The sequence below is a fragment of the Vibrio sp. 10N.247.310.98 genome (assembly GCF_041467395.1).
Classification (GTDB): domain Bacteria; phylum Pseudomonadota; class Gammaproteobacteria; order Enterobacterales; family Vibrionaceae; genus Vibrio; species Vibrio crassostreae_C.
Window position 1 is genome coordinate 1 of the sequence record NZ_JBFSUL010000046.1, and the last position, 41,215, is coordinate 41,215.

The following is a 41,215-nucleotide window of genomic DNA, read 5'->3' on the forward strand; positions in this document are numbered from 1 at the left end:
CTACGGAGCTTTGCTGTTTCGGCATCAATTTCTACTGGACGTTTTCGCCAGTAGTTATAACTGCTTCGATGAACATTGAACACTTCACATAATATTTTTACGCTGTGGCTCTGCTTGAGTTTCTTGATTATCAAGAATTGTTCAGTGAGTCCGACATCAACAGAGCCGTGGCTTTTTTTAATATTTCATTATGCTCTTCAAGGCGAGCTAACTTCTTTTTTAATTCACGTATTTCAATTTGCTCAGGCGTCATCGGCGATGCTTTAGGTGCTTTCCCCTGACGTTCCTCTTTTAGTTGGCGAACCCACTTATCCATCGTGGACTTCCCAACATTCATAGCTTGAGCAGCCTCTGTCACAGAGTGGTTCTGATCTAGAACCAGTTGTGCCGCTTCTAATTTGAATTCAGCGCTAAATAGTCTTCTTGTACGTTTTGTCATAGTGTCACCTGTTAACTTATGAGGTGATGATATCACCTCTAACTAAGTGACCAAATTCAGCGTACCACTACAGTTCAACCTTATCTTCTTTACACTCGATCAGAGGTACCCCACAAGCAGATTCGACTGTGATGAGCTTCCGATCTTCAGTGTATTTCTTCTTACCAGATTTGATATCTGCAACATCATTCTCAGTTTGAGCAATCATCAGCATTTCATCACGCTTAGCATCAATAAGTGCTTTGCCTGTTCTTCTTGTCTGCATTGGCTTGAGTGCACCGCTAGTCCCTTTGTCCACACTAGCCCAGAACTTCTCAATTAGCTTAGTTGGAAACATACCTATACCTTTGATTATGTTGGAGAAACCAAATCTTACCCAACATAATCATTACAGTAAATATGACTATTCACATAAATGATATCCTGTAGTGATAGAATGAACCTGGTCACTAACATAGAGGCCTTAAGATACCTGGTATGATCTTTTAAATACTAATGTAGAAAGTACTACTCGCTAATGTCACACCCAAAACAAAAAGGGATTGGTATCTCTACCAATCCCTTCCAAAGTTCTCTAATACTTACAAGCTCTCAATTGCCTTTTGAACTGCAGGGCCAATCTGACGCTTACGTGAGGTTACGCCTTCCAAAGTCAGCATGTCGCTTGTTGGTTCAGCATTGAACGCCGATTTGATGACTTGATAGTCACTTTCATCCACCCACAGTAGATTCGCTTCTTTGTTCTTCGTGTCTGTGATTGAGAAGAACAAATGGTCTAAGCCGTTCTCTTCTTTATAAGACTTCATCGCTGCCAAAAGCTCGTCTTTACGGTCAATCAGTTGTTGAGCGGTTAGCGTTTCAGCGACACCGATGCCCACATGTTTGCCGCCGTACTTAAAGTTTTTGTAATCCAGCGTCAGAATGGTTTCAGAAGAAAGGTGGCTAAGATCTGACTTAGCAACCAACATCTGTTGACCGAAGTCTTCGATATCTGAAATGCCTGCAACCTTCGCCAGCTTCTCTGCGTATTCACGATCATGATCTGTTGTAGTTGTTGATTGGAATACCACTGTGTCAGAAAGAATCGCACCCAAGCCAACACAAGCGAGGTGTTTAGGTAATGTCACATCGAGCTTTTCAGCATTGTCAGCCAGTATAGTTGCAGCTGAACCCCAACCTCGGATATCCATCTCGACAATCTGCGGGGTGTTAATTGGAGAGCCACCAATCGCATGATGATCGACCACTGCCACAATGGATGCTTGATCAATAGTTGGTGCTAATTGAGTGACTTGGTTGAAATCCACCAGCCCTACTCGGTATGAAGAGTAATCTGTCTCTACGCGTGGTGATTCAGCATTGCAGTAATTCAAGATGAAGGTGGATTCTGGATTAATCGGCTCTGGTACTGTCGCTGTACCGCCATAGATATGAGCCGCGAGCATCGCAGACATTACCGTGTCGCTGTCTGGGCTTAGGTGCCCTGTCCATACGAGATCTTCACTGTTTTCATTGGCAGATTGTTGAAGACTGAAAGCATAGCTTGCTGAGCTAAAAGACATAATTAGGGCTGCAACGACAGGGGTTAGCTTCACGGGTATTTCCTTATTTGAATTCGATATAGAAGCCCATAAGCTAAACACCAAAAATTTCAGAACCGTGTCACCAATATTTCAGTTTTACTTCAGTAAGTAACTAAATGTAATTGCCCTTAGGCTTTCACTGTTAATCACACCAAAGCTCAACTTGGATTAGGTTAGCTTTTCATTATTTCACAATGAATTTCAATGAACCCTAATGATAAGAAAGCTAAGACACTGATTTATTGACCACATAACATCATCAACCCACATACTGAAAATAAGATAATCTTATTAAAAATGGATTATCGAAAGGCACAAAAAAGGCTGCAAAAGCAGCCTTATCGAGTAAGCATAAATATGCTATTCAATCATCGAGATCGAGGTTTTTTTCCTCCCCTTCCCGTTGCTGGTAAGGGATCGTAGATGTCAACCAAGGGAAGGTTATGAGGGGATTCTAGTGCTTGTATCGAAAGGTGTCACTGTCATCAATGATCTCAATTTTGACTTTTACTACGCCTTTCTTAACGTCACCAATTTGAGAAAATGCTTTGTGGGAAAGGTCAATCACTCGGCCTTTTACATAAGGGCCTCGATCATTAATTTTCACATCAACAGACTTGTTATTAGTTGTATTGGTCACCCTCACGATAGTGCCGAATGGCAAGGTTTTATGAGCCGCAGTATTCGCATTCATATTATACGTCTCACCGCTTGCTGTGAGCCTTCCATGGAACTTATCGCCATACCAAGAAGCCACTCCCACAAGCGCATGTGAATTGGCATAGCCCTTTGTTTTTGAAGTATCGACGGCCGCATGTGACGAGCATCCGGCAAGCAAAGTAATAAGAAAAGCGGCAAAGATAAGGTTTAGTTTTTTCATGCTATTTCAGTAGATCTTCTTCATGTAATGTTTATCTATTTTCATTGTAGTGCGGTTCAGCAGTATTGAACTGAGTATTGTGAGTTCTCAGCGAGGGCTATCACCAGTGTGATTGCGCAATGTTTTCATGAAGAGTGCTTTCTTCCGTCATATTCATGAAAGGTTTTATATTCAAAACGTCAACTTTAACAACGCTTTAAATCTGTTGATTTATCAACCAATTCTTATGAAGAAGCACTTAAATATGACTCAAACAAAAAAGGATTGGTATCGCTACCAATCCTCTTTAGGGGTGTTTCGGTTTTTCTACCTATGGAAGGCAGTAACGCTATTACTCGTAATCAGTCGCGTACGTGTCTTCATACGTATGTGAGTAAAATTCGAATAGGTTGCCAAACGGGTCTTCTAGATAAACCATTTGCGCTTGTTTTAGTTCGTCTTCTGGGTGGTAAGGCATGATGTCCATACGAACCTTACCGCCAAACTCTTCAACACGCTTAATCGCTGAATGAAACTGCTCTTTAGGAAGCTGTAGACAGAAGTGGAAAATGCCCAGGCGAGAGAAATCAACGTTGTGACGCTCTTCACGGTCAACCATTTCGAACATCTCAACACCGATACCATCAGATGTTACTAGGTGAGCAATGTTGAAACCTTTGAAGCCTTCACCGAACACAGCGATACACATGCGGCCGATTGCTGATTCGCGCTCTTCCATCACTTTAGTGTTGTTCATTACGATTCTTAGACCTAGCGCTTTTGTGTAAAACTCGACTGCTTTGTCCATGTCGCCAACCATGATGCCTACGTGATTCATTTTCATAACTTTCTCCAAATTCTCTTTAATTCTGTATTTTTCGAAGACTCGCTTCGGTGTTTCGTTTCGATGGAGAGAGTATATGGAGATACGACGATTAACTGAAATTATCATAATTTATATTAATGATAATTTTATGTTATTTACCAAGTTAAGTGAGATGCCAACACGTCACACAATAAGTTAAAGTTGAGAGCCACATATGTCATGTGGCTCTAGTTAAACATCCTTAGTTCAGCACGAAGAAGCCCGTTACGCTTTACTGGTCTGTACGACGTTCGAAATCTGCTTGGCTTTTGTTTCAGGCACCAAAGACATCAACCCGGTAGTCACAAGCGCGGCAATACCAGACATGGTTACAGGTGACCCAAATATGCTTTGCACTAGCTTGGGTGCTTCTTTCAATAAATCCGGCACTAGCATCACCCCAAGCCCTAAGCCTAGTGAGATGGCAATCGTCATAATTCTGCGGCGATCCAGTTTTTCATTGGCGATGATTTTGATGCCCGCCGCAGCAACCGTACCGAACATCACTAATGTCGCCCCGCCCAATACTGGCTTTGGAATCGTCATTAAAACCGCACCTAAGATGGGAAATAACCCTAACAGAAAAAGAATCGCGGCAATGAAGTAGCCAATGTAGCGGCTCGCGATTCCGGTAAAATGAATCACACCATTGTTTTGGCTGAAAGTCGTGTTCGGAAAAGTATTAAATACAGCGGCGATAAGCGAGTTCACACCGTCACCTAGCACGCCAGCCTTGAGTCGATTGATGTATTTTGGCCCCTTTACGGGCTGTCCTGAGAACATACTGTTGGCGGTAAGGTCGCCCGTCGTTTCAATAACGGTAATCAAGTAGATAAAAGCAATCGGCAGGAAGGCTTGCCAATCAAAAGCGAAGCCATATTTAAATGGGACAGGGATACTCAATAGCGGTTGAGATGCAAAAGAAACCATAGACGCTTTACCCATCAAAATGGCAACGCCCCAGCCAACTACCAACCCAACTAAAATCGACGACAGCCTAACCATATTATTGTTACTCAGGTTAAGCACGACTATGGTTCCGAGGACGATGGCACCCAACATCAGATTGCTTCCAGAGCCAAAATCTTCGGCGCCAACGCCACCCGCAATATCAGTAACACCGACTTTAATCAAAGAGATACCTATCGTCGTGATAACGATTCCAGTCACAACGGGCGTGATAACGACTTTGAGCTTTTCGATAAAGCGCGATAGTACGATTTCAACAAATGCACCAAAGAAGCAGACACCGAAAATGGTAGCGAGCATTTCATCCGGACCACCGCCATTCGCTTTAACAAGGAAGCCCGCACCTAATACAGATCCTAAGAACGCAAAGCTGGTTCCTTGGACACAAATCATCCCTGCACCAACTGGCCCTATTTTTCTCGCTTGAATGAAGGTACCGACCCCAGACACCATGAGTGCCATGCTGATCAGATAAGGAATGTGCTCACCCAACCCAAGCACACCGCCAATAATGAGTGTGGGCGTGATAATACCAACGAAACTGGCTAATACATGCTGCAACGCTGCGTAACTGGCAGCTCTGACTGATGGTCGATCGTCTAATCCGTAGATCAATTCACTGTTCTGTTCCATGTGACTTCCTTTATGTATTTTTTATTGTATACAATTTACATAAAGACAATAGAGCAACATATATGCCAATGGTTTAACATCATACTTATCAATCAGTTAAGTTTCATCTCTAGCCAATGCTGCACTATAGAGCAACACAGTCGGCTTGTTTTAGTGCAACGAAGAACACACAAAGCACTCGTTTGCTCTAGTTTACTCGTTACCTCTAACCAAATACCGCAGACACAAAAAAAGGATTGGTATCTCTACCAATCCTCTTTAGGGGGTGTTTCGGTTTTTCTACCTTACGACAGGTAGATGGCGTCTATTACTCGTAATCAGTCGCGTACGTATCTTCGTATGAGTGAGAGTAGAACTCGAACAGGTTGCCAAACGGGTCTTCTAGGTAAACCATTTGTGCTTGTTTTAGTTCGTCTTCTGGGTGGTAACGCATGATGTCCATACGAACCTTACCGCCAAACTCTTCAACACGCTTAATCGCTGAATGAAACTGCTCTTTTGGAAGCTGCAGACAGAAGTGAAAGATACCTAAGCGAGAGAAATCTACTTCATGACGCTCTTGACGATCTTTCATTTCGAACAGCTCAACACCGATACCATCTGAAGTGACTAGGTGAGCAATGTTGAAACCTTTGAAGCCTTCACCGAACACAGCGATACACATGCGGCCGATTGCTGATTCGCGCTCTTCCATCACTTTGGTGTTGTTCATTACGATTCTTAGACCTAGAGCTTTCGTGTAAAACTCGACTGCTTGGTCCATGTCACCCACCATGATGCCTACGTGATTCATTTTCATAACTTGCTCCAAATTCGTTTTAAATTCTGTGCTTTTCGAAGTCTAGCTTCGATGTTTCGTTTCGATGGAGAGAGTATATGGAGATGTGACGATTAACTGAAATTATCATAAATTATATTAATGATAATTTTTTGTTATTTACAGATTTAGCATCAAATCCCAGCTCGCTGAAAGAAGCCATGCCTGCCCTTGCCTACTTACCTACTTAGATACATAGATACATAGATACATAGACACATAGATACACACACCAATAGAGATAAGCCCAATGTAGAGAACAACCTAAAGAGCATAGCTACTTAAATTGGGAGTTGTTGATGTTTGATGGCTTTTGTTAATTGTTTTTGTTGATAGCTTTTACCGATAGCCTTTTCCTTTCGAAGATAGGATTCGCCTATTGAATCTATAGAAATGTCCGATTTCACTAATTTTCGGTGGCAATGCAATATATCTACATCGACGCGGGATAGCGTTAAACACTATAAATTAGAAAGAGAGTCAAATCATGATCAACACAGAAATCAAACCATTCAACGCAACAGCATTCAAAAACGGCGAATTCGTAGAAATCACTGAGCAAGACGTTAAAGGCAAGTGGGCTGTATTCTTCTTCTACCCAGCAGACTTCACGTTTGTATGTCCAACTGAGCTAGTTGACCTACAAGACAAATACGCAGAGCTTCAATCTCGCGGCGTAGAAGTTTACTCAGTATCAACTGACACTCACTTCTCTCACAAAGCATGGCACGATACTTCTGACAAAATCGGCACTATCGAATACTTCATGGTAGGCGACCAAACTGGCAACATCACAAATAACTTCAACGTTATGCGTGAAGGTCAAGGCCTTGCAGACCGTGCAACGTTCCTAATCGACCCTGAAGGCGTTATCCAAGCAATGGAAATCACAGCTGAAGGCATCGGCCGTGACGCAGAAGACCTACTACGCAAGGTTAAAGCAGCACAATACGTAGCCGCTAACCCAGGTGAAGTTTGCCCAGCTAAATGGAAAGAAGGCGAAGAGACTCTAGCTCCATCTCTAGACCTAGTAGGCAAGATTTAATCTAAGCCTAGCTAACAAGAATAGCTAAACGGTTCTACAGGCGCGCTTCGGCCCCCCTCCTAAAGGGCAGTCGCGCGCCACCCTTTCAAAACATCAACACCACAATATTTGCCGACTTGCGCCCCCTTTTTATTTTCCTTTTTCAGCAAGAAGGTATTGGTCAATACCAAGACACAGAATTTAAGAGCAGGCACGATTATGTTAGATCAAGCAATGAAGCAGCAGCTAAAAGCATACCTAGAAAACCTAAAAACCAATGTTCAGTTAGTGCTTAGCCTGGATGGCAGCGACACCGCGAACAAACTTCAAGATCTGGCGAATGACATCTCGTCTTTAACCGATAAAATTGAAGTGACTCGCGATGACAGCGCAAGCACTCGCAGCCCTATCATGCAGGTCGTGAACCAAGAGAAAGGCACCGCGATCGGTTTTGCCGGTTTGCCAATGGGTCACGAATTTACGTCACTGGTTCTAGCACTGCTTCATAGTGGTGGTCACCCTATCAAGCTTGAAGCGGACGTAATCGAGCAAATTAAAGAACTCGATCAAGAGCTTAATGTAGAGATTTTTATCTCGCTCTCATGCCAAAACTGTCCAGAAGTGGTTCAAGCCTTCAATATGATGTCGGCGATTAATCCTCTGGTTAAGACAACGATGATCGACGGCGCAGCATTCCAAGATGAAGTGAAGTCTCGCGACATCATGGCAGTACCAAGTGTATTCGTTAATGGTGAGCTATTTGGTCAAGGCCGTATGTCACTGGCTGAAATCCTTAACAAGGTTGATTCAGGCGCAGCGGAAAAGAAAGCAGCAAACCTAAATCAACAAGCACCATTTGACGTGTTAGTTGTGGGTGGTGGCCCAGCAGGTTCTTCAGCAGCAATTTATGCAGCACGTAAAGGCATTCGTACTGGTGTGGTTGCTGACCGATTCGGCGGCCAAGTGATGGACACCATGGCGATTGAGAACTTTATCTCAGTAAAAGCGACAACTGGCCCTAAATTAGTGGCAAGCCTTGAAGAGCACGTAAAAGAGTACGGTGTTGAAGTGATGACTGAGCAGCGCGCTGCAAACATCATTGCAGCAGAAGACACTGAAGACGGCTACATCCACGTTGAGCTAGAGAGCGGCGCAACACTACGAGCTCGCACGGTTATCACAAGTACCGGTGCTCGCTGGCGTGAAATGAACGTTCCGGGTGAGCAAGAGTACCGCAATAAAGGCGTCGCTTACTGCCCACACTGTGACGGTCCTTTATTCAAAGGTAAGAAAACAGCGGTTATTGGTGGTGGTAACTCAGGCATCGAAGCGGCAATTGATTTAGCGGGTATCGTTGAACACGTAACCGTACTTGAATTTGCAGACACATTGCGTGCCGACCAAGTGCTTATCGACAAAGCGAACGCAACACCAAACATCGAAATCATCAAGATGGCACAAACAACGCAAGTGATTGGTGATGGCAACCGTGTAACCGGTCTGGAATACAAAGACCGCAACACCGATGAACTTAAACAGATTGAACTCGCAGGTATCTTTGTTCAAATCGGCCTGATGCCAAACAGCGAATGGTTGAAGGGTTCGAAAGTTGAGCTCTCACCACGCGGTGAAATTGAAATTAACGCTCATGGCGCAACATCAATGAAAGGTGTGTTCGCAGCGGGTGACGTAACAACCGTACCTTACAAACAGATCATCATTGCGATGGGTGAAGGTGCGAAAGCAAGCTTAGGTGCATTTGACCACCTAATCCGTAACTCAGCTCCAGTTAAAGAGGCTGAAACCGCTTAACCTTTACACTGAAAAGCTTAAAGCTTTTAACTCAAGCTCCTTAAATATTTGTTAACTTAATTCTTTACTGTTAACGACTTAGTCGACATTTAGACGCCACTCCTATGGATTTAGGAGTGGTTTTTTTCTTTGTGATTTACGCCGGTTGATAAAGCATAAAGGCAACCACCATTGCTAAGCTTCCACCCAAGCAGCGGTTCACAAACATCATCTGTTTTGGTGATTGCAGCAACTTTTTAAGCATAGTGCCGCAATAAGCCCACACCAACATGCACGGTACACCCGTGATCACCATGCCAGCAATAATGGTCACCACTTGAATCAGATAGTCTGCGTTCGGAGTGATGAACTGAGAAAACACAGTTAACGAAGCAATCCAACCTTTAGGGTTTAACACCTGCACCAGCACACCAGACATGAAACCTGAACGATTGTCGGTAGTGCTTTCTTCGATTTGCATGTTCGCAATCGACCACGCCATGAACAGCAAATAAGCCGCACCCGCGTATTTCAAAATGTTGTATAGCTCTGGATAAAGGGTAAATAGGCTCACCAAACCAACACTAGAACCCGCCAGTACGATGATGATGCCAACAGCGTTTCCAGAGATAAAAGGTAAAGTCGCAGCAAACCCATAACGACTTGAAATCCCAAGTAATGCGATATTGCCTGCCCCAGGGGTAATTGCAATTGATGTTGAAAATAGCAAGAACGCCAGCATTAATTGAGAGCTCATTTCCTCTCACTCCTAATAAGTAAAGTATTTATAGGGAGAGAGTTTACAGATTCGACTAGGAATTAAATTGCTATATAGGCTAATATTAAGCCAAATTTGAGCAAGACTTTTCCAAAATAGCTATGAAACAGAAAGAATCCACCAAAGAAGTGTTAGATGACACAGATATCGCCATCTTAGGACATATCCAACAAGACGGGCGCATGAGTAACAGTAAACTCGCCGAGAAGGTAAACCTCAGCGAAACCCCATGCTGGCGCCGTTGGAAACGCATGGAAGAGACGGGTTATATCGATGGTTACGCAGCGAAGCTAAACCGCAAAAAGCTGGGTTTTCATGTAGCAGGCTTTACTCTTGTGACCTTGGGTAACCACGAAGTTGAAAACACAGAACCGTTCGAAGAGTTTGTCGCCGTTACCGATTGGATTCCGATGTGTCACTGCATTGCTGGCGGTGCCGACTATATGGTGCAAGTGTTAGCAAAAGATTTGGAAGAATACTTTGAGCGTATTAGCTCAATAAGACGAGTAAAAGGCGTGAGTGCGATTCAATCCAACATCTCAGTGAAAGAACTAAAAAACAGCTATCAGCTTCCTCTTGAGGACTAGTTCACTTCTCCTGACTGCCCTGTTCTTTCAGCAAAACAAAAGCCCAGCTCCCTAGATTTCTAAAACTTAGGGGCTGGGCTTTGTTTATTTAGGTTCTAGGAAATGAGCATACGTTAATTCCCCACACCACCGGTTTTCTCAGCCGGAGATTCTGGTGTGACTGGCGGCCACTCTTCGAAGGTTGCTAAGTGTTGCTGAATAGCGGCTTGAGCAGGGCCAAATGCCCACATTTTCTGTCCCATCCATTTCAAGTACATTCCAGACTCTTCAGCTGCTCGCTCGTAAGGATCACGACGCAGGTTGAACAGCAATGGTGCGTTAAGTTCTTCTTTCGGGCCACTCCAACCGTGATTCTGAACCACGAAGTGTGCCTTCCAATCTCCTACTCGAACGGCTTGTAGCTTATCTCGCTCGTAATAGTAAATATCTTTACGGTTCGACTCGCCTTTTTCCGTCAACATATCGACTTGGTTGTAACCATCGAGGTGCGCTTTAAAGCCATCGTGACCTTTCAGCATTTTCTCTTTCAGGTCTGTTGGACCACCAGCCGCAGCGACAAGAGTGGGTAACCAATCCATACCATCAAAGATGCCATTGCCTACAGTACCCGCTGGGATTTTACCCGGCCAGCTAACCAATGCAGGGGCTCTTACGCCACCTTCCCAAGTTGTGCCTTTCTCACCGTGATAAGGTGTCATACCGCCATCTGGCCAAGTCATGATCTCTGGGCCGTTATCGGCAGTGAAAATGATGATGGTGTTGTCAGCAATACCGAGTTCTTCCATCTTCGCCATCATCTCACCGACGTGATCATCAAGATCTTTCATGACCACTTCTTGGAGTCCCCAACCGTTTTGACCGAGCATCGCTTCGTATTCAGGTGACAGGTGCGTCCAAACGTGACCGCGTGATGGACAGTACCAAGTGAAAAATGGCTTATCCGCTTCAACCGCCCTTTCGATGAAGTTGATCGCGTGCTTATTTACTTCATCATCTAGTGTGCGCATACGCTCGATAGTTAGCGCGCCATCGTCTTCAATGGTTTGTCCGCCTTTGCCATCGGATTTCGCGTAAATCACATTGCGAGGCGCAAAAGCATCCAACGAACCGTCTTTTGGCCAGTCTGGATCTTCGGTGTATTCCATCGCATTCAGGTGATACAACCAGCCCCAATACTCATCGAAGCCGTGCATTGTTGGTAAGAATTCATCACGGTCACCCAAGTGGTTTTTACCAAACTGACCAGTCACGTAACCCATGGTTTTGAGAATTTCTGGTAGTGTTGGCGTATCCGCATGCAGCCCAACAGGCCCACCCGGTAAGCCCACCGTGTGCATACCCGTTCGCACTGGTAACTGCCCCGTTAAGAATGCAGAGCGCCCGGCCGTACACGATGGCTGCGCATAATAATCTGTGAGTAGCATGCCCTTTTCAGCAATACTATCGATGTTTGGTGTTTCACTACTCATCACACCATTGTGATAAGCACTCAGGTTTGAGATCCCAATATCATCCGTGAAGATAACAAAAATATTCGGTTGCTCTTGTGCTGACCATGCCGATAGCGAAAAGCTACTCAACACACTCATCACAACAAGGTGGAAAATCCTTTTCATAGAATGTCCTTATACTGTTTCAGATTGCTCTTTATGAATCATTTTTAAACCAACTAAACCAAAGCCCAACTCCAATATTAGATAAACAAAAAGTAGCCAATGCGGCATGCCATCCACCACCAAACTGATGACTCGTCCGGCAGCTAAACCCAACATGAATACCACCAAACTATAGAGCGCTGGCAGTCGATACTTTTTGAACAGTGCGCCAAACACCCAAAACAACGCCAGAGCCAAATAAAGCCCCATCACTGCACGAAAGATATGAGTAACGTTGATGGGTGTGGCGTCGATACCAAATAGATAGTCAAGAGAGACTACGGGGGCATAACCATAAGACAGTGCAATAGGTGTTAAACCTAAAACTGCAACGAACAAGAAAATACTCTGTGGCTTCATACCCTAACTCTTTTAACTTGGCTCATTTCAAAAAACATAGTCTACAATCAGCAATATACAAGTTGCATATATGAAAATTGCCCCCCGGAAGGCACATTCATAAACTTGCTACTTCACACAAAAGATAAGGATATCGATATGGCTAAATGGCGTTACCTAATCGCATCAGTATTAATGGCTAGTTCAACCGTAAGTGCGCAAGAAGCAAGTACACCGATGGATACAAAAAAGTGGCAACATAGTTTCGAAATCTACGCGCTCGCACTCAATATTCGTGGAGACAGCACCATTGGTAATTTGTCAGCAGATGTTGATGTTGATCCTTCATTCATCATGGATCATCTTGATATGACCGCAATGGTGCGTTTAGAGGGTGACTATGACAATCAATGGGGCTATTACATTGACTACAGCTTCATGAAACTAAGCGGAAAAACAAACTCGGTATTAGGATCCAACGCAGAGTTATTAAGAGGCAACCTTGATATCCGACAAGGTGTTTTAGATGTGAAGGGTTTTAAGCGCTACCAATACGATTTTGGCACGATTGATTATCTGTTTGGGCTTCGTTGGTGGGATAACGACATTGATACCAAGCTTTACGGTTCAGGTGGTAGGTTAAGTGTCGACCGATCACTTGATGAAGATTGGGTTGACTACCAAGTAGGTGTGAGATGGATTACGCAGATCAATAAGGATTGGAAGTTTCACGCAACCATTGATGCAGGGCTTGGTAGTGACACCAACTTTACCTCATCTCTCTTAACTGGCGTGCGATACCAGATAAACAGTTGGTCTGACTTAAATGTTGCCTACAAATCAACTTGGGTTGATTACGAGAACAAGGGGACCTTTGAATACGATACCGCATCGCAAGGGTTCCTGATTGGTTGGGCTGCTCATTTCTAGTCAAACAATAAGAGGTAAGCCTGATATCGTTAGGCTTACCTGACAATGTCAATCTTTCAAGAGTTAATGCCGGTTTTAACTAACGAACAAGCAAAACTACCCATCAACGACCTAGTTATTCACAGTGTTTGGAACTACGCACTCTTTCTTCATGATAGTTAAGCCGGCCTCGAGAGTTTCTGTCCAAGCTTGTTCGACGCTTTCATCGTAGTGAGGGTCATATTTTTTAACTGTATTGAGTAACGAATTGAACCACTCGTTGAGTTCTTGCTCAGAGATATCCATTCCTAAATCTTTATGTCGCTTCCCAAGCTTTTTTACCGAGTTTCGTACGCTCGGCAGACCCGCAGAGTTATAGATAAGAATGATCGAGGCTTTAAGCATCTTGGTTTGTTGCTCTAACCCTATATTTTCAAAACGTTCTGAAAATCTTGGATTATGCTCGCAAAAATCCGCCAAAAACGTTTCGAGAAATTCTTGGTCAATCCGGCAGCGCTCAAAACTTTCATAAAACAGTTCGTTCGGTTTCATCTAGCCAGTCCTTTGCAAAATTTTGAGTTATCGGGAAGCTAACAAGTCCAGAGCCGCAACTTAGCCAACTCCGAACCATCAATATGATCTAAGTATACGCCACTGTGGCATAAAATGAACGATGGCATAACGTAAACTACGGCATAAAGTGCGTTGCACAAATCTTGTTTCCATCAGGATCTCGCAAATAAGCCATGTACAAGCGACGCTCGTCAGAACCTCTCGCTCCGGGGCCATTTTCAATGCTGGTACCGCCATTTTCGACGCCAACTCGATGCCACTCATCTACAACTTCGGGAGAAGACGCAAGAAAACCCACCGTCATACCGTTGCCGTGAGTCGCAGGCTGACCATCAATCGGCTTCGTTAAGCCCAACACACCCGTTTGGCTAACGTAAACACAGCGCCCTTTGGGATCAACAGAGCCTTCGCTATAACCAAGCACTTTCATGATTGGGTCATAAAAAGCCTTCGCGCGTTCAATATCATCGGTACCGAGAAAAACATGGCTGAACATAACTAACCTCTTCTTTTATTGAAAGAACCATCTAAACTAGACCTATAATTCGTGTTTGTCTAGGCACGCTATTCGGTCACAACTGTTGCTTAACCCATTGAGCAAACACCTGAAACTTAGTTCGCTGTTCCATGCCTTTCGGGAACTCAGTTAGTCTGTTCAACAATTCGTTGTGCGCCCTGCCCTTGGTCATGCAAGATATCATCAGGATTTAGCAAGTTGCACTTTTGCATACTCAAGCATCCGCAACCGATACAGCCGGTTAAGTTCTCTTGTAGCGATTTAATCTGCGCCATTTTACTGTCGAGTTGCCCCTGCCACTTCTTAGCAACGCGCTCCCAATCTCGCTTAGTCGCGGTATGGTTCATCGGCAGTGTCGATAATTCTTCGGTGATCTCTTCCAGCGTGAAGCCTATCGACTGCGCGACTTGGATCAACGCAATTCGTCTCAACATCGCCGACTGATAACGGCGCTGATTTCCGTTAGTACGAATCGAAGCAATCAACCCCTTGGTTTCGTAAAAACGTAACGCCGAAGGAGCCACGCCACTGCGCTCAGCCAACTGGCCTATGGTGAGGTATACGATGTTTCTCATTACGACACTATCCTTGAGATCATAAATATTTAAAGCTTACTTTAACTTTAGAGTAGCGACCTATTGTTACCTTAACCAATTAATGTCCTTAAACTTTGACAACGGGCGCAATGAAAAGCAATCGTGAACATGGCTGCTTTGTTTTATTGTGGTGTTCTCGCTCTCTAAATCTGACTCATGATCGATTTCAGGCTCTCGGCCATTTCGGCATTGATGATCTCACCCGTTTCTACATTAAAGTTGTCGTAGAAACTTGGCACCGACATCGACCCCTTCACATCTGCATCAAAGTAAGGTGCCGAATTTACCGCAGACGACAACACAGAGTTTGCGCCGCCTGGGCCTGGTGATGTGGAGAGCATCACAACAGGTTTGCCTTGGTACACTTTCATGTCGATTCGTGATGTCCAATCAAACAAATTCTTAAAGGCTGCGGTGTATGAGCCGTTATACTCTGCAAAAGAGATGACCACAGCATCTGCTTCGCCAATCTTGCTAAAAAAGCGTTGAGCGTGTTGATGAACACCTGAATCTTGCTCTCTTTTCTCGCTGTAAATTGGCATCTCGAAATCATTAAGGTCGAGCACCTCGACTTGCGCGCCTTCGACTAAACCTGCGGTGCACGCTGCAAGTTGTTGATTAATTGATGTTGTACTGTTGGTCGCGCCAATCGCTAATACTTTCATTGTTGATCCTTGTTCATTTTTCTCACCTTTTTGCACTCATGACTTCAATTACGGAGCTCAAAATTCATAACTGAAGATTCGTAACGTCTGTTTGATAACATCAAAACCTGCACTAGGCGACAAGGTGATAGATTGTGTTTTTAGATTGGGGATGATGATAAAACCTCAAGTTAACTTGAGGTAAAGCGATATTTTCAAAATATAGGAAATAGTTTAAAAACACTTATAAAGCAGTTGATTATGAAAGGTTTAACATAGGTTGGCATTACACAGGAAAAAGTCAGCACACCCAAAATACATTGAGTGTGCTCTATCGAAGTATTATTTACTTAAAGTGATTTAATGGACAGACACCAGAGTAAGCGACACCGGATAGCTCGGCCACTTCGCGATTCCATGTTGCCAAATCATGAGGGTTAAATTGATTCAAATGATCATGCCCACATGCCCTCGCCATCACTTGCATTAATTCTGTCGAGGCTTCAAAGAAGTTCTTAAGCTGGTTCGATGCTTTCTCGACATTCAAACGCTGACGTAAATCGGCTTTTTGAGTTGCAATACCAGCAGGGCAATTATTGGTGTTACACATTCTCGCCGCCACACAACCTATCGACTGCATGGCACTGTTTGAGATAGCGACACCATCAGCACCAAGCGCCATCGCTTTTACGAAATCCATCGGCACGCGCAAGCCGCCCGTGATGATCAATGTGACTCTGTCACTGACCCCTTGTTTATCGAGATACGCTCTAGCGCGAGCGAGTGCTGGAATAGTGGGAACACTGATATGGTCACGGAACATTTCTGGCGCCGCCCCTGTACCACCACCACGCCCATCTAAGATGATGTAATCGGCACTGGCATCAAGCGCGAACTGAATGTCTTCTTCGATGTGATTGGCACTTAACTTAAAGCCAATCGGGATACCGCCTGTCACCTCTCGAACACGGTCGGCGAACTTTTTAAAATCCTCGACCGTGTTAAGGTCGACAAAGGTGGGTGGAGAAATCGCTGCCGTGCCCGCTTCAATGCCACGCACCTCCGCGATCTTGCCTATGTTCTTCGCGCCCGGTAAGTGCCCGCCCGTTCCGGTTTTGGCACCCTGCCCGCCTTTAAAGTGGAAGGCTTGAACGTTTTTGAGCTTAGCTTCATCGTAACCAAACTGAGCACTGGCTAATTCATAAAAGTAGCGAGAGTTCGCCGCTTGCTCTTCGGGTAACATACCGCCCTCACCGGAGCAGATACCCGTCCCTGCGAGTTCGGCACCTTTCGCCAATGAGACTTTTGCTTCTTCAGATAGCGAGCCAAAACTCATATCAGACACAAACAAAGAGATGTCCAATTTGAGTGGCTTCTTCGCTTTGGGGCCAATAATCAGTTCAGTTCCAACGGGCACATTCTCCAGCAAAGGCTTGGTGGCCATTTGCGCGACCATCACTTGAATATCGTCCCAGTGAGGCAATAGATGTCTTGGAACGCCCATGGAGGTCATTGGCCCATGATGTCCAACCTTGGATAAACCATCACGCGCCAGTTGATGAATAAACTCGACGGTAGGTTCTTCTTTGGTTGCGCTCGCAGCTGGCGACAAATCTGGCGCAGCCGCTTGAATGTGAACCTCCGGGCCTTCTTGCCCAACTTGTTCCGCTGTGAACTGTTTATGAGTGCCATCGCAGAAAGGAAGGTTGTTGGAATACTTACAGCGACAAAGGTAGGCGTCTCCGCTCTCTTCGGCGACAAAGCTTTTCGGTTTGAACCCCGTACCAGCATGAGAACCGTCACAAAACGGTTGGCTTTTCGATTTCCCGCAGGTACAGAAGTAATACTCTTCTCCCTCTGTCAGCTCGATTTTGACGGGTTTGTTATCCGCGATTACTGGACTCTTCATAGTTCGTTCACCTTTTCTTTTTTATGATTTGATGACTGAAGCGATGACTTGCTCGCAAGAATAAAGTAAAGGTGAGATACGCGGCTAATTCAATAAACGGATGAAGTAAAGCGACTCCAGTCGAAAGCCTGAATCACCATCAAACCGATAGCCATCGTGCTGATATTCATATCTTGGTTTTATGCCTCAACAATATCTATTCTGTCTAAATAATGGAAAACCACTTTTAAAGACCAACACCAAGGCTCTCATCATTAACTCAAGTTTTAAGTTTGTAGGGTTAGATCAGACAAACTGAAATTTTGTTATATAAAAATTGAGCTAGAATTATCTCAGCTTCCAAAGGTAAGCCAGAAATACAAACGGCAGTACGACAATTAATTTCAGCTGAAATAGGTAAACACTTTAACCTTTCCAGCAACAAAGAGAGAAATCATGAAAAAATCATTCAAGAAAGGCCGCATAAGCGGACTTGTTAGTATCGCATTGTGCCTAGGTGCGTCAGGTGCTTTTGCCGCGGATTACGACCTAGTTATCGAGAATGGACGAGTGATGGACCCTGAAAGCATGCTGGATGCTGTATTAAACGTCGGGATCAAAGATGGTCAAATCATCAAAATCACGGCAGAAAAACTCGACGGTGATGAGACAATAGATGCGACAAATCAAGTGGTTGCCCCAGGTTTCATTGATACCCATTTTCACTCGCTAGATGGTTTATCTATCAAGCTTGCAGCCCTAGATGGTGTAACATCTGGTATGGATCTGGAAGTCGGTGCGATTCGCGTCGGTGAGTGGTATGAAGAAAAAGCGGGTAAATGGCCACTGAACTACGGTACTGGTGTCAGCCACGAAGGAGCTCGTCTTCAAATCCTAGATCCTGAAGTGAAAATTACAGGCCCACATGATGCAACTACGATTCTTGGCTCGCTTCGAACTGAAGCGGCTAAAGACGGTGTGAGTGGCTGGTCTGAGACCAAAGCTGATATCGAGCAGATGAACCAAATCCTTTCTGTTCTTGATCAAGGCTTTGCAGAAGGTGCATTGAACCTAGCTTCAACAACCGCTTATATGAAAGATGGTTTGACGGCATTTGAGATGTACGAGTCCATGAAAGTCGCAGCAAACTGGGACCGATTTGTATCATCACATACCCGTTTTCACGCTAACCCTTCAAATCCAGAAGCACAGCTGGGTTTTGACGAAATCTTTACCAATGCGATGCTTCTCGACTTACCATTTTTGATGCTCCACAACAACGACTTCGGTTGGTGGGAAGTAGAAGAAAAGCTAAAGCTTGCACGAGAGAAAGGCTTAGTGATGTGGTCTGAATACTATCCATATGATGCGGCATCCACTGCGATTGGTTCATCTTTCCTTGTACCGGAGTCTGTGGAAGGGATGTACAACGCGAAGTATGAAGAAATGATGTACGACCCAACACGCGATAAATTTCTGACCAAAGAAGAGTATCTGGTCATTGCCGCTGAAGAACCGGGTCACTTGGTGGTTCTGTTTAGCCCTGCACGTAAAGATTGGATGAAATACTGGCTACAAATTCCAAACATGACCGTTGCAGCAGATTCTATCTATTCAGGTTTAGGTACTGATTCTTGGGATGCCGATCCAACAGAATATCAAGGTCACCCTCGAACTGCGGGTACTCGAGGCAAAGTATTACGTATGGCACGTGAAGAAGGCGTACCATTGTTATTCACACTTGCTCAAACGTCTTACTGGGCAGCAAAGCATCTAGGTGATGCGGGTGTTGAATCAATGAAAGTTCGTGGTCGTATGCAAGAAGGCATGGTTGCTGATATCACCATTTTCGACCCAGAAAACGTAACCGATAATGCGACTTACAAAGCCAAAGAACAAGGCAATCCAACAACCGGTATTTCTTATGTCATCGTAAATGGTGAGCAAGTGGTTAAAGAAGCTGAGTTCCAAAAAGTATGGGCAGGCCAACCCATTCGTAACACACCTTCGGATGAATCGCGATTTGAAGGATTGAGCAAAGAAAAGTTCTTGGAAAACCTAACAGTACCAACGATTTCTATCGATGACTCGGGTGCCTCTGGCAATCCGCAACTATAGAAAAAGGTGAGGTAATCATGATCAAAAAGGCTATATGTGCATTGCTACTCACGGGTTCGTTTTCAGGAACGACAAGTGCAACTAGCATCGATGATATGGGATTTGATGTGTCTAGTTTTAAACAAACAGGACAACAAATATCTGTCAAAGAACCGAAAGCGCCAACGTTAGTTCAGGAGAGTAAACTGGCCTCATATGTAAGCGAAGTCGGCGTAGATGTCGCCAATTTGTCTCAGGTGCAACTTGATGATTTGATCGGAAGTTATGACCAATTGCCATCAGCGATATTTTGTGATGAACACCAAGAGTTCGAGATTCAGATATCAAGTACGAATATCTGGCAAAGAACGAAACTGATGAAGTTACGACAAGCGATTGGAGACGATCTACCTAACGCGCACTAATATGCCCTCATAACAGCCAGTGATTTTTACTGGCTTTTTTTTCATCTAATAAACCCAAGTTAGAAGTATTCATCATAAACGTGTTGGATGTATTCATTAGCAGCAGTAACGATAGATTCCCTTATCCCTTCAATGTGCAAAGAGTGTGGGCTCCATAATGAAATGGGAATCTCTAACCCTTTTTTAATCTCAGTAGGCTTGAGCTCAATTAAATTTTGCTGCACGAATTCAGAGTAAATAACAGAGCGAGGAAGTAACGCCCAACCTAAGTCTAGCCGAACCAATTGGATCACAAGCGCAAGTTGGTCAACAAGCTCATAGTTAGCAGAAAGGGTGACTTTATCTGCCATCCCTTCATCGATTAATGATTTCAAGATTAACTGCTTAGATATTTTTAACTTAGAGAACAGTTCGTTTGGTGGCGTTTTACTCAGTTCACTGCCTTTACTTGCGAATGGGAGCAGCGTAAGGGTTTCTAGGTAAACCGCGTGAAAGCTATTCATCGCCCTACTCTCATGAGTATTCAAAAAACCGAAGTGCAGTGTCCCATCTTCAATCCCCTGCTCAATCTCCTTTTTATTCATGACCAGCATATTGACTCGACAACCTGGAAAGTCTTTTTGTAATTGCATTCTGATATCAGCCAAAATGAGCTGTGGCATAAAGCTTAGATAACCGATATTGATGGTTTCTGGTTCGCCTTGGGAGATGTTGAGCGCTATTTTATCAAAGGCTTTTAGCTGCTCAACGGCTTGCTTGGCATAGCGGTAAAGTAATTTACCTTCTTGTGTTGCTTCAACACTGCGACCTTTGCGCTCAAAGAGTGCGACATCAAGAATATCCTCTAAATTGACAACAACTTGCCCGACGGTACTACGGTGTTTATCTAGCTTAGCGGCTGCCCTGCTAAAAGATTTTTGCTCGTAAACCGTCACAAAGGTGGAGAGTTGCTCGAGGCTGAAATTCATAGATGACTCCAATATTCAAATAATGCTTTATTACTTTCAAATCAATCACTTTGACGTGATGAGTATAGACAGAACATGCATAGGTTACGACTTCCACCTCAAAAAAAAACAACAAGGTTCAAATAGTTTGTCTGATCACGTCAGACAATAGCAATTCTGAGTTTCCATTAAACGTTTATATCATTCCGGCTTATCTAAACAACCTATGTGAAATACCGATACGAATACAAAGAAGACTTTATCCAAAGCGGTGGATTTGGCATCAACAACCAAACCGCGATTGGTGGTACTGCTGCGGCATTCCTGAACGTTAAAACTGGCGACGATGGCACTTTTTTCACCTTCAATCCGGAATACACATATATCGACGGCGATCTTGAAAGCAGCACCTTGAAAACAACACTCCGTCTAGCAACACCTTTATCACAAGATAAATCTCGCTGGGGAGAGCTTAGAGTTGAGAACACTTATGGCGAAGTAACAATCAAGTTCAGTCATCCAATCCTAAAGTAGATACATCATTATTTTTGCACTCAGCGTATTTGATTAACCAAGCTGAGTCGTAATTACTAAGAGGTTAAAATGAAACATCTTTTGAATATGTCAACGATTGCTCTGATATTGGCATCAGGGGCAACAACCGCTGAAGTAATGTCAGTAGAGTCCTCGACTTCGCGTTCACATTACGATTCATGGAATGAAACCAAGCAAAACCTTCAAAAAGAGCATGGCTTACAGTTGGGCATGGATTACAACATGCTGAGTATGGGAGCGATTGATCCTCTTGGGGATGCATCTGCTGCGGCAGGAGCATTAAGAGTCTTTGGTCAATGGGATCTTATAGAGACAGAAGATGGAGACAAAGGCGGAATTGTATTCAAGTTTGAGCATCGACATAAATACACAGAAAACTCCCCGAAAGAATACGGTTTGGCCGATCTCGGTTACTTAGGTTTTGCTCACTCCTTATATGGTGATCAAGGCTTTAGAACCACTCATTTATTTTGGCGTCAATCTCTACTGCAAGAACAGATGGTGGTTTACGCTGGTTTCTTAGACATGACGGATTACACCGATTTTTATGCGTTAGCTAGCCCATGGAATGACTTCAACAGTGGTGTGTTTACTTCCGGAAGTGGAACGATTGGTGGATTGCCTGATGGTGCACTGGGTGTTATGGCCGGCGGTTTTTTCTCAGATAGCATTTATGGCTCGGCCAGTATTCTTGATGCTAAAGGCAACGCTTCTGACTTAGTTGAAGGAGCCAAAGAGCTCTTTGACACAGGGGCCACTTGGAAAAGCTTAGAACTCGGTTGGACACCAAGTAAAGATATGCTGTTCATCAGCAATGCTCATATCAGCCTATGGCAGCGTGACGCAGTTGGAAACGATGATGAAGGTTACGGTATCAACCTGTCTCTATCAGGTTTAGTGGCTGAACGTTGGTTGCCTTTCATTAGGGCTGGATGGGCTCAAGATGGCGGAGCCATGTATGACGCCTCAGTAAGCGCCGGCTTTGGTTACATTCCTGCACAGAGAAACCAAGACATGTTTGGACTGGCAGTTAACTGGGCAAGCCCAATGGAGAGCACAACGCAAGGGTTGGACTTAGACGACCAATATACAACTGAAGCGTATTACCGAGCTCAAATCACACCATGGCTGCAAATTTCTCCAAGTGTGCAAGTTCTGAATCACACCGCGGTTGATCTGACCAATGGCTTCGACAACATCAATTTAATCCAGAATAAAACCGATGTGGTATTTGCCCTAAAAGCAAAATTCGAGTTCTAAATTAAACACACGTACAAATGATATTAAGGAAAATATCGTTATTAACCTTGCAGGAGTGCTAAATAAATTTCGAGTAAAAAATGAAAGTAAAAATATTCTTGGCGATACTCTTAGGTATGGCTTGTAATACTGCGACTGCGGAAGCAGAAAAAACAAGTAACGATCAAGTACAACGAATTATTCTTGTTCGACATGCCGAAAAGCCAGATGACGGCCTTGGTAACCATTGCTCCAACTGCGATCCAATATGGCATGCCCATCAACACACAATATGGTTGGAATGACTTTGAAGTTATTCTTAGATAAATACCGTAATGCAGATCTTTTACTGGCGTGGGAACACATCAGCATTGGAGTGCTTGTTACTTTGATTAAGCATCGCTTTGATAACGTTGACCCAATCCCAGAATGGCCAAATTCTGATTACGACATGTTTTTAAGTTAATCATCGATTGGAGTAAACCGAGTGATCTGACAATCAATGTTCATAAACAAAAGTTTGGAGACATCTCGACTGAATGCCCTAGCACCAAATAAGTTGCTGGTTAATGGCTTTTATCGAACAACAATCAGAAGAGTGAATTAACCTCAGCCCGAGTACACAATAACAAGTTACTCCGTACTCAGGCAAAAACTAGTCAACCTTTAATACAACAAGCCTCTAATCAAACAATTCGATAACCAATTTATTGTCTTTAATCACTAGATTGGGTTCCGATGACTTAATCAACGACTCTTGAACCTTGTTGCTGTCGAGTTTGTAAACCGGAGACTGGGACAAAGCAAAACCTATCATCGATACAGCTGGTTTGAGTAGTGTCTCTATTTCAGGCGAAAGCTGTTTGCCTTTTTCTTCAAAGCGCTCTAGTCGCAGCGACTTTAGATACACCTCGCCACTCTCCTTGTCGTATTCGGGAATCGCGCTGAACTCTAAGTCTAAATCCAACCCCATATTAGGCATATTGAACACTTGAACTTTTGCATTGGTATTCGCCAACACGGACACGCGCTGTGCATCGGCTCGACCAATTTGCACTTCTAGATCATCCACAGCCACTTGTGCGTACATCACACTTTGCACACCAACCTCTTGCTCTAACATCACTGAATCTTGTAGGTAGTTCGTCATTTCTTGTTCAGTCACGCTATAGCTAACACAACCACCTAGCATTAGGGTTATGAAGGCTATAATGAAGCGGCTCATTGATTTCGTTGTCATTGGGGATCGACTCTTAATATGTAATTGCATGGAACGGATTTTACCTCGAGATGGCACTGTAAAATAGTCGTCACAATTACAGTGTCGGATAACTGAGCAAAATGATCCACCTAATCGGTGATTGCGTATAGTTTGTAATTGGTAAAAATAGTAAGGGAAGCAATGACTTCATTAACGATATTTTACGATGGGACATGCCCGTTGTGCGCAAAGGAGATGGCGGCACTTGCAAAGCATGATGTCAAGAATAAGATTCAAACCATCGATATCTACAGTGAAGCCTTTTCAGACTACCCTCAGATTGATGCCGACGCAGCCAACACCGTTTTGCATGCACTGGATGAGAATGGAAAACTGCTGCTAGGTTTAGACGTGACCTACCAAGCGTGGCGCTTAGTAGGAAAAGGTTGGCTATACGCCCCTTTACGTTGGGCGATATTCAAGCCAGTGGCCGACTGGTGTTATCTTCGGTTTGCCAAGAACCGATACAAAGTCTCTTTCTGGTTAACCGGAAAGTCGCGCTGCGATGGTAACAGCTGCACAAAATAGCGCTTGGTTAAGACATACCACTTGCGACTTTGTAATACACCACACCAAACAGCGCAGCAAAAACTAAAACGGTAACCGCGACTTTTAACCAAATAAACTTCATGTTTTGTCCTTTAAATTCTGTTTACTGTTTCGCGAGACAAGTTACCACAACAAAACATTCGGTTGGGTAATGATTTATAGAACTTTGTAGTGAGTCTTGATAACTAAGTGAGAACCTTTATGTCGGCAAAAGAGAGAAACCTTCCCACACATCGAATTTCTAGATTCAGTAAGTTCGCTTCGTTGGCGACAAGAGTCGCGGGTAACGTGCTAACGGAAGGCACCAAACAAATTGCACAAGGCAACAGGCCCAAAGCAAAAGACTTACTGTTAACGCCACAAAACATTGCTCGCCTGACCGATCAACTCGCACACCTGCGCGGTGCGGCTATGAAGTTAGGACAGATGCTATCAATGGATGCGGGTGATGTCTTAGAACCAGAGTTAGCCGACATTCTCTCTCGCCTGCGCTCCGATGCCGATCCACTGCCAACAAAACAGCTCAATCAAGTGTTAGAAAGCTCGCTCGGGAACCATTGGAAAACCGAATTCCTGTCCTTCAATTTTAAACCGATCGCCAGTGCATCTATCGGACAAGTTCACCAAGCCTATAGTGATGCTGGGGACAAACTCGCAGTCAAAGTCCAATACCCCGGCATTAGAAAAAGTATCGACAGTGATGTAGATAACGTGGGCACGCTGCTCAATATTGTTGGCTTGATACCAAAGTCGGTCGACTACAAAGGCTTGTTAGAAGAGGCAAAGAAACAGCTCCACGATGAAGCAGACTATGCTCGCGAAGCTGATTACGCAACTCGTTACCATGATGCATTGAAAGAATACTCTCACTTCGTCGTACCTAAGATTCATCCGCAAGTCTCTTCAGAATCGGTGCTCGCCATGAACTTCATCGAAGGCGTCTCGATAGAGCAAATCGAAAGTTACGACCAAAGCACACGTGACTTTGTAATGCACAGCTTACTGGAGCTTCTGTTCAGAGAGTTGTTCGATTTTAAGATGGTGCAAACCGATCCCAATTTCGCCAACTACCTTTATGTTGAAAACACCCGACAAATTGGCTTATTAGATTTCGGAGCAACCCGTGAGTACAGTGACCGCTTCAGCGAGGGTTATCGCTTGGCCTTTTCCTCTGTCATTAACAACGATGAGCAAGTGCTCAACCGAGCTTTAGAGCAAATAGGATTCTTTAGCGAGACAATTCTTCCCGAACAACGCCAAGCGATTCTAAATCTAGTGAAGATGGCCTGTGAGCCGATGTTAGTTGACGAAGAGTACGACTTCAAAGCCAGTGGATTGGCACAAAGGCTTCGTGAAGCAGGCACCATTTTGAGCATGGAACAAGAGTATTGGCATACGCCGCCCGCCGATGCGCTGTTCCTGCACCGAAAAATTGGTGGCATGTATCTATTAGCGGCTCGCCTTGGTGCAAAAGTGAATATCAGTCGCTTGGTCGCTCCATATCTTATCTCAGAGAGCAAAAGCACAACTAAAAGCGCGAGTTAATGAGACAGTAAATAATACGCAAAGTGATCATTTCATCGTGCTCAAGAGTAATAACCATTACGCCAACTAAAATGAGCCAACCCTATGAAATGTTCACTACTTTGCTCAACCGCACTGATTACAAGCCTCACGAGTTCCATCGCCTTTGCAGCGAGCTGTCCCGAAATACTTAATGGCAAACAGCGCTTGTTAAACTCAACCGAAGAAATCGCCTTGTGCGATGAGTTTCAAGGCAAAACTCTATTGGTGGTAAATACAGCGAGCCAATGTGGCTTCACTCCGCAGTTTAAGCAACTCGAGCAACTTCATCAAACCTACAAAGACCAAGGCTTCACGGTTATCGGTTTCCCAAGTAATGATTTTCGCCAAGACAAGGGAAGCGAAGAGAAGACGGCAAAGGTTTGTTACCTAGACTATGGCGTGACCTTCCCAATGATGGCGCGAGCTTCACTGTCTGGTAGCAACGCCAACCCCGTGTTTACAGAGATACAACAGCAAGCGGGCGTAACGCCTAAATGGAACTTTTACAAATTCTTGATCAGTAAAGAAGGTAAAGTCGTCGCCACCTTCCCTAGCTCCACATCTCCAGTGAGTGCCACGCTCAAAAACGCGATTGAGCAGCAGTTATGAAGGCGGATTACATGGCAACAACTCAAACCCGTAACACCATGGCCAAACTGGGGTACATGGGGTTAATTCCGTTTTTATTCGGTCTTCTCCTTTCGCTCACCGACAGCCAATTTATGGGGATAAGCGGTGAAACGCTGTTCATCACCTACAGCGTGGCAATTTTGAGTTTTCTTTCAGGGATCTTGTGGGCAAATGGCATCGAAAACTTTGAAAGCCAATCAAGTAACAAAGCACTTCTAATAAGCAACGCGATTGTGCTCATCGCTTGGCTGGCAGTATTGCTTGGCGAACAAAAAGAGCTAGTGACAACTCTGATTCTCATCTTTGGTTATATTGCGGTTTGGCGAGCTGAAAGGACGATGAGAGAAGAGAACCAGAGCCAAGGTCCTGATGGCTACTTTGATATGAGGACTCGGCTGACCTCTAGTGTCGTGTTAATGCACGGTATCGTGATGCTAACCTAGAGCTACGAGATTGTCTTTGAAGTGTGAGCCTTTGATTTAGTTAAGCGCCTTTGTTAAAAACCGTTAGCAACAATCTAGATGATGAGCTTCATCACTAACCTCGGCTCATCATCACCAAAGTAGTTGTCTTCTTGCTTGATGGTAACGAACCCCATCGATGCATAAAGCGCACGAGCCGATGTGTTATTTGGGTCTACAGTGAGCAAAAGCCTAGCATCTCGAGGCAACTGCTCAACCGCCTGTTGCATCAGTTTCCGGCCAACTCCCATGCCACGATAATTCTGGTCTACAGCCAATGAGAGGACCCAAAACTCATTCTGCTTGTCTGTGGTTGTCGTTAAGGCATAGCCAGCAATCTTTGAGTCTTGCTTAGCAACCAATAAACCTTTTCCCCAGCAATCAAAGGCCTGACGAAAGAAAAACAGCGGATAGGCGTGAGCGCCAAACAAAGCATGTTCAAGCTGGTAGATATCAGCCAGTTCTTGTTTTTCCGCACAAACAACATTCATAGATAGACCTCATTTAAACCGAACCTCAAGTTTAAACATGCAAACTCAAAGGTGCTATTAACAATATATCAACAGCCTAAAGGCTTACGAACTACCTTAACGAAGATGCCACTTAACTAACGCCTGAGGAGTAGATTAGGTTACTTATGTTTTACTGTCGAATAACCAACAAATTTGCGCCAGATAACGCAAGAAAAACCGAGCACGCTTTGTTGAAACGTTTTGCCATTTGTGGCTTAGAGAACCAGTTTCTGAGGTATAAGCCAAATGCCGCGTAGATCGATATCGCGAGCATTTCTAATACAAGAAACGTGCTTCCTAAAACAAAGAATTGAGTATTTACGTTCGCTGAAACATCGACAAATTGAGGGAGGAATGCAGTAAAAATGAGTATCGCTTTTGGATTGCCCGCCGCGAGCGCGAACTCTTGTTTAACCAGACCAAACCAATTCTTATTTCGTTCGATATCCGCGACCGGGCTGGCTTGTGAGCGCCATAGGTTGAACGCGATCCACAACAGATACATCGCGCCAAATAGTTTTATAAGGAAGAACAGCGTTTCAGAAGTATAAAGCACAACCGCTAAGCCAGATGCAGCCAAAGCAATCATGCCAGAAAAAGCGAGGATTCTTCCTAGGCCTGCGACAAAGGCGGCCTGAAATCCGTAACAACGGGCGTTGTTCATTGATAACAAATTGTTTGGGCCCGGAGTCATGTTGAGCGCAAAACAAGCGGGGATAAACAGCAGTAACTTCCAGATTTCCATTGGTGCTTCCTAATTGCCAAATGCCGTGATTATAAAATCCTTAAACAAGGTCTTATCGTTTATAACAGCATTTCATATCTTTTGTAACTGCATAAAAAACAAGCACCAAATCTATACAGTAAATTTTCAATCAGTTCTCAAAAAACTGTTCGTACTCGGGTGTCGCTAGATTTTCGGCGACACCAATCTCACCGACGAAATAGATAGCGCTCGCAATTGTATCTATCGTTGGGTTTGATTCTCGCTCTGGGAAGTCGCCAACAGCAGGAACAGATTTTGGCGCAGACACCGAACTACAAACAAGGCTATTACATACCCTGTTTTGATTTTCTAAGGAGATAGCTTCAGGAACGTCAAAGTGCTGAGTGAGTACGTCGTGGTTAGACAATTCAGACGAAGCGTACGATAAGGTTGAGAATAGAGCTGAGAGCACAATCCACTTGTTCATGTATCTTTCCATTGATGGCATTCATTGAATTTATAAATACTATCGAATCTCACACATTATGAACAGTGTTTTATTTTAATTTGCGTGAGACTGCTTACCCAGCATCAACTTGTCGAGCAGAGCTTGCGGGACAACGATCACTGAGTATTTAACAAAGGCCACCAGCGCGATTACACCAACAGCCGATCCAAGAATAAAGTCATGGACATCAACCAACACCAATCCCAGAAGTTGATCACTCGCTATCGCTACTAATGCGATGCTAACTGCGGTTACCCACTTGCTGTGTTCATAAGGTAATTGTTCCATCGCTTGGCTTACAACATACAGAAGCATGAGCCGCACAACATAAGTTGCACAAAGAACCGCGACAACACCCCACACGCCATAAATAGGCGTCACTGTGAAATAACCAATGGCCGCCAAGACCGCACATCCACCTTGAATCCACATTTGAGATTGACTCGAATCGCCACTGAAACAACCAAGGTTAAGATAATCACCTGCATTTTTGATAACGCTAATCGCAAGCAGCGCAACAACAATGGCCCCCGCGTAATGATAACTGCTCGGTAAAATGAGAGAAATAAATCCGGGTACCGTTAGAATCATCAACGAACCTAAAACAATGGCGAGGTTCACTCCGACTAACGCCCTATCGGCACACATCTTACTGCCACCCGGCTGTTGAAGCATCGCCACACGGTTTGGAAACCACCAAAGCGCGTAAGGCTGCAACAACAGACCAAGAATCAACGCGAACTTTCCGCTAACCGCATAAATCGCGAGTTCTTCGACACCGACGAAGCTTGCCATTACCCAGCGGTCGAGCCCCATGATCATATACATTGATGCACCGCCAACCAGAACGGGCAGTCCGAATTTTAAGATCTTCGCCGAGTATTTGAAGCAACCAAAAGATCCCATCTCTTGCCATTGATAACGCACTAAACAAACCATTAGCAACACACTGGATACCGCAGCTGAAATCAACACGCCATCTATACCGTATCCAGCCTCAAGCAAAACAAAAGTCATGATGGCTTGAACACCGGCTTTCAACACATTGAGCATGCAAAAACGTTTCGCCATCGCGTTCATACGCATCAGCGTTAGCGGGATAGAAATCGCCCCATCGAGCATGGTAGGAATAAGCAGAAGCAGTATCTGGTAAGGCTGGAATTCAACTGGCAACATTAAGATTAACAACGGCATACTGAGGGCAATCAAGGCGCCCCCAAGCACGCACACCAGCACGCTCAATGTGAAGCAGTTCGAGACGAGCTTTTGCTTTTCATCACCTTCGGCGACACCCACATAACGATACATGGCATCGACAATACCGAAGCTGAACAATATCGTCCCAATGTCTGCCAGCAAGACAATGGCTTCTAAGGAACCATACTCTGCCAACGTCATATTGTGCGTAATGTACGGGATCATCACCAATGAAATCCCTTTCATCATTAATATACCGATGGCGTAGTAAGCCGACTGCTTTAAAGAACCCATAGTCGTCACCTTTTCCTTACCAAGCTGGCTTTAGGAAACTTTTACAGTCTCCAATTAGGTGTCGCAATGTGCGTTTTTGAGGTGACATGACCAAAGAACGGAAACTGTAGGCAATAGCCTGTCTATTCTGTTGTAAACCTCGATAATAGTCAGCATAACCTTCCAGTATTCTCGCCTTTGCGATTTTGAAGCTAGAAGTGGGTAGATTCCATCGTTGACTGTCATTTTGGTAATGTTGAAGAATAGTCTCTATAGACTGCAAATTTCTCAATTTAAGACTTTCAGTTTGGGTAACAGAGCTCGCTCTCATCAAGTAGCCAACCTGCACCGAGTTCAACACACCGATCTGATGGTTTTCACTCATTCGAAGCCACAGTTCCCAATCTTCCCCATACTTGATGTCAGCATTGAAACTGTCTGTTTGAGAAAACACATCCGCTTTCACCATGACCGTTGAAGTTCCAATCACGTTGTTTTCAATGATGAACTCCAGCGGGTTCTCGATGTTGATGAACAGCTCGTCTTGATCTTGAAATTGCGACCAGTAACTAAAGCAATCCACGATCACTTGGTAATCTTCAGTCAGGTGTTCGTAGTTAGTAAAGCTCATCGCGAGATCAGGGTAACGTTGATGAAATTCGAGTTGGCGCTCAATTTTTTCAGGAAACCAGAAATCGTCTGCGTCTAAAAAAGCGATGTATTCACCGGTCGCCTTTTCAATCCCTAGGTTTCTCGCTTGAGGAGCACCAACACCCAATGTGGACAACGTAATAATGCGTTCATCGTCTATAGAAGCAAGATACGTCGACGTTCCATCGTTACTGTTATCGTCAATGACAATCAGCTCAACATCTTGATGAGTCTGCTTTAGTACACTGCCAATCGCTTTCGGCAGGTAATCCAAACAATTGTAGGTAGGAATAACAACACTTACTTTAGCCATAATGACGCCCTCAGATTTATACGTTATATGGCTGACGTTGCATGTTCTATGCCGAGAGTGTCTTGCTATGAAATCACATCTAGATCAGCCACCTACGCGTCCATTCTCAAAATGACGACCAAACACAGATGTTCAAAAAAACTGCAACTCCAATTTGATTATCAATTTGAGAAAACGAGCTACCTCTTAAGGGGTAACCTTCGAAAAGCAATCAGAAAGCCCTCCAAAGCTACGATTCGATCTTGGTTCGTATCTTGCTTTATTGGTTATTACCTTGGCTTGATAGCTTTAGTCATATGGATTTGAGGAGTAAGGAATGAAGAAAGTAGCATTTGTGGCGCCAACCTACCCAGTACTCAGTGAGACCTTCATTCAAACAGAAGTCGACTCTGTGAAAGCGTGTGGGCACGATGTTTGTGTAATGACGTTCAAAATTGAAAACAGTGAAAAACAGTTCGACTACGACATTGTCGAAATAGGTAAAAATGTTCGGAAGGGTAAAGTCGCCAGCATTAACTGGATAGGTTTCATCAAGGCTGTCTCATTTATTTCTAAGCAAACCAGCATGCCGAAAAAGTCACTGTTCGCTTATGGGTTTAAATTAGCGCTGCAACTCGCGGAAAACGACGTCGAACACGTACATGCGCATTTCTGTCAGCACACCACAGCTCACGCCATCGTCGCGGCAAAGCTGCTGAATATCACCTGTTCGTTCGTTGCTCATGGTCATGATGTTTACGAGTTCGCTTATGACATTGAACATAAAATCTCATCGAGTGATTTTGTGGTTGCAGTGTGTAAAGACATGCTTGCTGACTTCAATACCATGGCGAAAGGAAACATTAAGCTCCTGCATTGCGGAGTTAATACCAAACAGTTCCAACTCAACCCAAAAACCGAAACGAAGCAACTTCGCTTTATTTTCCTTGGCCGATTAGTGGAGCAAAAAGGTATCCACCATCTTATTGATGCATTGGCGCCGATTGCCGAACCTCTCGACATTCATCTCGATATCATCGGTACTGGCGATTTAGAGCAACAGTTAAAATTGCAGGTCAAAGAAAAAGGACTTGCTCGAAACGTGACCTTTCTTGGAGCGAAACCTCACGAATGGGTAAAAGAAAAACTATCGAACTATGACAGCCTAATCGCGCCCTTCTGTTTTTCCGAAACCGGATGTGTGGATACAGGGCCTCTGGTTTTAAAAGAAGCGATGGCTGTGGGAACGCCAGTCATTACCACCAACATCATGGGATGCAAAGAGATCGTCTCACCAGAGACAGGTTTTGTGGTTAGCGAAAAAAACGTGGAAGAATTAAGAGAAGCGATTGAGCGTTTCGCGCAGCTGAGCAGTAACGATAAAACATCGATGAGTTTAAAGGCACGTGAGAGAGTGAAAGACAGTTTTAATTCGATCAAACAAGCTCAGCAATTATCTCGTTGGATAGAGAACCCTGCTCAATAAGGATGAACTCAGGCAGTAAGCATCGCAAGGGCTGCTGCGTCTCACAAGAACGACTATGCACCATAAAAAAACGGAGCACCACAAAAACAAAAGAGCGCTACATTGATTTGAAATGTAACGCTCGTCTAGCACTGCCTAATGATGGCGACTTATGCTTTCAGTGACTTTCAGTAGCTTTTCATTAAGAAGCCTAACTAGCCTGCTCGCAGTGCCAAAATAGACTCAATATCTTCGATGTCACGATATTGAGCGAGTTGTTGCTCTTTCGATGAAATAGCCACAATCGACATTCTATCGGCCAATTCGTTACCTTCAATACCAACGTGTCCGTTCACATGGTAGATGGTAATTTTTGAAGCCAGCTCTTGGTAGAGCGCATACGCCAGCTTAATAATATCGAGGTTTTTGATCTCGCCGCCCGACTTAGTCCAGCCCTTTTTCTCCCAACCCGTTGCCCACTTAGTAATACAATCAATTGAGTACTTAGAATCACAATAGATCGCAACAGAGAGGCCCGCGTTTAGCTTCTCTTTTGCGAGAATAAACGCTTGCTTAAGCCCATGTAATTCGGCGGTATTGTTGGTACCAACAGGTTGATACAAGCCATACCACAATTCTGTTAATTGGTTGTTTCGGTATACCGCTAAACCCGTCCCCGCTTCACCGGGGTTTGGCTCACAAGCACCATCGGTAAAGATCTTGATATCAAAAGGCATATCAGTGATTTGCTGCTCCGAAAGAGGCGGCACCTTAGCTTTCGTCGCCTTACCCGCAGAGTTTGGCTTTGTCGCTGTAGAACCTGACGCAGACGACGTTTTACCACCGAAAGCAGACTCAGCCTCGCCTAGTGTTGGGAACGATTTATATCTCGCACCAGCAAAGCCATCGACTTGAGACTTACAGTCATTCCAAGTGGTAAAAATACCCGGTGTACGACCTTTCCAAACCACATAATATTTCTTAGCCAAACTAACTCCTTACCAAAACCTAAACACACAAACAGTGAATCAGTACATTAGATGCCACCACGCTATACGTTGCAAGGTCTATCACTCTAAAACAGGTCTAAAAAAGCTGCGTTCATAACTCACGATGCAATCAACTTCGTCTGCAAATTCAAACGCTTTAATACACTCAGCATCGTTCAACGATTTAATCCGATACTCTTCATAGGCAGCCAAACTTTCAAAGGTAAACAGCGCCAAGGCAATATTGTTCGCCCCTTCCGACGGTAAGAAATAACCATTGTGTTGGCCCCCGAATTTAGCGACCAGAGGAATCCACATTTTTGCGTATGCCTCAAACTCATTTACCTTTTTAGGATCAATCACATATCGAACATAACAAGTAATCATATTTATACAGCCCTTAAATAATAGGAGAAACACAAAGCCTAAGTTGACATTGAAGTTGAAGCTCACGAGAAAAGGTAATCAACCGCGACAAGGTTATAGAACAAAAACACCGCCATGCTAACGCCGATCGTTAGTAGCACATTGCCTGTTTTCCAAATCAATAAGCCAGTCACCACCGCGCCTATCAAGTATGGGTTTTCAAGGCTTGGCCAAAATGTTTGTTCAGGAGCAAATACAATTGGCCCCCAAATCGCAGTCAGCACCGCTGGGCTTGAATAGCGCAATAGGCGCCTTGCGGTTTGATTGAGTCGAAGCGGGATTGCAGGCTCAAGAAACAGATACCGACTAAAGAAAACAATCGCAGTCATGAGGAATATCGTTAACCAAATCATCTCTATTTCCCCTCCACGATTGTCTTGTTACCGTTGTTTCGCTCTTGGAACGATTCACTCAAAAAGCCCGCTAGCATACCTGCAATCGCTGCAATCATTAGTCCGCCCTCAATATTGTTAACCGACATGGCAACCGAAGTGACCAGTGAAACCACCACACACACAACGACGGGTAGAGTTCGGATTAATGGGAACACCAAAGCGATAAAGGTTGCTGCGACCGCGAAGTCGAGCCCAATCTCATTAAGCGAAGGAATTTGGCTTCCCGCGACAATGCCGACAAAGCTCGCAATATTCCAAACGAGATAAAAACCGCCGCCTACACCCGCAGCATACCAGCGATTAAATTCCTTCTGAGACTGCCCACTACAAATCGCGAACAGCTCATCGGTGAGCCAAAATCCGAGTAATAGACGCCAACGCGCAGGAAGATGGCTGATTTTGTCACGCATCGATACGCTATACAGAAAGTGTCTTGAGGTGATGAACAGTGTGGTCAACAACATAGTGCCTAAACCAATACCCGCTTTGAACATACCCGCAGCGACAAGTTGCGCTGAGCCAGCAAACAAAATAGCCGACATCGCTTGCGCTTGAAGTTGATTCAATCCGGCATCTATCGCATATGAACCGGCTAGAATTCCCCAAGGGATTACTGCAATGCTCAAGGGCATTCCCGCTAAAACGCCTTTCCATAACTGTGTTCGTCTATCCATTGTTTCGCTATCCATATCATTCTTTTCTCTCTTCACATTTGCTATTCAATGTAAGAAGAGTTGAGTCGGTTCGATTGTACAAACTTGCTCGATTTCACAAACGAATTAAGGTGTCCGATTTAGAGCATTTTGATGTATTGCCCCGGCGTGTAGCCATTGGCCTTTTTGAAGTGTCGATGAAAATGGCTTTGGTCGTGAAAACCGCACTCTTGCGCGGTATCTGAAATGGTATGCCCTTGTTTCAATAACTTACGGGAAAGCCTTAATCGAGATTGGATCTGATACGCATGCGGCGGAAGGCCAAACTCTTTCTGAAAAGAGCGTACCAAATGAAACGGGCTTAAAGCCGCCAGTTTAGAGAGTTCTTCTAGAGACACATCGGCTTGTGGAAAGTCATCTAAGAACTCTTTCACTAAGACAAGTTGCCGCTGAGTTTTCCCATCGAGTTGAGGGTTAAGCGGCGATTTTCCATGTCGGCTAATCAGCTTAACCAACATCCCATACATCAAGGTCTCTCTTAACAGGCGATTGTCGGATTCATCAATCGTGTTGAAGACCAACCTCAATTGATTGGCGAGCTCTGGGTCTTCAACAACGGCTCTTGGGAAATAAGGCGCGCCGTAATTGGGTAGGTTTAGCTCTTGAGTGATCTTGGCAAGTTGATCTGGGAGTGGATACATGGCTCGATACGCCCAACCGCCTTCAGTGGCAGAGTGACCGCTATGAACTTCGTCGGCATTGACCAGAATAATCGCATCTTGTGGTGCTATATGATGCCCGCCCGTTCGATAGAAACGCTGAGCGCCCTGCTCGATGACTCCCAGCGTGTAACCTTCGTGGCTGTGGCGCGAGAAGTTCTGCTTTTCGTATTCAGCATTAAGAATTTCAAGGCCACCGAGCTCTTCGGTTATCTTATATTCGGCCTTTTCTTTAGAGCGTTTCTTGTTCTCCATAACAATTCCCAAGCCTGTTGATTATCGAGCGACTTATCAGTCTACTCTATAGTCTCTTTCAGCTTTTGTACAAAATTGCGCTTTTGTTTGTTAATACTGTTTTTGTCGTTGGCTTAATAACGCTCTCTAACTGGGAGGAAAGTCTTGGTCTATAAATAGTTGGCGAATAATTGACAATAATTTAATTATACATGCCAATACTGTCTTCAAATCATCGGCAATAGACCTGATACACCATGAAAAATACGCTAATCCTTTTCTTTTTCCTGAGCCTTACAGGCTGTACGCACAATCAATCCAAAGCACTGAGCATGAACTCCTCGTCGGTTAATACATACCCACAATCGATGTCGAACCTGCAACTGTGCGACACCTTGTATTACGGGCGCTCAAGTAACCAGACACTGGCCGCTATTGGCAGTGAATTCAATCGAAGAGGATTATCCAAGAGTTGGTGTGACACCGAAACCAACAAGCTTTATCTAACAAAGACAATTGATTGGGTTGCTGACCAAGTAGAAGACAAAGAAGATTCAGAGGAAGAAGCGTCGGCAGTGGTGTTGCCAGCGAATTAGAACGGGTTAGCAATGTTGTTTGCTTATTAGCCGAGCTACCTAGTCAGGACTAGCCGAACTTACTTTATTGTTCAGGCACATCATTGATATGTTGTGACACACGAACTAGCTTACTGGTTTTAAAACCCATGCTCTGCGCCCGTTCAATCAGCGAGTCTAAGTCTTTTTTGGTGAACTCTGCAGTGCGATACAAGATCTGTAAGGTATTTTTGGTAGGACCCACCAACAAAGCCTGAGTGTAATCTTCATTCAAGAAAATTACCTTTCTCTGCTTCTCATAAGGGCTATTCGCTTCGACTGAAAACCACGCTTCGGTTTGAGAGCCCTTAAATGTTGCGGCTTGTTCTTTGGTCTTCCACTCATTCTTTTTCGCGTTGTAGCCTCGAGTTGTCAGCTTAAGATTACCGTCAGATTCAAATAAAAAGCTAAACGACAAAGAACCGAGCTTTGATTGCAATGGATGCGGGATAAAACAAGCGGAATACCATGTACCAGCGAAGCGTTCGGCATCAAAGTCAGAGGCGGGGATTTTAGACGTAGGTTTACTGCCACGAAACGTAAACAACAGCTTAATCATTAGCATCGCTAATATTTTGTATGTCATGTCACTTACTCTTTATTCGATTGTTATTAGACCCACACCTTCGATCGCATAATCAGTCGACGAATTGGTCTGTTTTTACAAGCTTAGCCAACAAGGTCTGTAACTGCTTGGATTCGTCTTCACTCAACGCACTCTGAAACTGCTCGCTGATACTATCGACCATAGGCTCACAATATTCGGCAAGCTTCTTGCCCTCTTCCGTTAAAGAAAGAAGTTTTACCTTTTTGTTCGTTTCACTCTTGCTGGCCTCAATAAGGTTCAGCTTAATCGCGTTATCAACCAAACGCTTGGTCACAGAGCGATTTCGAAGCAAGTAATTGGTTAACTCTTGCTGAGTGATTTTGCCATGCTTATCTAACACTCGAAGCGCACCAAACATCTCTAGAGAAATGCCCGAAGTGGTGCCCATCTCAGCGGTGACTTGAGCTCGAAACTGTTTGTAAGCAAAGCCCATTAAGAACATAGGATTGCTGTCGAGTGCATCAATTCCGGTGATGGATAATGCTGGTTGATTTTCCATATATAATTCCTTGGCAGACCACTAATAATACCAACACGATGGACATTAACTCTGCACGAAAGTAGGTATCTTGCAAACCAAGATCGGTTGCTGAAACATAGAGTTGCAATGGTAGCATAGTTCCTAACATCGCTTCAGTATGCATACCTCGCACGCCACCACGACTGCCGCTGATCCAAATTGCTATCATGGTCACCAAGCTTGTTAGTCCAATGATATACACCCAATTATAGGAGTGTTGCCCCGCTAACAAGGTTACGAAGACCAACGCCAATGCACAACCACCAACGTGGGCTTGTAAACAGTTTTTCACCACCATTTGATAGTTCATGCGTTCACTTTGCGCAGCCGCAATAATCACAGGCATCATACAGAACGTCGCGGCAATCAAATCGACCATCATCAAAAATGCTAAACCAACTCCAAGCATGACCACATATATCACTCGCTGCTGGTACGTCACAGGAACACTTTGCATTGGCAGCGGCGACATCGCTTTGGGCGGCTTTAAGAACAGCATCACAAATCTCACCACAACCATGGTCGTCACCATGCTCACTGCTATATCGCGAACCCAGTCCGTCATCGGCATTGGGCCATGTTGTGCAAACACAATCACCAAAAACCAATTGAGCAATGGGATGTAGATTTTCCCAAGTTTGGCAGGCGTGTCGGCCCACCTTCTTGCTAAATCAAATACCCATAAACTGATCCCCCAAACCACTGCCGGGTGTGAGGCAAATAACTGATCGACAAGCAGAGCCACACAAGCGACACCCAAGATAGGGAGAAACGCTTTGAGCATACCTCTCACTGAGTAGTCGTTAATCTTGGTCGCCGCCATTACCGGATAAAGAGCGAGGTACGCCGCAACACCTAGCTGTAGCCAAAGTTGAGCCAACATACCCAAAGACACGATAGCGCTGATCCAAGCTACTTCAGACCAGTTAATCGGGCCTCGAACTTCGTTATTCATAATCTGCCTCTTAGGTCGTAAATCGTTATTTCGTCAGTGGGTAGTCAGTTAGTCGATGATTGAAGAGCACAGTTAAACTAGGTAACGAATGCGAGCTAGCACTTCCATCCATGCACTTCCGATCACATCCCAAAACGTCGCTTCAGGCACCACCATCACGCTCACTTTAGAGCCTGAGAACAATGAGTGATCAAGTGACGGCAACGTTACTTGTGTACGCACTTTTTGTTGGTCTCGAATCCAGCGATCATCATTCACGACTTTCGCGAGGCCGCTGTTGTCGCTGCTCGCATCATAGATAGCCAGTTCACGACCTTGAATATTTCCCTCAAACACCTCACCAGGCATTGCATCAAACACCAAACGAACGGTTGTTCCCGCAGTCAGATTTGCACTGCCCTTTTCGTTGAAGTCTGCGTTAATCCAAGCATGCTGGCGATCAACCAAAAACAAAACGGGGCTGCCAGCGCCAACATAGGTTCCTGAGTTAAGGTTGAGATTGCTGATTACGCCATCAACAGGCGCGACGATTGTCGTTTTGTCCAAATCCAATTGCGCCAGTTCAACGCGAGTTCGAGCAACAGCCAAAGCACCGTTGTCGCTGCTTTTCTCAAGCTCAGCTTTTATCTGCTCAATATCGGCTTGCGCAGCTTCGACGGCTTGCTGTCTTACAATCGTGTCCGATCGGCTATCGTCTAGCGTTTCTTGGCTAACAAGTTTTCTCGAAATCAATTGCTGGTTACGCTTCAATTTTCTCTCGGCATTCAGAGCTTCGTGTTGGCGCTGACGTAACGTCGCTTCCGCGCCATGCAAGTGCTGCTTGTTTGCTTCATAGCTTTGCTCTGCTTCAACCAAAGCCGCTTCAGCCTGAGTTAACGCCAATTCAAAACGAGTTGGATCTAAGCGAACTAGCAGTTCCCCTTTTTTTACATCCTGACCATTCTTAACAGCCAACTCCACCACTGGCGCCGACACTTCTGCAGCAATACGGCTGGTTGGAATGTGCAATTGAGCTTGAGTTGTGAACGGCGCAAGGTTGTCACTTGCCACCAAGAAAAGAGCAAACAAGGCACTGGTGCCAAGTGTTAGATAGAGCATCCATTGATACGCTTTATTAGCCATAATGTTTCACCTGCAACAAAATAATGCGCTCATTGTATTGATTTTTGTTTCAGATGCAACATAAATCAAAGGTGAGTATCTTAAAGATCTTGCGAGAAGTACAGCAAGCTACTGTTTATGAAAGATATAAATAGAAATTTAGATAAGAAAAAGTCGTGTAGTTAGTTTGGGAAGCAAGAGTTCCAGAAGTTATCTAATGCCTTTGCTCACAATGATATGCATTAACATTGATATTCTTTAACATTTGATTAACCAACTTATCCATTAAAACTATAAGGAAATAAAAATGAAGTGGATATTTGTTGTATTCGTCAGTGTTTTCTCAGTATTTACTTACGCAAAAGATTGGAAGCAAATCCGATTTACGGTGGAAGGAGCATACCCACCATTCAGCTGGACAACGCAAGATGGTGAATTAGAGGGGTTTGAAGTCGATTTAGCCAACGCCTTGTGTGTCGAATTAGAAGTAAAATGTATCATCTCAAAAACTGACTGGGACGGGATTATCCCTTCGCTTTTAAGCCGTAAAAACGATGCAATTATAGCGGCTATGACAATTACCGAAGAACGTGAAAAGAAAGTTAACTTCACGATGCCTTACGCTAAAGTTCCCACTCGTTTTGTCATGGAAAAAGGGCGTGAAATCAATATGGATGACGGCAGCTTAAATGAACTAACAATTGGAGTTCAGCGCGCTACCATTGGTGACAAATACCTTTCCGAGATCTACCCAAATGTAGATATCAAGCGTTATGGATCATTCGACGAAGCCTTTACCGATTTACTCAACGGGCGCCTAGATAGCGTGTTTGGTGGTTCTATGGGACTCAATACGGGCTTTCTTGAAACGGAGCAAGGTAAGGACTACCACTTTACGGGTCCTAAATTTACAGAAGAAAAATGGTTCGGGCGTGGTATTGGTGTCGCGGTACGAAAACAAGATAATGAACTCAAAGATCTTATTGATGACGGTATCCAGCGCTTGATCGACAATGGTCAGCATCAAAAAATCGCAAGTAAGTATTTTTCATACAGCATTTACGAATAGTTTGGTATGCAGTGTGGACTAAACTAATTGCGAACTGTGTTCACTTTAGAAAGCATCAGATAGCAAAAAGCCGCTCATAATGAACTGACCCCCAATAGTTGGACACCAATTATTGGGGGTCTTTTTATGTCCA

General features: G+C 44.3%; 46 protein-coding genes and 1 pseudogene. 16 read left to right on the forward strand and 31 right to left on the reverse strand.

What is annotated here, in order from left to right:
- From AB6E78_RS16575 to AB6E78_RS16605, 7 genes and pseudogenes are all read right to left on the reverse strand, one after another.
- Positions 1-439, reverse strand: a pseudogene (locus AB6E78_RS16575) (transposase); the annotation flags it as partial.
- Between the two features lie 67 nt (positions 440-506).
- Entirely contained in the window at positions 507-776 is a 270-nt protein-coding gene (locus tag AB6E78_RS16580; RefSeq protein WP_372133976.1) for a hypothetical protein, read from the reverse strand.
- A gap of 244 nt (positions 777-1,020) precedes the next feature.
- Complete coding sequence (locus AB6E78_RS16585) at positions 1,021-2,034, reverse strand: manganese-dependent inorganic pyrophosphatase (RefSeq protein WP_372133975.1); 1,014 nt, start codon at positions 2,032-2,034, stop codon at positions 1,021-1,023.
- Positions 2,035-2,476: 442 nt separating this feature from the next.
- Positions 2,477-2,902 (reverse strand): septal ring lytic transglycosylase RlpA family protein, encoded by a 426-nt coding sequence (locus tag AB6E78_RS16590; RefSeq protein ID WP_372104550.1) that lies wholly within the window; start codon positions 2,900-2,902, stop codon positions 2,477-2,479.
- A gap of 331 nt (positions 2,903-3,233) precedes the next feature.
- Entirely contained in the window at positions 3,234-3,725 is a 492-nt protein-coding gene (locus AB6E78_RS16595) for a VOC family protein (RefSeq protein WP_017069627.1), read from the reverse strand.
- 246 nt (positions 3,726-3,971) lie between these two features.
- On the reverse strand, positions 3,972-5,348 hold the full coding sequence (locus tag AB6E78_RS16600; RefSeq protein ID WP_017071678.1) for a uracil-xanthine permease family protein: 1,377 nt from the start codon (positions 5,346-5,348) through the stop codon (positions 3,972-3,974).
- 307 nt (positions 5,349-5,655) lie between these two features.
- Positions 5,656-6,147 (reverse strand): VOC family protein, encoded by a 492-nt coding sequence (locus AB6E78_RS16605; RefSeq protein ID WP_372133974.1) that lies wholly within the window; start codon positions 6,145-6,147, stop codon positions 5,656-5,658.
- A 505-nt stretch (positions 6,148-6,652) separates the two neighbouring features.
- Here AB6E78_RS16605 and ahpC point away from each other — a divergent pair.
- Both ahpC and ahpF read left to right on the forward strand, forming a co-directional pair.
- The gene (ahpC, locus tag AB6E78_RS16610; protein WP_016798107.1) at positions 6,653-7,210 is read left to right on the forward strand and encodes an alkyl hydroperoxide reductase subunit C; all 558 of its coding nucleotides are present in this window, start codon (positions 6,653-6,655) and stop codon (positions 7,208-7,210) included.
- A 198-nt stretch (positions 7,211-7,408) separates the two neighbouring features.
- Entirely contained in the window at positions 7,409-9,001 is a 1,593-nt protein-coding gene (gene ahpF, locus AB6E78_RS16615) for an alkyl hydroperoxide reductase subunit F (RefSeq protein ID WP_017065983.1), read from the forward strand.
- A 136-nt stretch (positions 9,002-9,137) separates the two neighbouring features.
- Here ahpF and AB6E78_RS16620 read toward each other — a convergent pair whose 3' ends face one another.
- On the reverse strand, positions 9,138-9,737 hold the full coding sequence (locus AB6E78_RS16620) for a LysE family translocator (RefSeq protein ID WP_016798109.1): 600 nt from the start codon (positions 9,735-9,737) through the stop codon (positions 9,138-9,140).
- A 122-nt stretch (positions 9,738-9,859) separates the two neighbouring features.
- Between AB6E78_RS16620 and AB6E78_RS16625 the strand changes: the two genes are divergently transcribed.
- On the forward strand, positions 9,860-10,345 hold the full coding sequence (locus AB6E78_RS16625; protein ID WP_019825927.1) for an Lrp/AsnC family transcriptional regulator: 486 nt from the start codon (positions 9,860-9,862) through the stop codon (positions 10,343-10,345).
- Positions 10,346-10,458: 113 nt separating this feature from the next.
- Here the strand turns inward: AB6E78_RS16625 and AB6E78_RS16630 are convergent, their stop codons facing one another.
- The gene (locus AB6E78_RS16630; RefSeq protein WP_372111780.1) at positions 10,459-11,961 is read right to left on the reverse strand and encodes an arylsulfatase; all 1,503 of its coding nucleotides are present in this window, start codon (positions 11,959-11,961) and stop codon (positions 10,459-10,461) included.
- Between the two features lie 9 nt (positions 11,962-11,970).
- A complete protein-coding gene (locus AB6E78_RS16635; RefSeq protein WP_017071827.1) occupies positions 11,971-12,360 on the reverse strand; it encodes a DUF4345 domain-containing protein in 390 nt (129 codons plus the stop codon).
- Between the two features lie 138 nt (positions 12,361-12,498).
- Here AB6E78_RS16635 and AB6E78_RS16640 point away from each other — a divergent pair, with 138 nt between their 5' ends.
- Positions 12,499-13,269 carry a DUF481 domain-containing protein gene (locus AB6E78_RS16640; protein WP_102320542.1) on the forward strand — a complete coding sequence of 257 codons (771 nt, stop codon included), beginning with the start codon at positions 12,499-12,501 and terminating at the stop codon, positions 13,267-13,269.
- Positions 13,270-13,380: 111 nt separating this feature from the next.
- Here the strand turns inward: AB6E78_RS16640 and AB6E78_RS16645 are convergent, their stop codons facing one another.
- The 5 genes from AB6E78_RS16645 to AB6E78_RS16665 all read right to left on the reverse strand — a co-directional run bounded on the left by AB6E78_RS16645 (position 13,381) and on the right by AB6E78_RS16665 (position 17,487).
- Positions 13,381-13,800, reverse strand: a complete 420-nt coding sequence (locus AB6E78_RS16645) for a globin (RefSeq protein WP_017065249.1) — start codon at positions 13,798-13,800, stop codon at positions 13,381-13,383.
- A 136-nt stretch (positions 13,801-13,936) separates the two neighbouring features.
- On the reverse strand, positions 13,937-14,317 hold the full coding sequence (locus tag AB6E78_RS16650) for a VOC family protein (protein WP_017062185.1): 381 nt from the start codon (positions 14,315-14,317) through the stop codon (positions 13,937-13,939).
- Positions 14,318-14,463: 146 nt separating this feature from the next.
- A complete protein-coding gene (gene soxR / locus AB6E78_RS16655; protein ID WP_017062186.1) occupies positions 14,464-14,913 on the reverse strand; it encodes a redox-sensitive transcriptional activator SoxR in 450 nt (149 codons plus the stop codon).
- Between the two features lie 164 nt (positions 14,914-15,077).
- Positions 15,078-15,599, reverse strand: a complete 522-nt coding sequence (locus AB6E78_RS16660; RefSeq protein ID WP_372133973.1) for an NADPH-dependent FMN reductase — start codon at positions 15,597-15,599, stop codon at positions 15,078-15,080.
- Between the two features lie 325 nt (positions 15,600-15,924).
- A complete protein-coding gene (locus AB6E78_RS16665) occupies positions 15,925-17,487 on the reverse strand; it encodes a glutamate synthase-related protein (protein WP_372133972.1) in 1,563 nt (520 codons plus the stop codon).
- A 435-nt stretch (positions 17,488-17,922) separates the two neighbouring features.
- On the opposite strand from AB6E78_RS16665, the gene AB6E78_RS16670 reads away from it, so the two are divergent.
- Together AB6E78_RS16670 and AB6E78_RS16675 are read left to right on the forward strand one after the other, a co-directional pair.
- Positions 17,923-19,584: an amidohydrolase family protein gene (locus AB6E78_RS16670; protein ID WP_017039125.1), complete on the forward strand. Its 1,662-nt coding sequence runs from the start codon at positions 17,923-17,925 to the stop codon at positions 19,582-19,584.
- Between the two features lie 17 nt (positions 19,585-19,601).
- Positions 19,602-19,988 (forward strand): hypothetical protein, encoded by a 387-nt coding sequence (locus AB6E78_RS16675; RefSeq protein WP_017069637.1) that lies wholly within the window; start codon positions 19,602-19,604, stop codon positions 19,986-19,988.
- 59 nt (positions 19,989-20,047) lie between these two features.
- Here the strand turns inward: AB6E78_RS16675 and AB6E78_RS16680 are convergent, their stop codons facing one another.
- Positions 20,048-20,956, reverse strand: a complete 909-nt coding sequence (locus tag AB6E78_RS16680; protein ID WP_017069638.1) for a LysR family transcriptional regulator — start codon at positions 20,954-20,956, stop codon at positions 20,048-20,050.
- Positions 20,957-21,163: 207 nt separating this feature from the next.
- Here AB6E78_RS16680 and AB6E78_RS16685 point away from each other — a divergent pair, with 207 nt between their 5' ends.
- From AB6E78_RS16685 to AB6E78_RS16695, 3 genes are all read left to right on the forward strand, one after another.
- Positions 21,164-21,469: a hypothetical protein gene (locus tag AB6E78_RS16685; RefSeq protein WP_017069639.1), complete on the forward strand. Its 306-nt coding sequence runs from the start codon at positions 21,164-21,166 to the stop codon at positions 21,467-21,469.
- Positions 21,470-21,538: 69 nt separating this feature from the next.
- A complete protein-coding gene (locus tag AB6E78_RS16690; protein WP_017039122.1) occupies positions 21,539-22,750 on the forward strand; it encodes a carbohydrate porin in 1,212 nt (403 codons plus the stop codon).
- A 286-nt stretch (positions 22,751-23,036) separates the two neighbouring features.
- Positions 23,037-23,195, forward strand: a complete 159-nt coding sequence (locus tag AB6E78_RS16695) for a hypothetical protein (protein ID WP_198928507.1) — start codon at positions 23,037-23,039, stop codon at positions 23,193-23,195.
- A 216-nt stretch (positions 23,196-23,411) separates the two neighbouring features.
- Here the strand turns inward: AB6E78_RS16695 and AB6E78_RS16700 are convergent, their stop codons facing one another.
- Positions 23,412-23,969: a DUF1439 domain-containing protein gene (locus AB6E78_RS16700; protein ID WP_372133971.1), complete on the reverse strand. Its 558-nt coding sequence runs from the start codon at positions 23,967-23,969 to the stop codon at positions 23,412-23,414.
- Positions 23,970-24,131: 162 nt separating this feature from the next.
- Between AB6E78_RS16700 and AB6E78_RS16705 the strand changes: the two genes are divergently transcribed.
- From AB6E78_RS16705 to AB6E78_RS16720, 4 genes are all read left to right on the forward strand, one after another.
- Positions 24,132-24,518 (forward strand): thiol-disulfide oxidoreductase DCC family protein, encoded by a 387-nt coding sequence (locus tag AB6E78_RS16705; RefSeq protein ID WP_102393682.1) that lies wholly within the window; start codon positions 24,132-24,134, stop codon positions 24,516-24,518.
- A 222-nt stretch (positions 24,519-24,740) separates the two neighbouring features.
- Positions 24,741-26,084: an ABC1 kinase family protein gene (locus AB6E78_RS16710; RefSeq protein WP_372133970.1), complete on the forward strand. Its 1,344-nt coding sequence runs from the start codon at positions 24,741-24,743 to the stop codon at positions 26,082-26,084.
- An 84-nt stretch (positions 26,085-26,168) separates the two neighbouring features.
- Positions 26,169-26,714, forward strand: coding sequence for a glutathione peroxidase (locus tag AB6E78_RS16715; protein ID WP_372133969.1), 546 nt, complete (start codon positions 26,169-26,171; stop codon positions 26,712-26,714).
- Complete coding sequence (locus AB6E78_RS16720) at positions 26,711-27,178, forward strand: DUF3429 domain-containing protein (RefSeq protein ID WP_017062213.1); 468 nt, start codon at positions 26,711-26,713, stop codon at positions 27,176-27,178. The genes AB6E78_RS16715 and AB6E78_RS16720 overlap by 4 nt, the downstream gene beginning before the upstream one ends.
- 74 nt (positions 27,179-27,252) lie before the next feature.
- On the opposite strand, the gene AB6E78_RS16725 is transcribed toward AB6E78_RS16720, so the two are convergent.
- The 5 genes from AB6E78_RS16725 to AB6E78_RS16745 all read right to left on the reverse strand — a co-directional run bounded on the left by AB6E78_RS16725 (position 27,253) and on the right by AB6E78_RS16745 (position 31,356).
- The gene (locus AB6E78_RS16725; protein WP_017062214.1) at positions 27,253-27,687 is read right to left on the reverse strand and encodes an N-acetyltransferase; all 435 of its coding nucleotides are present in this window, start codon (positions 27,685-27,687) and stop codon (positions 27,253-27,255) included.
- 151 nt (positions 27,688-27,838) lie between these two features.
- A complete protein-coding gene (locus AB6E78_RS16730; protein WP_372133968.1) occupies positions 27,839-28,453 on the reverse strand; it encodes a LysE family translocator in 615 nt (204 codons plus the stop codon).
- A 130-nt stretch (positions 28,454-28,583) separates the two neighbouring features.
- Positions 28,584-28,901 (reverse strand): hypothetical protein, encoded by a 318-nt coding sequence (locus tag AB6E78_RS16735; RefSeq protein WP_017070274.1) that lies wholly within the window; start codon positions 28,899-28,901, stop codon positions 28,584-28,586.
- A gap of 75 nt (positions 28,902-28,976) precedes the next feature.
- Positions 28,977-30,413 (reverse strand): lipopolysaccharide biosynthesis protein, encoded by a 1,437-nt coding sequence (locus tag AB6E78_RS16740; RefSeq protein WP_017067059.1) that lies wholly within the window; start codon positions 30,411-30,413, stop codon positions 28,977-28,979.
- A 16-nt stretch (positions 30,414-30,429) separates the two neighbouring features.
- Complete coding sequence (locus AB6E78_RS16745; protein ID WP_017062218.1) at positions 30,430-31,356, reverse strand: glycosyltransferase; 927 nt, start codon at positions 31,354-31,356, stop codon at positions 30,430-30,432.
- Positions 31,357-31,672: 316 nt separating this feature from the next.
- Here AB6E78_RS16745 and AB6E78_RS16750 point away from each other — a divergent pair, with 316 nt between their 5' ends.
- A complete protein-coding gene (locus tag AB6E78_RS16750) occupies positions 31,673-32,821 on the forward strand; it encodes a glycosyltransferase family 4 protein (RefSeq protein ID WP_372133967.1) in 1,149 nt (382 codons plus the stop codon).
- 194 nt (positions 32,822-33,015) lie between these two features.
- On the opposite strand, the gene AB6E78_RS16755 is transcribed toward AB6E78_RS16750, so the two are convergent.
- The 5 genes from AB6E78_RS16755 to AB6E78_RS16775 form a co-directional block, all read right to left on the reverse strand.
- Positions 33,016-33,789, reverse strand: coding sequence for a viroplasmin family protein (locus tag AB6E78_RS16755; protein WP_372133966.1), 774 nt, complete (start codon positions 33,787-33,789; stop codon positions 33,016-33,018).
- 81 nt (positions 33,790-33,870) lie between these two features.
- Positions 33,871-34,176 carry an NIPSNAP family protein gene (locus tag AB6E78_RS16760; protein ID WP_017070270.1) on the reverse strand — a complete coding sequence of 102 codons (306 nt, stop codon included), beginning with the start codon at positions 34,174-34,176 and terminating at the stop codon, positions 33,871-33,873.
- Between the two features lie 62 nt (positions 34,177-34,238).
- Entirely contained in the window at positions 34,239-34,568 is a 330-nt protein-coding gene (locus AB6E78_RS16765) for an AzlD domain-containing protein (RefSeq protein WP_029235401.1), read from the reverse strand.
- A 2-nt stretch (positions 34,569-34,570) separates the two neighbouring features.
- Entirely contained in the window at positions 34,571-35,299 is a 729-nt protein-coding gene (locus AB6E78_RS16770; protein WP_029235402.1) for an AzlC family ABC transporter permease, read from the reverse strand.
- Between the two features lie 104 nt (positions 35,300-35,403).
- The gene (locus tag AB6E78_RS16775) at positions 35,404-36,237 is read right to left on the reverse strand and encodes an AraC family transcriptional regulator (protein ID WP_372133965.1); all 834 of its coding nucleotides are present in this window, start codon (positions 36,235-36,237) and stop codon (positions 35,404-35,406) included.
- A 236-nt stretch (positions 36,238-36,473) separates the two neighbouring features.
- Between AB6E78_RS16775 and AB6E78_RS16780 the strand changes: the two genes are divergently transcribed.
- The gene (locus tag AB6E78_RS16780; RefSeq protein WP_017084570.1) at positions 36,474-36,812 is read left to right on the forward strand and encodes a hypothetical protein; all 339 of its coding nucleotides are present in this window, start codon (positions 36,474-36,476) and stop codon (positions 36,810-36,812) included.
- Between the two features lie 64 nt (positions 36,813-36,876).
- Here AB6E78_RS16780 and AB6E78_RS16785 read toward each other — a convergent pair whose 3' ends face one another.
- From AB6E78_RS16785 to AB6E78_RS16800, 4 genes are all read right to left on the reverse strand, one after another.
- Entirely contained in the window at positions 36,877-37,416 is a 540-nt protein-coding gene (locus AB6E78_RS16785) for a lipocalin family protein (RefSeq protein ID WP_372133964.1), read from the reverse strand.
- A 52-nt stretch (positions 37,417-37,468) separates the two neighbouring features.
- Positions 37,469-37,936 (reverse strand): MarR family winged helix-turn-helix transcriptional regulator, encoded by a 468-nt coding sequence (locus AB6E78_RS16790; RefSeq protein ID WP_017062227.1) that lies wholly within the window; start codon positions 37,934-37,936, stop codon positions 37,469-37,471.
- Positions 37,899-38,912 (reverse strand): DUF2955 domain-containing protein, encoded by a 1,014-nt coding sequence (locus AB6E78_RS16795; RefSeq protein WP_017070267.1) that lies wholly within the window; start codon positions 38,910-38,912, stop codon positions 37,899-37,901. The genes AB6E78_RS16790 and AB6E78_RS16795 overlap by 38 nt, the downstream gene beginning before the upstream one ends.
- A 72-nt stretch (positions 38,913-38,984) precedes the next feature.
- A complete protein-coding gene (locus AB6E78_RS16800) occupies positions 38,985-40,034 on the reverse strand; it encodes an HlyD family secretion protein (RefSeq protein WP_017062229.1) in 1,050 nt (349 codons plus the stop codon).
- Between the two features lie 286 nt (positions 40,035-40,320).
- Between AB6E78_RS16800 and AB6E78_RS16805 the strand changes: the two genes are divergently transcribed.
- Positions 40,321-41,082: a transporter substrate-binding domain-containing protein gene (locus AB6E78_RS16805; RefSeq protein ID WP_017070266.1), complete on the forward strand. Its 762-nt coding sequence runs from the start codon at positions 40,321-40,323 to the stop codon at positions 41,080-41,082.
- Positions 41,083-41,215 lie beyond the last annotated feature (133 nt).

Excerpts from the sequence above, each read along its gene's own strand:
- AB6E78_RS16720 (WP_017062213.1), top strand. The coding sequence starts at position 26,711 with ATGAAGGCGGATTACATGGCAACAACTCAAACCCGTAACACCATGGCC.
- AB6E78_RS16640 (WP_102320542.1), top strand. The coding sequence starts at position 12,499 with ATGGCTAAATGGCGTTACCTAATCGCATCAGTATTAATGGCTAGTTCA.
- AB6E78_RS16690 (WP_017039122.1), top strand. The coding sequence starts at position 21,539 with ATGAAACATCTTTTGAATATGTCAACGATTGCTCTGATATTGGCATCA.
- AB6E78_RS16805 (WP_017070266.1), top strand. The coding sequence starts at position 40,321 with ATGAAGTGGATATTTGTTGTATTCGTCAGTGTTTTCTCAGTATTTACT.
- AB6E78_RS16590 (WP_372104550.1), bottom strand. The coding sequence starts at position 2,902 with ATGAAAAAACTAAACCTTATCTTTGCCGCTTTTCTTATTACTTTGCTT.
- AB6E78_RS16745 (WP_017062218.1), bottom strand. The coding sequence starts at position 31,356 with ATGGCTAAAGTAAGTGTTGTTATTCCTACCTACAATTGTTTGGATTAC.
- AB6E78_RS16605 (WP_372133974.1), bottom strand. The coding sequence starts at position 6,147 with ATGAAAATGAATCACGTAGGCATCATGGTGGGTGACATGGACCAAGCA.
- AB6E78_RS16760 (WP_017070270.1), bottom strand. The coding sequence starts at position 34,176 with ATGATTACTTGTTATGTTCGATATGTGATTGATCCTAAAAAGGTAAAT.
- AB6E78_RS16800 (WP_017062229.1), bottom strand. The coding sequence starts at position 40,034 with ATGGCTAATAAAGCGTATCAATGGATGCTCTATCTAACACTTGGCACC.
- AB6E78_RS16700 (WP_372133971.1), bottom strand. The coding sequence starts at position 23,969 with ATGACAACGAAATCAATGAGCCGCTTCATTATAGCCTTCATAACCCTA.
- AB6E78_RS16790 (WP_017062227.1), bottom strand. The coding sequence starts at position 37,936 with ATGGAAAATCAACCAGCATTATCCATCACCGGAATTGATGCACTCGAC.
- soxR (WP_017062186.1), bottom strand. The coding sequence starts at position 14,913 with ATGAGAAACATCGTATACCTCACCATAGGCCAGTTGGCTGAGCGCAGT.
- AB6E78_RS16650 (WP_017062185.1), bottom strand. The coding sequence starts at position 14,317 with ATGTTCAGCCATGTTTTTCTCGGTACCGATGATATTGAACGCGCGAAG.
- AB6E78_RS16670 (WP_017039125.1), top strand. The coding sequence starts at position 17,923 with ATGAAAAAATCATTCAAGAAAGGCCGCATAAGCGGACTTGTTAGTATC.
- AB6E78_RS16600 (WP_017071678.1), bottom strand. The coding sequence starts at position 5,348 with ATGGAACAGAACAGTGAATTGATCTACGGATTAGACGATCGACCATCA.
- AB6E78_RS16660 (WP_372133973.1), bottom strand. The coding sequence starts at position 15,599 with ATGAAAGTATTAGCGATTGGCGCGACCAACAGTACAACATCAATTAAT.
- AB6E78_RS16665 (WP_372133972.1), bottom strand. The coding sequence starts at position 17,487 with ATGAAGAGTCCAGTAATCGCGGATAACAAACCCGTCAAAATCGAGCTG.
- AB6E78_RS16680 (WP_017069638.1), bottom strand. The coding sequence starts at position 20,956 with ATGAATTTCAGCCTCGAGCAACTCTCCACCTTTGTGACGGTTTACGAG.
- AB6E78_RS16625 (WP_019825927.1), top strand. The coding sequence starts at position 9,860 with ATGAAACAGAAAGAATCCACCAAAGAAGTGTTAGATGACACAGATATC.
- AB6E78_RS16580 (WP_372133976.1), bottom strand. The coding sequence starts at position 776 with ATGTTTCCAACTAAGCTAATTGAGAAGTTCTGGGCTAGTGTGGACAAA.
- AB6E78_RS16620 (WP_016798109.1), bottom strand. The coding sequence starts at position 9,737 with ATGAGCTCTCAATTAATGCTGGCGTTCTTGCTATTTTCAACATCAATT.
- ahpF (WP_017065983.1), top strand. The coding sequence starts at position 7,409 with ATGTTAGATCAAGCAATGAAGCAGCAGCTAAAAGCATACCTAGAAAAC.
- AB6E78_RS16785 (WP_372133964.1), bottom strand. The coding sequence starts at position 37,416 with ATGACATACAAAATATTAGCGATGCTAATGATTAAGCTGTTGTTTACG.
- AB6E78_RS16710 (WP_372133970.1), top strand. The coding sequence starts at position 24,741 with ATGTCGGCAAAAGAGAGAAACCTTCCCACACATCGAATTTCTAGATTC.
- AB6E78_RS16635 (WP_017071827.1), bottom strand. The coding sequence starts at position 12,360 with ATGAAGCCACAGAGTATTTTCTTGTTCGTTGCAGTTTTAGGTTTAACA.
- AB6E78_RS16725 (WP_017062214.1), bottom strand. The coding sequence starts at position 27,687 with ATGAATGTTGTTTGTGCGGAAAAACAAGAACTGGCTGATATCTACCAG.
- AB6E78_RS16705 (WP_102393682.1), top strand. The coding sequence starts at position 24,132 with ATGACTTCATTAACGATATTTTACGATGGGACATGCCCGTTGTGCGCA.
- AB6E78_RS16675 (WP_017069637.1), top strand. The coding sequence starts at position 19,602 with ATGATCAAAAAGGCTATATGTGCATTGCTACTCACGGGTTCGTTTTCA.
- AB6E78_RS16780 (WP_017084570.1), top strand. The coding sequence starts at position 36,474 with ATGAAAAATACGCTAATCCTTTTCTTTTTCCTGAGCCTTACAGGCTGT.
- AB6E78_RS16730 (WP_372133968.1), bottom strand. The coding sequence starts at position 28,453 with ATGGAAATCTGGAAGTTACTGCTGTTTATCCCCGCTTGTTTTGCGCTC.
- AB6E78_RS16750 (WP_372133967.1), top strand. The coding sequence starts at position 31,673 with ATGAAGAAAGTAGCATTTGTGGCGCCAACCTACCCAGTACTCAGTGAG.
- AB6E78_RS16770 (WP_029235402.1), bottom strand. The coding sequence starts at position 35,299 with ATGGATAGCGAAACAATGGATAGACGAACACAGTTATGGAAAGGCGTT.
- AB6E78_RS16715 (WP_372133969.1), top strand. The coding sequence starts at position 26,169 with ATGAAATGTTCACTACTTTGCTCAACCGCACTGATTACAAGCCTCACG.
- AB6E78_RS16765 (WP_029235401.1), bottom strand. The coding sequence starts at position 34,568 with ATGATTTGGTTAACGATATTCCTCATGACTGCGATTGTTTTCTTTAGT.
- AB6E78_RS16740 (WP_017067059.1), bottom strand. The coding sequence starts at position 30,413 with ATGGGTTCTTTAAAGCAGTCGGCTTACTACGCCATCGGTATATTAATG.
- AB6E78_RS16645 (WP_017065249.1), bottom strand. The coding sequence starts at position 13,800 with ATGAAACCGAACGAACTGTTTTATGAAAGTTTTGAGCGCTGCCGGATT.
- AB6E78_RS16595 (WP_017069627.1), bottom strand. The coding sequence starts at position 3,725 with ATGAAAATGAATCACGTAGGCATCATGGTTGGCGACATGGACAAAGCA.
- AB6E78_RS16735 (WP_017070274.1), bottom strand. The coding sequence starts at position 28,901 with ATGAACAAGTGGATTGTGCTCTCAGCTCTATTCTCAACCTTATCGTAC.
- ahpC (WP_016798107.1), top strand. The coding sequence starts at position 6,653 with ATGATCAACACAGAAATCAAACCATTCAACGCAACAGCATTCAAAAAC.
- AB6E78_RS16795 (WP_017070267.1), bottom strand. The coding sequence starts at position 38,912 with ATGAATAACGAAGTTCGAGGCCCGATTAACTGGTCTGAAGTAGCTTGG.
- AB6E78_RS16630 (WP_372111780.1), bottom strand. The coding sequence starts at position 11,961 with ATGAAAAGGATTTTCCACCTTGTTGTGATGAGTGTGTTGAGTAGCTTT.
- AB6E78_RS16775 (WP_372133965.1), bottom strand. The coding sequence starts at position 36,237 with ATGGAGAACAAGAAACGCTCTAAAGAAAAGGCCGAATATAAGATAACC.